Below are 45,863 nucleotides of genomic sequence, written 5' to 3'. Positions count from 1 at the left end.
CATATCGCTATACTAAAGGGCGGGGAGTGATACCTGCCCGGAAAGACAGACCGCTACTCCCGTTGCGATACCCGAAAACGGTGCAAGAAGCGGAGTGTAGATGCAATCAAAAAAATGGGTGGTTTTCGCATTCGTTATTGAGACTAGCGAATCTAAGTAGATTTTAGAATGTAGTTATGCTATGATATTGTCATTGACATTTTTCAACACAAAGAATCATTTATAATTCGGTAAATTCACCAATGGTAACTTTCAACGCTAATTATTGAGTCATTGAGTATATAACAGTTCTAGGAATTATAGACCTATTCTGACCTTAGGAGGATAAATAAGTGAAGATTAAAGACGGACAAGAGATATTTAAAGAAAAAGGATTAGCAAATGTTGAAGTAATCGAATATAGCGAAAAAAAGAATTTGATTATTGGAGCTAATGGATGCGGTAAAACCAGATTTTTACTTGGGATAAGAGATTATTACTCACATGTATTAAAATATCAATCTAATCAAATCATTTATGCTAACTTCCCAGCTTTATCATATAAGTATAAAGCAAAAGAAAACATTGAATTGGAAGATTCGCTATTTGATACGTGTGTTAACAATTTAGACTGCTCATTTGATCAATTTTTAATTCTTATTGAAAACGATTGTATGAATATGATTGCAGAATTACTTCAATTTAAGCATTTTCCGTCGAGGCATATTAGAAGAGGTCAAAGAATAGAGACTGTATATGAAACTATCAATAGGTTTTTAAAATCACTGTTGGATATCGAAATCCAATATTACGATAATGAGATATATCTGCATTTACATGAAAAGGGTAAAAGAGAAATATTATCTGAATATCTAAAAATAATGTCACCAGGAGAATTGAACCTATTTTACTTTTGCTTTTTTCTTTGCACATTGGCCATGAGACGAAATTCAAAATTAGTAGTAATTTTAGATGAGCCGGAATTACATTTGCATTCGAAAAAGATTATTGAGCTTATCACTTTGCTTGAGAGCGAGTTGCCGCAAGCAACTTTATGGATTGCTACCCATTCATTGCACTTAATACCCTTCTTTGAGTTTTCAGAGATTACATACATTAAAAATGGTAATTTCATTAAGCGCACTTCTAAAATATATCATCAAGTTTTCAATGAGATTATTGGCCAATCTTATGATAATCTTAAAATGTTTTTGTATTCCATAGACCTTTGGCAATATTACGAATTTATTGCAGAATGTTTTTGTGATCCAGAATCAATAACTGATGATAATAAAGCAGATGAACAATTCTTAAAACTTATAACCATCTTAAAAAAGAAGCATTCGAATAATGAGCAAATTAATATTCTTGACTACGGTTCAGGAAAGGGACGCTTTGGAAATTATATTGATTTAATTGAAGAGGAACAAAATTCAACTCTGGTCAACTATTATTATTATACATTTGATGCTTATGAAAAGGCACCTGAAAATATTAAGTGTCTTAAAAAACATTTTACAACACATGAAGAATTATTGTCTATAAATACAACTACTAAGTTTGATTTTGTTTTACTTGTTAATACTCTCCATGAAATAGACAGCAAGTCTTGGCTAGAAATGTTTGAACTTATATCAAAAATATTAAAAAAAGAGGGATACCTATTTATTTGCGAGGCAATAACCTTAACAAGTGGTGAAATGCCATTTGGAGATGATGGATATTTAGTATTGGGCGACCATCAATTGAAGCTTTTATTTGGCAGTAATAATGTCTATCAGATATCTTTAACAGACTATATTTCGTCTTTTGAAAAAAGAAGCCCTGAAAAAACCTATGCAGCTATTGTAAACCAAAATGGTTTACAGCAAGTAACGCCTGACAGTATTCGCCAAGCCATTGAATCATTAAAAGAGGAATCATTTAGTATCACAAAAACCATATTTGAAGAAAAACAGAAACGTAAATTGGAAGTGACTGGAGACATGCAAGAAGTGAACCGAAACATACGCAAGTATGCTTTCTATTCTCAACAATACATAAATGCGATTATGGCATTAGAGTCTTTCCGTAATTTAAATCATTTATCTTTAAATATTAATTTTATGGAATGGGGCAAAAGCGATAGTAATAACGAGACCTTTGATAGCGAATACCTCTTTAGACAAGCAATTAAGTTGCAGGCGAAACATGGCGACAAGGATGAAATTATACGTTTGTTGGAGCAGTGTGCCTCCGAAGGGCACGAAAAAAGCAAAAACGTATTAATGAATAGTTATGGTAAATACATAAGAAGAAGGGATCGTAATATTCAAAAGGAGTAACGTACAGACAACTATGATTACCATGAAACATAAGGTCATGATAAGAGTATAGATATGATAAATCAGCTAATAAAAGCTTCTTCTTTATCCAAAAATGATCTTGATAGGATTAATTTTAAGATAAGAAATGGAGCAATAAAGAAAAATTGAATATGACAAGGTGAAGTCCACCTTGTCATATAGTAGTATGATTTGAAGCCTTTCAATTTACTTTTTTGCTGATCAGGGCTATTTTATTGAAAGAATTAACGATAACTTTTAATATATTATATTTTGTTTTGATGCTGTTAAGCGTTTCTTTATTTATTATTTTTTATAATAGATACGTACGTTTTACTAAAATGAAGTTTGCAGATGTATTAAGAGAATATTATCTTAATTATAACAAATAAAGTGTTAGAAGAGCAAATTGAAGTTGCTAATTTGGAGGATAATTAAATAAAAAAGTTAACTGCTTATATTATCACTCAAAGTAGTACAGATAATTATATAAAATTGAGGATATAATTTGGCTATTTGAAAACAACGATCTAAATAACGCCATGGAGTGCGGTTGGTTAAGAAAAGACGAATGAAATACACTAGAAACAAATGATTTTGAGTATAAATTATGTATGACTTATTGTGTTGAACTTGTTTTACGCTGATAAATCATATATGCTTTGCATCGGAAAGACATACACAAAAGCTGATAAAGGAAAATACCGTAATAGAGCTGCTGAAAAGAAACACCAAAGACGCAGGAAATAACACAAGGGTATTTTTTGCTTGTCATAAAGCCAGAGAGTAAGTCAGAACAATAAAAAATATATAGTTAGGAGAACGTGATGGGAAACTATATCTTGGAAGTCTGTGTGGATTCTGTGGAATCTGCCAAAGCAGCAGTACGGGGAGGAGCGGACAGGCTGGAGCTTTGTGCCAATCTGGTGATCGGAGGAACCACTCCCGGCATAAGCCAGTTCAAACAGGTCCGCAAAGCCTGCGATGTTCCCATCAATGTGCTGGTGCGGCCCAGGTACGGAGATTTTTTGTATACAGATCATGAGTTTCAGATGATCATGGAAGATGTGGAAATGTTCCGGAAATTAGGGGCCGATGGATTTGTAGTGGGATGCTTAAGACCTGACGGAAATCTTGATACAGACCGGATGAAGGCGCTGAGAGAAAAGGCCGGAAAGGGAAGAATGACTCTGCACCGGGCATTTGACGTGTGCAGGGACCCTTACAGAAGCCTTAAAGAAGTTAAGGAGATCGGTGTGGATACCATACTGACTTCCGGGCAGCAGGATACCTGTATGAAGGGAAAGGCTCTTTTGGGAGAATTGATCAGGGAAGCAGGAGATGAAACCGATATTTTGGTGGGAAGCGGGGTCAATGCAGAGGCCATTGCCTGCCTGATGGAAGAAATTGATGCCAGATGTTTTCACATGTCAGGAAAGGTCATTGCAGACAGCGGCATGATCTACCGAAAAGAAGATGTGAATATGGGAATTCCGGGAATCGGAGAATACGATATTTTCCGCACTGACGAGAATCTGGTGTCCCAGGCGAAGAAATTGCTGGAGGCAAAAACCTGTTTACATAAGAGCATTAAGACCGGATAAACGCCTGCATAATTTTAAAAGCAAAAAAACATTTTGCAAAATTTAAGAAGATGTTATATACTGTAAGATGAGCGTTACCAGAAATAACAGACAAAAGGATGGTTTTTAACATGGCTATTTTAGAAAATTGGAGAAATCTGGCATACGGCGACGGGCTGGATGATAAAGCGAGAGAAGAACTGTGGACTGAATATTTTAGGGTGGAAAAAGGAATTTATGAGCATATCCTTTCCAAGCCTGCTGAAGTTGTAGAGGGAACGGTAGAGGAACTGGCTAAGAGATATGGCACAGATATCCAGACTATGACCGGATTTTTAGATGGAATCAACGAGAGCTTAAAGGGATATGAAAATCCTATTGAGACCATGGACGAGCAGACAGTGGTAAAAATAGAGATCGACCCGGAAAAGCTGTACTATAACATGGTAGAAGCGAAAGCAGAGTGGCTTTACAGCCTTCCCCAGTGGGATGAAATCCTGACAGAAGAGAAGAAAAAAGAACTCTACAAGAAGCAGAAATCTTCCGGAACCGTTGTAAAGGAAACAAAAGTCGGAAGAAATGATCCATGTCCCTGCGGAAGCGGCAAGAAGTATAAAAAGTGCTGCGGAAGCAACCTGTAATCAAACCGGACACAGGCAGCAGGTATCTCTTAAGGAGCTACCTGCTTTGTTATTCCCGCGGGCAATGAGCCATGTGCAGGAATGGTTGCATTCCTGAATCTGGCGAATGCTGCGAGGGACGCTATATGTGTGACGAAAGGACATCAGAGAGGAGAATTGCAATGGAAGCATATACCAGCTTTGCCCAGGTGTATGATCTGTTCATGGACAACATACCCTACAGAGAGTGGTGTGAATATGTAACCGGTCTTTTGCAGGAATACGGAATAAAGGATGGCCTGGTACTGGACCTGGGATGCGGAACCGGAAGCCTGACAGAGCTTTTGGCTGAAAAGGGCTACGATATGATCGGAGTGGACAACTCCGAAGATATGCTGCAGACTGCCATGGAAAAGCGGGGAGAGTCGGGCAGAGACATCCTTTATCTCATGCAGGACATGAGAGAATTTGAATTATACGGAACCGTAAAAGCCGTGGTGAGCATCTGCGACTGCATGAACTACATCCTGGATTACGAGGACATGGTCCAGGTATTCCGGCTGGTCAACAATTATCTGGACCCCAAGGGTATATTTATATTTGATTTAAATTCCATTTATAAGTACGAACACATTTTGGGAGACTCCACCATTGCTGAGGACCGGGAGGACTGCAGCTTTATCTGGGATAATTACTACGATCAGGAAACGGGAATCAATGAATACTGCCTCTCCCTGTTCATCCGCCAGGAAGAGGACTTATACCGGAAATACACGGAAAATCATTATCAAAGGGCCTATTCCCTGGAACAGGTGAAGGCGGCCATTGAGGCGGCAGGAATGGAATTTATCACCGCTTACGATGCATTTACCAAATCTCCGGCAAAGGGTGACAGCGAGAGAATCTATGTGATAGCGAGAGAACAGGGAAAGGAATAATAATATGTCTGATTATATTATAAGGGCAACGGCAGGCGATCACCAGATCCGTGCCTTTGCAGCTACAACCAGGGATTTAGTGGAGCAGGCAAGACAGGCTCACAACACAAGCCCTGTGGCAACTGCCGCACTGGGCAGGCTTCTGACAGCAGGGGCCATGATGGGAATTATGATGAAGGGGGAAGACGATCTTCTCACCATCAAGATTCAGGGAAGCGGACCCATTGAGGGTCTGACAGTGACAGCCGACTCCAAAGGAGACGTAAAGGGATATGTTTACAACCCTTCTGTGATGCTGCCTCCAAGCCCGGCCGGAAAGCTGGATGTGGGCGGCGCTGTAGGAGAGGGAGTCTTAACAGTCATCAGTGACATCGGCTTAAAAGAGCCTTACGTGGGACAGACCATACTGGTGGGCGGCGAGATCGCCGAAGACCTGACGTATTATTACGCCACCTCAGAGCAGGTGCCTTCTTCCGTAGCCTTGGGAGTGCTGATGAACAAGGACAATACAGTGAAGCAGGCAGGCGGATTTATTATCCAGCTTCTTCCCGGCGCAACGGATGAGATGATTGACAAGCTGGAAAAACGGCTGAGTGAGATCACCTCCATCACCGCTCTCTTAGACCAGGGAAATACGCCGGAAATGATTCTGGAGCACATTCTGGGAGACCTGGGTCTGGACATGATGGAACAGGTTCCCACCCGCTTTTTCTGCAACTGCGATAAGGCGCGGGTGGAAAAGGCCCTGGTCAGCATCGGACGGAAGGAACTTCAGGAGATGATTGAAGAAGGGGAACCGATTGAAGTCAACTGCCATTTTTGCAGCAGGAACTATGAGTTTACCTCAGAAGATTTAAAAGAGCTGTATGAGAAAGCGCAGGCGTGACCTCACTGAGAAACAAATATCAAAAAGAGCCATCCATTCGGATGGCTCTGATCGTAATCATGTGAAACAATATAACTTCTTCCTGTATATTGAAAAAGGTACACTGATAAGTCAATGATTATAATTTGATAACGTTGGTAGCCTGCGGGCCCTTGGAACCGTCTACTACATCGAACTCTACGGCAGCGCCTTCTTCTAAGGACTTGAAGCCGTCCATGCTAAGGCCTGAGTAGTGAACAAATACATCGTTACCCTGTTCGTCGGAAATGAATCCGTAACCTTTTTGGTTGTTAAACCACTTAACTGTACCTTTCATTAATGATACCTCCAAAATGAATAAAAGTGAATAAAAACGCCTCAGTTACAGGCATTCTGTAACTGCCCTAAGAATAGCATAAAAAGGTAAAAGTGTCAAATATTTTCGCCCGAAAAGAAGAAAAATATCAAAAACTTTATGGAAGAAAAAATCAGTGGCAAAACCGGTGGGAATTGTGGTAGAATGTAGAAAGATTTCTGCCGGAAAAAAGAAGGGAAAGACAATGAAATTTACAAACCTGTGGGGGCATTTTTATACCATTACCATACATAAACTCAGGGTTATGAAAAACTGCTTTCGTGTAGGCCTTTTCAAACAGGGACTGCTGCACGATTTATCAAAATACAGCCCGGAAGAATTCTGGCTTGGAGTTCTTTATTATCAGGGAAACAGAAGTCCCAATGCTGCGGAGCGGGAGGATAAGGGTTTTTCCAGGGCGTGGCTCCATCATAAAGGCCGCAATAAGCATCATCATGAATACTGGATCGACTTTACCACCGACCTTTCCGAGGGCTTATCAGGGCATAGAATTCCTTTAAATTACGTCATTGAGATGATGATGGACCGGATCGCCGCTGCCAAAACCTACAGGGGAAAGGCCTATACAGACAGCTCTCCCTGGGAATACCATGAATACACCAGCCCTTATATGGTCATCCATCCGGAGACAAAGGCGCTGCTGGAAAAACTTCTGCTGATGTTAAAGGAAGAAGGGGAAAAGCGTACCTTTGCCTATATCAGACACCTTTTAAAAAAGGGGACCTATTAGATAAAATCCCCTTTCCATGCCTTACCGGCATAAGATATCAACCAGATGGCGGGTGTAGAGACGGACATTTTCCTGACTCTCAAAAAGCTGTTCTTCATATGGAATATAACTGACTTTATCCCTTAACTCCATTTGAAAAGATGGGGTCCAAAGGGAAGAAAACTGGGGAAGGTAACAGCCGTTTTTTCGGGTATAGCACGTTTTTGCCGTAGCCTTTACCCTGGCTTCTCTGTCAACGTATTCCGCCACGCTTTTGTGGATGGCATTGTCCTCATAGAGCAGGTAATAGTAATTTCTATAATCCGAATAAAAATACTTAAGCTCCCCTTCAAATAAGTCAATAGCAGCGGTGAGAAGATTTTCTTCTGCCTCTAAAAGCACCAGGGAATTGGATTTGGAAAAGCCAATGGGGATGGAAATTCCGGCTTTAAAGGTCAGCTTAAGAATGGGCTGGGGACGGCCAAAAAGGTCTGTCTGGTACGAGATTTCCTGTTTATCCAGCGAAAAATCCTGTTCCAGAAAGTCCGGGTAACTCAAAATAGGAAGTATGAGAGGCATTCCCTTCAAATCATCCTCATTGTGAAGAATCAAAAGATCAAACAAATACCGGTCCTGTGAAAATAAGTAATCCTTATAGACTTCAATCAACTGGCCGCCGGAGTAAAGATCCTTTCGCTCTACCTGCAAAAACTCTTCAATGGCTTTCTGCTTCATGCTGGAAAGCCCCAAAAGATTGCGGTAAGGGCGGATTTTTTTATAAATGTCCAGACTTTCCACGCCGGAAAAGTCATAGGCCAGACAGTGGGCACGGCACCGTTTTAAAAGATAAGGGATGTCAAATCCGTCCCCGTTAAAATGTATGACCTTGGTAAAATTCTTTAAAAATTCAAAGAAGGTTTTCAGCACTTCTCCTTCCGAATCCAGTGTGTCAGCAAACCACTGGACCAGATTCCAGCTTCCCTCTCTATAATAAACACATCCGATCAGATAAAGGGTGGAGTATTCTCCCGAAAATCCGGTGGTTTCAATATCAAAGAACAGAAGTTCTTCCCGTTTTCCAAGCCTTTCAAGGGGATATGTTTCGCAAAATGAAATAGTTTTCTCCAGAGTGATCATACACAGCTACGTCCTTTCTATTCTCCTTATTATAGCTTAAGGGGACAGATTCGTCAATTTTCCAAACAGAATATTTGTTCGACTATCTGCTTGCATAACAACAGGCAGTATGCTATGATAAATGGCATAGAAATACAGCCAAAAGGAGACAGAACGAGTGATTTCTTTTGTAAAAGGACCGTTGTCCGAAATCTTGGAGGACATGGTTGTAATAGAATGTGGAAGTGTGGGCTATGAACTGCACGTTCCCGTATCCGTGCTTCAAAAGCTGCCGGATATCGGCGTGGAAGTAAAGCTTTATACATATTTTCAGGTGAGAGAGGATGCCATGTGCCTTTATGGCTTTTTAAGCCGTCAGGACCTCCAGATGTTTAAACAGCTCATCAGTGTGAACGGAATCGGCCCCAAGGTGGCTTTGGGCGTTCTTTCTGCCATGGAGCCGGACGAACTGAGGAGAGCCATTGTCTCAGGTGATGCCAAGGCCATATCAAGGGCTCCGGGAATCGGTGCCAAGACCGCCCAGCGTATGATTTTAGACTTAAAGGATAAGATCGAAACATCGGATATCCTGCCCCCTGAATTCTTACAGGAAAAAAAGGGACAGGGTTCCGGTTTAAGCGGCGCGGCAGGGGAAGCGGTGGATGCTCTGACAGCCTTGGGCTATTCTGCCTCCGAGGCAGGACGGGCAGTGGGAAGAGTGGAAGTGACGGATTCCATGACCGCCGAGGATGTGCTTAAGGCTTCCTTAAAGCATCTGGCATTTATATAAAGACCCCTTGGGTAAGGAGAAGCTATGGAGCGTAAGATCATAACAACGGAAATAACAGAAGAGGACAGAAGGATTGAGCCTAACTTACGTCCGTCCTGTCTGGCAGAATACATTGGCCAGGAAAAGATCCGGTCCAATTTAAAGGTATATATTGATGCGGCCAGGGCCAGAGGGGAATCTCTGGACCATGTGCTGTTTTACGGCCCTCCGGGACTTGGAAAAACCACCCTTTCCGGGATTATCGCCAATGAGATGGGGGTCAACATAAAGGTCACTTCCGGGCCGGCCATTGAAAAGCCGGGGGAAATGGCGGCTATTTTAAACAATCTCCAGGAAGGCGATGTGCTGTTTGTGGATGAGATTCACAGGCTGAACCGTCAGGTGGAGGAAGTTCTTTATCCGGCTATGGAGGACTTTGCCATTGATATCATGCTGGGAAAGGATTCAGGTGCCCGGTCCATAAGGCTGGATTTGCCGAAATTCACTTTAGTAGGAGCCACTACCAGGGCGGGCCTTTTGACTGCACCCTTGCGGGACAGGTTCGGTGTGGTGCAGAAGCTGGAATTTTATACCCCTCAGGAGCTTAAGATCATCGTCTGCCGCTCCGCCAGGGTTTTAGATGTGGAAATAGAGGAAGAAGGGGCTGCAGAGATCGCCAAGCGCTCCAGAGGGACCCCAAGACTGGCAAACCGCCTGTTAAAGCGTGTCAGGGATTTTGCACAGGTAAAATACAACGGCGTCATCACAAAAGAAGTGGCGGATTTTGCCCTGGATATCCTGGATGTGGATAAGTTTGGCTTAGATTACAATGACCGCGCTATTTTAACCACAATGATCGAGAAATTCTCCGGCGGCCCCGTAGGCCTGGATACCCTGGCGGCGGCTTTAGGAGAAGATGCAGGCACCCTGGAAGACGTTTACGAACCGTATCTTTTGATGAACGGATTTTTAAACCGCACCTCCAGAGGCCGCGTAGCGACAGAACGGGCTTATGAACATCTGGGGCTTTCTCTGGAATAGGAAATAAGCGCAGATAAGGTGTATTTTAACCTTTCCTATTGAGGGAAAGTGTGGTATATTCATAAGCAAAGCACATTTACCATTAACAGGGAGAGAGAAAAACATGGATTCCAAACGCTACACGGAAGTTTTAATAGATGGCAAGATCTACACCTTAGCCGGAAACGAGGATGAAGGTTACATCCACCGCCTTGCCGGATATGTAAATGAAATGATTCTGACTTTAAAGCGGCAGGAAGGCTTTTCCAAGCAGAGCGCAGAATACCAGAATGTTATGATAGAACTGAATATGGCCGATGATTATTTTAAGGCCAGAGAACGGATCAACCTGCTGGAACAGCAGAAAGCGGAGATGGAAAAGGAAACATACAGCTTAAAGCATGAGCTGGTGGCGACCCAGATGAAACTTGAAGCTGCAAAAGAAGCGGCAGAGGGGAAGAAGTCTGCTAAGGCCCATATGACAGAATGAATCAGGAGGGGATGTCCAGGAGCGGCTGAGGCATCCTCTCTTTTCCCATTACCATAAACAGTACAACAGGAGGCACACGTGAAGAAAAAGGTTGAAATCCTCGCTCCGGCAGGATCATTTGAAAGTATGAAGGCAGCGGTTGCGGCAGGAGCCGACGCAGTCTATATGGGCGGAAGCAAGTTTGGAGCCAGGGCCTTTGCAGATAACCCGGACCAGGACAGGCTTTTAGAGGCCATTGATTACGTTCACCTCCATGGGCGCAAACTGTATCTGACGGTCAATACTCTGGTAAAGGAACAGGAGATGAAGGAGCTTTACGATTATCTGGCCCCTTATTATGAGAGAGGACTTGATGCGGCCATTGTTCAGGACATGGGAGTCCTGTCATTTCTCAAGGAGCAGTTTCCCGGCCTTCCCCTCCATGCGAGCACCCAGATGACCATTACCGGTGTTTACGGTGCTGCCCTTTTAAAAGAGCTGGGAGCGGAGCGGGTGGTTACGGCAAGGGAACTGTCCTTAAAGGAAATTGAACAGATTCATGACAAGACAGGCGTGGAGATTGAAAGTTTTGTTCACGGCGCTTTGTGCTACTGTTACTCCGGCCAGTGCTTATTCAGCAGCCTCATCGGAGGGCGCAGCGGAAACAGGGGAAGGTGCGCCCAGCCCTGCCGTCTGCCCTATGAGGTGAAGCAGGATGGACAGAATTCGGGGAAAAAGGGAGAGTCATACTGTCTCAGCCTGAAGGATTTATCCACTTTGGATTTTATGCCGGACATGATTGAAGCCGGCATCTATTCCATGAAAATCGAAGGAAGGATGAAAAGCCCCAGGTACACGGCGGGAGTAACCTCCATTTACCGCAAGTATGCAGACCTCTATCTGGAAAAAGGAAGAGAGGGTTACCGGGTTGACGAACAGGACCGGAAGACTCTTTTAGACCTTTTTGACCGGGGCGGCCAGACTGACGGATACTATAAACGCCACAATGGACGTGACATGGTGGTATGGAAAGAAAAACCGGCTTTCCGGGAAGGCAACCAGCCGCTGTTTGACTATCTGGATCAGAACTTTGTGGAAAAACAGCTTCAGGAGCCGGTTGCAGGAACTGCATTTCTGGAAGAGGGGCAGGAAGCCTGCTTTACATTAGAAGGTATGGGAAAAACCGTCACTGTTTCCGGTGAAAGAGTGCAGACGGCCCAGAATCAGCCCCTGACGGAAGAAAAGATTAAAAAGCAGCTTGATAAAACCGGAAACACTCCCTTTTATTTTGAAAGCCTGGACATTCACACAAAGGGAAGCATATTCCTCCCGGTTCAGGTTCTCAATGACTTGCGAAGAAGAGGGCTGGAAGCGCTTGAAAAGGCAATTTTAGATGACTTCACCCGCCCGGCGCAGGAGAAAAAGGAGCTGGTAAAAGACAGCAGACAGCAAGGGGAAAACGAAGCCCCCCGTAAGGTCAGGCTCACAGTTTCCCTGGAGCGTCCGGACTGTCTGGGAGCTGCCGCAGAAGACCCGGATGTGGACAGAATTTATATAGACGGAGGTTCATTTCCTCCCGCAGACTGGAAATCCTCTGTGGATTTATGCCATACCAACGGGAAAGAGTGCATGATCACCATGCCTCACATTTTCCGCAGTCTGGCAGAGAACTTTTTTGACAGGCATTTAAACCAGTTGAAATCAGCCGGATTTGACGGTTTTCTGATCCGTTCCCTGGAGGAACCGGAGTATTTGAAGGCAAAAGGAATCAGAGGTCCTTTTATCTTTGATTTCGGAGTGTACGGCATGAACCGGCAGGCTCAGGATGCCCTTCTTAAGCTGGGAGCAGAGGAACTGACATGGCCGGTGGAATTAAATAGCAGGGAATTGGGAAAACTAAGGGTTCCGGGAGAGCTTCTGGCATACGGACGCCTTCCCATGATGGTGACGGCGCAGTGCCTTCATCAGGGAACCGCACAATGCGACGGGACTCCCATGGTTCTTTCCTTAAAGGACAGGCTTGGAAAGGAATTTCCAGTGAAAAACCACTGTGTTTTCTGTTATAACACCATCTATAATTCAGCTCCCTTATCCCTTTTAGGACTTGGGGAAGAGGTGGGAAGACTTTCTCCTTCCTCCCTCCGCCTGCAGTTTACCATAGAAGGCAGGGAGGAGACGAAGGCGGTGATCCGGTGCTTTGCAAAGGAAATGCTTTACAGACAGAAGGCAGAGCTTCCCTATAAGGAATTTACAAGAGGTCATTTCAAACGAGGCGTAGAGTAGGTATTGTATGATTAATTTGCTGATTGATGCATCCAGGTATCTGATGATACTGCTGATCGCATTCTACACATATTTAAATTTCCGTTTTTTTTCATTTCATGATGAGATGAAACAGAAAAAGGTCTGTAAACGTCAGAATAAGGTCATGTTTCTCATTCACGCTCTGGCTTATGTGATTATCTGGCTGGAAACGGGGGATGAGCGGACTCTGGTCTTTTATCTGGCCCAGGCTGTATTTTTCCTCGCCTATCTTCTGCTTTACAAGCTGTTTTACCGGAATCTCTCCAGGCTTTTGGTCAACAATATGTGTATGCTTCTCACCGTGGGTTTTATCATGCTCACCAGACTTTCCTTTGAACGGGCTACCAGACAGTTTCTTGTGGTCGTGGCGGCGGCTCTGATCACATGGATCATCCCCTTCATCATTGACCGGGTGTGGCAGCTCAGCAAAATTCCCTGGGTTTACGGGGCAGGAGGAATCCTCCTTTTGGGGGCGGTCTGCGTGGTCGGAACCAACAGCTATGGGGCCCAGCTTTCCCTTGATATAGGCGGATACTCCTTTCAGCCATCGGAATTTGTGAAGATCAGCTACGTGTTTTTTATTGCAACCATGTTTTACCGCTCTGTCAGCTTTTCCACAGTCATGAAGGTCAGCGGGGTTGCAGCCGTTCACGTGCTCATTTTGGTGGCCTCCAGAGACCTTGGAAGCGCCTTTATCTTCTTCCTGGCCTACGTTTTTATGCTGTTTGTGGCTACGGGAAAATGGCGTTATCTCATGACAGGCTTAGGAGCCGGTGTGCTGGCCTCTTTGCTGGCTTACCCCCTGTTCGGACACGTGAGGACCAGAGTGCAGGCCTGGAGAAATCCATGGGCTGACATTGCCGGAAAAGGGTATCAGATTACCCAGTCCCTCTTTGCCATTGGAACGGGAGGCTGGTTTGGAATGGGCCTTTACCGGGGAATGCCGGGAAAAATCCCGGTGGTGGAAAAGGATTTCATCTTCTCGGCGGTATCGGAGGAGCTGGGAGGCATCTTTGCCTTGTGCGTCCTTCTCATCTGTCTGGGATGCTTTTTGCAGTTCATGATGATCGCCAGCCAGATGCAGGCCGTTTTTTACAAGCTGATCGCATTTGGTCTGGGAATGATTTATATTATCCAGGTGTTTTTAACCGTAGGAGGGGTGACGAAATTCATCCCTTCCACTGGAGTGACCCTTCCTTTTGTCAGTTATGGGGGAAGCTCGATTTTAAGCACGTTTATTATTTTTGCCATACTACAGGGACTCTATATACTCAAGCGCAATGAAGAGGAAGACGACGAATATGAAGGCTAATCAGAATCCCAAGGCAAACCGCCATATCCTGCTGCTGACCTATGGCGTTGTAGGACTTTTTATAGGGCTGGCAGCGTATTTTGGATATTTTCTTTCCGTCAAAAGCGAGAATGTGATCAACAACTCCTATAATGCCAGGCTGGACAGTTTTGCAGAGCGGGTGGTGCGGGGAGAAATCCGCAGCAGCGACGGCAGAGTGCTGGCCCGCACAGAAGTGGATGGAGAAGGAAAGGAAACGAGAGTCTATCCCTATGATTCCCTGTTTGCCCATGTGGTAGGATATTCAGCCAATGGAAAGACGGGTCTGGAGGCCTTGTCCAATTTTTACCTCCTCACCAGCCACGTCAATCTGGTGGAGCAGGCGGTCAATGAAGTGTCAGACATAAAAAATCAGGGTGATCATGTGATTTCCACCCTTGATGTGGATCTCCAGAAAGCGGCCTATGATGCCCTTGGAAACCGAAAGGGGGCCGTGGTTGTCATGGAGCCGGGGACGGGAAAGATTCTTGCCATGGTATCAAAGCCTGATTATAACCCCAACACCCTGCAGGCGGACTGGGCTGGGCTGGTATCGGAGGAGAACACATCGGGACAGTTGTTAAACCGGGCTGCCCAGGGGCTTTATCCTCCTGGCTCCACCTTTAAGATGGTGACGGCCCTGGAATATATGAGAGAAAATCCGGAGCATTATAAGGATTATACCTTTGACTGTGACGGAATTTATGAAAATGGAGAGTATGCCATTAAATGCTACCATGAAACAGCTCACGGCCATCAAAACCTGCAGCAGGCATTTGCCAATTCCTGCAACGGAGCCTTTGCAAGCCTGGGCCTTTTGTTAAATCCCTCAGGTTTGAGAACCACGGCAGACCAGCTTCTCTTTAATTCAGACCTCCCCTTATCCATCGCCTACAGCAAAAGCTCCTATATCATGGGTGCAGGGGCCGATACGTGGCAGGTTTTACAGACCTCCATCGGACAGGGACAGACCCAGATCACGCCTCTTCACAATGCCATGATTACAGCGGCCATTGCCAACGGAGGAACCTTGATGAGGCCCTACCTGATCGACCATGTGGAAAATTCAGGAGGCAATATGATCAAAAAATTCATGCCCCATTCCTATGGGAACTTAATCACTGCCGAAGAATCCGCCGCTCTGACAGAGCTGATGCGGTCTGTGGTGACGGAAGGGACGGGTTCTGCCCTGCGCACAGACGCTTATACTGCGGCGGGAAAAACCGGTTCAGCGGAATTTGACAAAGAAAAAGAAACCCATGCCTGGTTTGTGGGCTTTGCCCCGGCAGAAGCGCCTCAGATCGTGGTCAGCGTGATTGTGGAAGAAGGAGGCGCAGGAGGCCAGACAGCGGCTCCCATTGCCAGAACACTTTTTGATTTGTATTTTTCCAGATAAGAAAAGAGAATAATATTGCATATGAGTTCAAAAAGAGGTATACTAAAGCCAGTCTGTGAGACACACCAAAACCGGACTCCTTACCGGGAGAAACGGTTACACTCTGGAGGAATTGCAATGATAGAAGCAACGAGCTGTGGCGGTGTGGTTATTTTTCGAGGTAAAATTCTGGTTTTGTATAAGAATTACAAGAACAAGTATGAAGGTTGGGTTTTGCCGAAGGGAACAGTAGAAGCGGGTGAAGAGTATAAAGAAACGGCGCTCCGGGAAGTGAAAGAGGAGACGGGAGTCAGTGCGTCCATTATCAAGTACATTGGTAAAAGCCAGTACTCTTTTAATACACCCCAGGATATGGTCGAAAAGGATGTGCACTGGTATCTCATGATGGCCGACAGCTATTACAGTAAACCACAACGGGAAGAATATTTTATTGATTCGGGATACTACAAGTTCCATGAAGCGTATCACCTTTTGAAGTTTTCCAATGAAAAGCAGATATTGGAAAAAGCGTACAATGAGTACCTGGATTTAAAGAAGAGCAATTTGTGGGGCAATAAAAAGTATTTCTAATGCATAGGAAAGGGGCCGGGTCAGGCTCCTTTTGTGCATGGATGGGAAAAAATCTTAAAACTTCATAAACATGCTAGGAATAACAGGAAATTCAGGTTATAATGAACAGGTAAACGGTACCTGTTCATTGGGACAGATATATTTGGAGGGGTGGATTATGCTGAAATATTACAACGGGGATATGTTTACCTCTGATGCGGACATCATCTGCCATCAGGTAAACTGCAAAGGGGTATTTGAAAAGGGACTTGATGGGCAGATCCGGAGGCTGTTTCCGGAGGTGGAAAAGACCTACAAGCTGCTGACAAAGCAGTGGCAGGAGCAGGCGGATGGAAGGACCTGGGAGCTTTTGGGACGTGTTTCCGCACAGCCTGTCCAAAAAGATGGACGGTGGTTTTTGATTGCCAATTTATATGGCCAGGACGATTATGGAAAAGATAAGGTTTATACTGATTATAGGGCCCTGGAACAGGCTGTTCAGGAAATCCGTGATTTTGCCGATGCGCGGGATAAGCAGGAAAAGATCGCTTTCCCATATATGATCGGATGCAGCAATGCAGGCGGAGACTGGGGAGTCGTACAGGGGATTTTAGAGAGAGTTTTTAAGGGCTATCAGGGAGAAGTCCAGATCTGGAATAATAAACGCAGCGCAGACGAAACCTCGGCTGTTCGGTGAGCCAGAGGCGAAAGGGAGGAATTGACATGGCAAAGGGAAGCTCTTTGAGCCGCAGCATCAATGCGTTTTATGTGGAATGGAGCGCCATCAATCACTATTTATCATCTTATGAATGCGAGAAAAACGGAATTCCCTATGCGGGCTTTGGAGATCCAAGGGTCCAGAAGCTGTGGAAGGGATTATCCGGCCAGGAAAAAAGAGAGATCATGAAGCGCCTGGGCGCAAAAAATGAGGCAGAATTGCAGAATTACTTCACTTGAAGAATGGAGAGACACATGTCGGAAAGAAAATTTATCATCGTTGACGGTTCTTCCATGCTGTCAACCTGCTATTACGCTATTTTACCAAGGGAAATCATGTTTGCAAAGACAGAGGAAGAAAAACAGAAGCATTACGACAAAATCCTCCATGCTCCGGACGGCACTTATACGAATGCCATCTATGGTATGCTGAAAACAGTGGTTTCTCTGATGAAAAAGCAGAAGCCGGACTACATCGCTTTTGTGTTTGATAAAACCAGAGACACTTTCCGAAGGGGGCTGTATTCGGAATACAAAGGAACGAGAGGAGTGACTCCGGTGCCTCTCATCGATCAGTTCATATTAATAGAAGAAATCCTTAAAAGTGCAGGCTTTAAAGTGCTCTTAAGCGAGGAATATGAAGCCGATGATTACGCCGGAAGCCTGGTCATGAAATTCAGGGAAGAGACTTCTATCATTCTGCTGACAAAGGACCATGACTATCTCCAACTGGTAAACGATGAACATAATGTCCGTGTCTGGATGGTTCAGACCAAGCAGGAGAAGGCCGATGATTTCTATAAGAAATACTACTCCTTTTACGGCGTGAATAAAAAGGATGTCAATCTTCCTGAAAAGGTTTTTGAATATACAGCAGCCACTGTGCTTCGGGAGGAAGGCGTCATGCCGGAGCAGATTGCAGACTTAAAAGGAATCCAGGGAGATTCTTCTGATAACATTCCGGGAGTCAAGGGCGTCAGCAGTGCGGCACCTCTCCTTTTAAGGGAATACGGAACTGTGGAGGAGATTTACCGTTCCATACACGAGGCGGAAGCGGATAAAAAGTCCTTAAAGGACTTACAGGACTTCTGGAAAAATGAGCTGGGAATCAGCCGCTCTCCTTATAAAGCCATGACAAAGGAAAGTGAAGAGGAGCTTTGCGGTGAAAAGGCGGCCTTGCTTTCCAAAATTCTGGCGACTATGAAAACAGACATTTCCATTGACATGAGTCTGGAGGATTTTTCCTCAGAATCGTATGAGGAAGAAAAGATCAGGGAATGGCTGAAAAAACTGGAGATTAAAGAGGCTTCTATTTTTGGTTCTGATAAATAAGGGGACTTTCTTCAAAAGTATTTTTTTACCGGGTTTGGGGACACTCTGTATGAGCGTCCCTTTCCGATTGAGAAAAAGGAGAAACAGATTATGAATCAATCATATGAAACATTATCAGCTTTGCTGGAAAAAACCATGGCCCTTCAAACAGCTCTCATCCTGTTTGAGTGGGATAATGAAACCCTGGCGCCGGAAGGTGCCGGTTCTTATACGTCAAGAGTGGTGGGAGTTCTCTCCCAGGAGTATTATAACGCCATGACGGGAGATGAGATGGGAGAGGCCATCGCTGCCTGCGAAAAAGAGGAAGGACTGACTGCCACAGAGCAGGCCATTGTCCGGGAGGAACGGGAATCCAGAGAAGAACTGGTGTGCGTTCCCGCAAAAGAATACCGGGAAAATGCCCAGTTGACAGCCGAATCCGCCAGAATCTGGGCCAAGGCAAGAAAGGATGGGAAGTTTGAGGATTTTGCCCCCACCCTTGAAAAGGTAATCGGTTTTAAGAAAAAGTTTGCTTCTTACCGCAAAAAAGAGGGTCAGAAGCTGTATGATGTTATGCTGGATGAAAATGAAAAAGGCTTTAATACAGAGCTTCTGGATGAGTTTTTCGGCAAGTTGAAAGAAGAAATCGTACCTTTATTAAAGGAGATTATGGAAAAGGGAAGAGAGATTGACGCTTCTTTTTTAAAGGGTGATTATCGGCCAGAAAAACAGAGGGAGCTTGCCAGATATCTTGCGGAATACGTTGGCTTTGATTTTGAAAGAGGTGTGCTGGCCGAGAGCGCCCATCCGTTTACCACCAACCTTCACAACCACGATGTGAGAATCACCACACATTACGGCGATCATGTGGAAAGCTCTATCTTTTCCGTCATTCACGAAGCCGGTCACGGAATTTATGAATTGGGAGTTTCCGATGAGCTGACCCAGACGACCGTAGGGCAGGGCTCCTCTATGGGTGTCCATGAATCCCAGTCCCGCTTTTTTGAAAATATCATCGGGCGCAGTCCGGCCTTTTGGATTCCCCTCTATGGGAAATTGCAGGAGCTCTTTCCAGATCAGCTTGGAGCGGTTTCCATGGAACAGTTTGTGGAAGCAATCAACAAGGTGGGACCGGGCCTGATTCGGATTGAGGCTGATGAGCTGACCTACAGCCTTCACATCATGATTCGCTATGAAATCGAAAAGATGATTGTGGAGGAAGATGTTGAACTGGAAAAGCTTCCGGAAATATGGGCGGATAAATACGAGGAATACTTGGGAATCCGTCCCCAGAATCCTTCTGAAGGAGTGCTTCAGGATATTCACTGGTCACAGGGCCTGTTCGGATATTTCCCATCCTATGCTTTGGGAAATGCCTTTGGAGCCCAGATATACAACCACATGAAAAAAGATATGGATTTTGATGACCTTCTTAAAAACGGAAAGATGGAAGTGATCTGCGAATTCCTTCGGGAAAACATCCACAAGTTCGGAAAGCTGAAAACCAGCCGTCAGATATTAAAGGATATTACAGGAGAGGATTTTACGCCGGATTATTTCATACAGTATTTAAAGGAAAAATACGGGAAGCTGTATGAGTTGTCATAGGAATATAGGTATTCAGAGGAGAGGATAAGTATGGAGAATATTAAAAAAAGCGCCCTGGAACTGATCGGCAATACTCCCATGATGGAGCTGGGAAATTATGCAGGGAAATACGGCCTGTCAGCGACCATCATCGCAAAGCTGGAATGCTTTAATCCGGCAGGAAGCGTAAAGGACAGAGCAGCTCTTTTCATGATTCAGGAAGCGGAAGAAGCCGGAATCTTAAAGCCGGGGGCCACCATCATAGAGCCTACATCGGGAAATACGGGCATCGGAATTGCCAGTATTGCCGCTGTAAAGGGATACCGGGCCATTCTCATTATGCCGGAAACCATGAGCGTGGAACGGCGCAGCCTTTTAAAGGCATATGGTGCTGAAATCGTTCTGACAGAAGGTTTTAAAGGAATGAAAGGCGCCATCGCAAAAGCGGAAGAGCTGAATCAGGAGATCGAAGGTTCTGTTATTCTGGGCCAGTTTGACAATGCTTCCAATCCCAAAGCCCACCGTGAAACCACAGGACCTGAAATCTGGAGAGATACGGATGGAAATATTGATGTATTTATCGCAGGTGTGGGCACCGGCGGAACTATAACCGGAGTTGGAGAGTACTTAAAGGAAAAGAACCCTGACATCAAGGTGATTGCAGTGGAACCGTCAGGTTCCCCCATCCTCTCAGGAGGCAAGCCCGGCCCTCACGGAATACAGGGAATCGGAGCCGGATTTGTTCCTTCTATCTTAAATACCGGTATTTACGATGAGATCATCACCGTTGAAAATGGGGATGCTTACGAAACCGGAAGAGAAATTGCCCAGACAGAAGGCATTCTGGTGGGAATCTCTTCTTCCGCAGCCGTATGGGCTGCCAGGGAAGTCGCAAAAAGGCCGGAGTATGCAGGAAAAAGGATTGTGGTTCTGCTTCCTGACACAGGAGACCGGTATTTGTCCACTCCGCTGTTTTCTTAATTCTTAAAGAAAAAAGCCAGAGGTATCAGGGTTCTAAACCCGTTTAGCCTCTGGCTCTTTTTATGTGTGATCATGTTCCTTCCAACCTTCGGAATAATAATGGTTTATCTCAGCTCCTAAAAAGAGGATGCAGATGCAGGCATACAGCCAGAGCATCATCAGCACGATGGCAGTAAGGCTTCCGTACATGACGGAAAAATTACTGAAATGAGTGAAGTAAATGGAAAATCCAAAGGAGAAGCAAATCCAGCCCAGAGTTGAAAACCCGGCGCCTGGAAGCTGTTTCCGGAAGGACTGTTTCTTTGACGGAACGTAGGTGTAAAGGACGGCAAAGCACATGGTCATGATGAAAATAAACATGGTGCGAAAAGCCAGAACGTACTGGGTGATCTCCGCCAGAATGGGGAAGTGGCGGTTCATAAAGCTTTGAATGGTGCTTCCCAAAACCAGGAGGATCAGCGTCAGAATAGAAATCACCATGAACACGATGGTGTAACCGGCACAGATCATCCGGGTCACGAAGTAATTGCGCCTTTTTTCCTGCCCGAATACCCGGTTTAAGCCCCGTTCAATGCTTAACATCCCCTTGGAAGCAGACCATAGGGCCGTAATCGCAGTCACGGAAAGCATGGTCACAGGGGAGTTGGTGTAGAGATTGTCAACCACCGTCACAATGATGCTGTCCATCTTTAAATTGGTGGGAATGATGGCGATCAGGAGCTGAAGCAGGCTGGCTTTGGTAATATGCGGGGTGAGCTGGATTAAGGTCATTAAGAGCATGATAAACGGAAATGCCGCAATAATGATAAAAAAAGACGCCTGCGCCGCATACACGGTCATCTCATCCCTGGCAAACTTTCTGCATACCTGCCCGCATCTTAGTATCAACCGAATCATAATACCTCCTTTCTCCTATCCCGGAACATCCGTTTCCCAGGACAAGGCTATGGAATCAGCCCATATTATGAAAACAGGTTTTCATAATCGGATAGACGGCGCCAAATGCAGCGCCTTTTATGAGAAGCTGAAAAGAAGCTTCCTATAAACTATATTAAGTAGCATATTACCATGGGACAAAAAAAATATCAAGGTATTGTATATCAGGATAAGATTGACAAAACAGGATATAACTTTTAGAATAAATGAAGCATACTATTCAAAAGCGGAGGAATTTGGAATAATGAAAAAGCTTCTGAAGCATCTGAAAAACTATAAACTGGAAAGCATACTGGGTCCCCTGTTTAAGCTTTTGGAAGCCGGATTTGAGCTGATGGTTCCCCTTGTTATGGCCCAGGTCATTGACGTGGGAATCAGGACAAATGACCTTCCTTTTATTTTAAAAATGGGCGGCATTCTGGTACTGCTTGGCATCATAGGGCTTGTGTGTTCCATCACAGCCCAGTATTTTGCGGCCAAAGCGGCAGCCGGGTTTGGCGCTTCCTTAAGAAATGATTTATTTGCCCATATTAACCGGCTTTCTTACCGGGAAATTGACACCATTGGAACCGCGACTCTGATCACCCGCATGACCAGTGATGCCAATCAGGTTCAATCAGGAGTGAACTTATTCCTGCGTCTGTTTCTCCGTTCCCCCTTCGTTGTCTTTGGTGCCATGATCATGGCTTTTACCATCAACGTCAGGGCGGCTGTGATATTTGCTGTTGTCATTCCCGTTCTTTCTGCCGTGGTATTTGGAATCATGCTCATCAGCATGCCCTTGTATAAGAAAGTGCAGAAGCAGTTGGAAGAGGTTCTTTTAACGGTCAGGGAAAATCTGGCCGGAGTCCGGGTGATCCGTGCATTTAACCGCCAGGATGATGAAATCCGCCGTTTTGACCAGGAAAACGGCCTTTTAGTGAGGCTCCAGGTCTTTGTCGGAAAGATTTCCGCCCTGATGAATCCTGTAACTTACGTGATCGTCAACCTGGGGCTCATCGTTCTCATTCATACCGGAGCGGTTAAAGTGGAAACCGGAATTATCACCCAGGGAGAAGTTGTAGCTCTCGTCAATTACATGTCCCAGATTCTGGTGGAACTGATCAAGCTGGCAAACCTGATTATTACGGTTTCCAAGGCACTGGCCTGTGCCAACCGGATCAGCTCCGTGTTTGATGTGGAACCCGGAATCACCGAACGTGTTCATGGATTGGCAGAAGAAAATTCTGCGGCACCCAAGGTGGAGTTTGACCGCATGGATTTCACTTATGAAGGAGCCAAGGCTCCGGCTCTCCAGGGAATTTCCTTTCAGGCCATGAAGGGACAGACCATAGGAATCATAGGCGGAACAGGCTCCGGTAAATCCACCCTGGTGAACTTAATTCCCCGTTTTTATGATGCAACAGCAGGGGTTGTTAAAGTGGGGGGAAATGATGTGAAAAATTATCCCTTTAAACAGCTCAGGGAACAGATCGGTGTGGTTCCCCAAAAGGCGGTGCTCTTTAAAGGAAGCCTGCGGGAAAACATGCGCTGGGGCAAAAAGGATGCCACGGATGAAGAAATTTTCCGTGCCCTTGACATCGCCCAGGCCAGGGATTTTGTGGAGGAAAAAGGAGAGGGTCTGGAGCTTTTGATTCAGGCGGGAGGAAAGAACCTTTCCGGCGGACAGCGGCAAAGGCTGACCATAGCCAGAGCTCTGGTGAGAAATCCCCGGATACTGATTATGGATGACAGCGCTTCTGCCCTGGATTTTGCCACAGATGCCAGACTGAGAAAGGCCATCAGGGAAAGCACCAAAGATATGACGGTATTTCTCGTATCACAAAGGGCTTCCACCATTAAAAATGCGGATTCCATCGTGGTTTTGGAAGACGGACAGATGGCGGGGCTTGGAACCCACAAAGAGCTTTTTGATTCCTGCGAAGTGTATCGGGAAATATGCCTTTCCCAGTTGTCAGAAAAGGAGGCTCAGTAGCATGGATATGAGAAAGCAAAAATCCACGGTAAAGCGAATCCTTGGAGCGATAGGCAGGTACAAATGGGGCGTTTCCGCTTCTTTGGCATGTGCCTTTATTACTGTGCTTCTGACTTTGTATATCCCCATTCTGACCGGACGGGCCATCGACTGTATTTTGGGGCCTGGAGAGGTGGATTTTACAGGGATGTGGAAAATCCTGGTGCAGATCGGAGTGATTATCGCGATCACAGCCGCATCTCAGTGGCTCATGAGCCATATCAACAACCAGATCACCTATCAGGTGGTAAAGGATATCAGAACCCAGGCGTTTGATAAACTGGAGGTTCTTCCTCTTAAATATATCGACTCCCATAGCCACGGGGATATGATCAGCCGGATCATTGCGGATATTGATCAGTTTTCTGACGGGATATTATTGGGCTTTACCCAGCTTTTCACCGGGGTCTTAACCATTGTGGGAACTTTATTCTTCATGTTTTATATCAATCCGGCCATAGCGGTTGTGGTGGTTCTCGTGACACCGGTGTCCTTATTTGTAGCCAGCTTTGTGGCAAAAAGAACCTACCGCATGTTCCAGAAGCAGTCTCAGGCAAGGGGCCAGATGACCTCTCTCGTAGAGGAAATGCTGGGCAACCAGAAGGTAGTCCAGGCGTTTGGCTATGAAGATGAGGCTCAGGAAGAGTTTGGAAAGATCAATGAGGAGCTTCGTATATGGGGGCTGAAGGCCACCTTCTTTTCCTCCATCACAAATCCGGCTACCCGGTTTGTAAACAGCCTGGTCTATGCAAGCGTAGGGATTGCAGGTGCCGTCGGGGCTGTTCACGGAGTTTTGACTGTGGGCCAGCTTTCCGGGTTTTTAAGCTATGCGAATCAGTATACAAAGCCTTTTAATGAGATATCGGGAGTAATCACAGAACTGCAAAATGCCCTGGCTTCCGCGGCCCGTGTGTTTGAACTGATCGACGAAAATGCCCAGGTTCCCGATGCTCCTGACGCCAGAATCCTGACTGATGCAGAGGGAGAGGTGGTTTTAGAGAATGTGAGCTTTTCCTATGATCCTGCGGTAAGCTTAATTGAAAACATGAATCTGAAGGTAAGGCCGGGACAAAGAGTTGCTATCGTAGGCCCTACGGGATGCGGAAAGAGTACGGTAATCAACCTTCTCATGCGGTTTTATGATGTGGATTCCGGCAGCATTCAGGTGGAAGGAAGTGATATCCGCCGCATAACAAGGGAAAGCTTGCGGGCATCTTACGGCATGGTTTTACAGGAAACATGGCTGAAATCAGGGACCATACGGGAAAATATTGCCTATGGAAAACCTGATGCTTCGGAAGAAGAAATCATTTTGGCTGCTAAAGGGGCGTATGCCCACAGCTTTATTGAACGTATGCCCAATGGGTACGATACGGTTATATCAGAGGATGGCGGTAATTTATCCCAGGGACAGAAACAGCTTTTATGCATTGCCAGGGTCATGCTCTGCACCCCTCCCATGCTGATTCTTGACGAAGCCACTTCTTCCATCGATACCAGAACTGAAATAAGGATACAGAAGGCATTTACAAAGATGATGGAAGGGCGGACCAGCTTTATTGTGGCTCACAGGCTTTCTACCATCAAGGAGGCGGATGTGATTCTGGTTATGCGGGATGGGAATATTGTTGAACAGGGAACTCATGAAAGTCTGCTTTTAAAGAACGGTTTTTATGCACAGTTGTATAACAGCCAGTTTGCTGTTTAAAATACATTTTACTTACTAAAGATAATGCACAAAAGGGCGGTGGAATTATGTTTGAAATTGCTGTTTGCGATGATAATGCTCTAGACAGAAAATCATTAATTGAACGAATTGAAAAGAACATGCCGGAGCCGGAATCTATGAGAATCCATGAATACGACTCCGGTAAGAGTCTGCTGAATTCCATTAAAGGCATCCGGTTCTCCATTATTTTTCTGGATATTCAGATGGGGGAATTAAGTGGGGAAGAAACTGCAATCCGGATTCGTGAGATGGATAATAATGTGATTCTGGTGTTTAATACCGGATTTGTAGAACCATCCCCACGCAGCTTTGAGGTTCAGCCCTATCGGTATATTATGAAAAATATGGCGGCTGATGTGATGGACCGCTATATAAAGGATGCTTTAAAACGGATGATAGAATTCAGCCAGGCGCCCCTGATGAAAGCCAGTGTGAACAGAGAAATGCTGTTTTTAAAGGCTGACGATATCGTGTATATTGAGAAATATAAGAAGAGTACGAGAGTATATATTTCGGAAAACGCCATTAAGATTTACGGAATCAAGGCCGATCACAACGGCCAGCTTCCGGACATACGCATTCAGGAGAAACTGGAATCCATTTATGAGAAGTTGATGGTTTATGGATTCGGCTATCCTCATGACAGCTTTCTGATTAACTTTAAATACCTTATTTACTGTACGGGCAAGGCTTTAAAGCTAAAAGATGTGGATTGTATGTTCCCCATTACGCGGAGTAAGGCAGTGGAATTTAATAAACTGAAACAGGAGTTTATGTTATCCAAATACAAGGAAGGCGAATTATAATGGAAAATGATTTGTTGTCGGTAAGCCGTTTGTTCTTTTGTGGGATAGATGTTTATATGCTGTATCGTTTTCTTGTTGCTATATTTCCGGAAAAATGGAAAGGGAAAAAACGTATTATATTCAGCATAGTTATAGGGCTTATGATATTTTTGATAAACAGTGCAAGAAACCCATTATTGAATTTATTTACTGTGCCGCTGGTATTATATATGTATACGGTTTTATCATTCCGAATTTCGCTAAGTAATGGGGTGGCATATACAATTATTTATTTTTCTATATTTGGTGCAGGAAAAGAAGTGTTTTTTGAACTTTTATATCATATGCTATCAAATATTTTGCCTTTTTACATTCCACCATGGTTTACTGCCGGAGGAATATATTTTCTGTTGATTGAATATTTAGTTGGCTTTTTGTTTCTTCTGTACATAGAGAAATTTATTAAAAAAATAAAAATAAGCAATAGTAATAGTTTTTCGTGGTATTTGCTTATGGTTCCTGTTTTGTCTTTACTGATTTGTATTACATTTTTGTATATCGACTTTCCGGATTCCCTCATTGTACAGATAGTTATGTGCATAGGAGTATTCTTGCTTTTCTTTACGAATGCTATGGTATTCATTATTTTGGAAAGATACACGAATGTAATGAACAAAATAAAATATGCAGAGCTCTACAATGTCAAAAGGGATATGGAGAATGAGCATTTTCAGAATATCTTAAAAGTCAATGAACACTATCAGCATTATATACATGATATGAATGTTTATTTTAACAGTTTTCGAATGCTTGCAGTAAAGGGGGAGGATAAAAAAATAGTTGAAATCATTGATGAATTGAAGGGAAAGATTCAAGAAGAAATAAGTGGTGTAATATATAGTGGGAATCCTGTTTTAAATGCAATTTTATCTGAGCGTGTATCGATTGCTAAGGAAAAAGGAATCCAATTATCACTTTTTATTGAAAGTTTTTTAAAAGTTGATTTTATTTCGGATGCTGATATGATTTCTATGTTTGGTAATCTTTTAGACAATGCGATTGAAGCGGCAGAAAAGTGTGATTTAGAAAGTCGAAAAGTGGATGTTAGATTATTTATGGGCAATAATTATTTTTTAGTTCTTCACATAGAAAATAGTTATGCTGTGTCTGCTAAACGGACAGGTTCACGTTTATTATCAACAAAGAGGGATTCTAAGCATCACGGTTTGGGAGTAGGAATAGTAATGAATCTTGCGGAGAAATATGGAGGGACTTTAAGTTTAGAAGAGAGAACAGATTTATTTATCACAACTCTTACGATTTCGGCTTGTGTTAGACAGGAAAATGCAAATTTTGGCATTTGAAGTGTATAATTTTGGAACTTCGGTTGAAAGATGTAAAATTTAAGTATATAATGTAATAAAAAAAGGAGGTAATATGATGAAAAAAATGTTAAATGACTTAAGAGGTAAAATGTCAGTAGTAAAGGCAATGAATCTGTGTGCATTACTAGTTGCTGCCTATACGATTAATGTTACTTGTTTATGGGTACATCATCAGCCAGAAGTTCCAGAAGATGCTAAAATGCTCAGGAAATTCTAATGATTAAATGGTTATCAAGAAACATTGTTAACTGGCAGATTCAAAGGAATATTTTAGACAGTGGACAGAGGGCATTATACCAGTATGGTTATGAAGTTTTGCTTAATCAAGTTGTAAATATTCTTGCGGCAATTATCATAGCAATCTTAATGCGTGCACCAGTAACTGTTTTTCTATTTCTTGTCAGTTATATTCCTTTACGGTCTTTTTGCGGTGGTTATCATGCGAGGACAAATGGTGGTTGTACTCTTGTATCAATTTTATTGACAATTGCCGTTTGTATTATTGTTAAAGTGGCGGAAGGAAGCCGAATTTTCAGCATTCTGCCCGTCGGCTTTATAATTTCTGGTCTGTTGATTCTTTGGCTTGCGCCGGTTGCGGATAAGAATAAACCTTTGGATGAAAAAGAAACTGTCCGGTATCGTAAAATGAGTCGGTATATATGGCTGGCAGAAGCAGTGATAGGTATGGTTTTCTGGTTTTTTAAACCGGAGATTACTTTGGTCATTGTCATTTGCCATGTTGTATTGTCTATTATGTTGGTTTATGGTGAACAAAAGAACCGTCAAGGAAAAAACAGCAATGCATACAAAATTGAAGTCAGACAGTAGGCATCCTTGCAGGAGAGCGGACAAGCTTTTCTTATGGGATGCTTTTTTATTCGAAACAAATATTTTCAAAATCACAGAAATTTGATGAAAAATATCATTGAATATCTGTGATTTTTGTTTTATGCACGATAGCTTTTAATCATTTTCCTTATCTGTTTTCTGCTAAGATATAAAAAATTGTATAGAGGATGCAAATTTTGGAACCTAACATGTACAATTTTGGCACTTGTGTTGAAATTAAATTTGAAAGATGTAGAATGTAACTATAGACATCAGGGGAAAATTCGAGAGTGAAAGGATGATAGAAAGTGAAGAGAAAGAGACGAAATGAAAGCTATTATCAATATAGGGCCACTTGCAGCATCCGCAGGGAAGATGGCTTTGAGGACATTAGGAATTATGAACTTGACACAGATATTCTTCACAAAAGCCTGCACTTTTGGAATAAATCCAGTCATTTGAAGCAATGCCAGGACATGCTCAGCGCTCTGATATTCCAGGAGGATGACCGGGTTGTGAAATATGGGATATTGCAGGAGAAGCTGGTTCTTGTGCCAAGGTTTACCTATGAGGAGGAAAAAAAGCCTCCCGGAAAGCACATTGTTCTTCCGAAACTTCTCCTTGCCATAGAGGCACTGATCCTTATGATTATTCAAAGCAGAATGTGAATTAGGTAGAAATTAAGAAACACACGGCAGCTAGGTTACTTATTATAAAGCAGGTGAAAGTATGATTAATGATGAAAAAATAATGGGGTCGGAACGTATTGAAAAGCTCAATCGTTTTACAAGTATTGAAACAGGCATCTATGTAGAAGGAGAATTAGTACAGTTTCAAGAGGCGCTGCTGTTTGATGATGAAATCGGAATCATGCTTCCTGTTGAATTTGAAGATATGGAACCGGAGGAAGCAAAGCGGAAATATTTTTCTGAGCAGCGTCCAAGCATTATAAAGACCAACAAGGAAGGAACGGTGGATTTTTCTTTCAATATGATAGATCAGAAGATTGCTGCTGAGGATTTGGAGGCCGTTATCAATGATTTCCATCATGTTTTAAAGCGCTTCCAGCCTATGAGTGTTTGTCTGGAAATAGGATCTGAGCCTAAGGCTTCTATTCCTTGTGCGTGGTTGGAATTTATAAGCAGTGCCCTGGATGAAAATCTTTATAATGTACTTACCCTTTATCTTGTTGGAGACAAATTGTTAATGCTCATGTTCAACTGTCCGTTCCACAGGCGGATGGACTGGCTCAACTGTCTGACGCAGATCAGAAAGACTGTCGTTTTATATGGAAAAGGAGAGCAGAAAACCAGACCGGTATATGAAAGAAAAAAGGAGATTTGCTGATGAGCACGAAAAAAGAAAAAAAGGCGTTTCCTGATTTGTACAGGTATTTTTGCGGAATGCTCACCAAAGGAAAAATGGACGATCTCTACGGTCAGATGATGGGAGCTATTCCGGATTTATCTGCTGCAAAGAGAACCATCAATCTGCCGGAGAAATGAAATTTCCATAGTATTGTAAATGCAAGGTGTTTTGTTGTAGAATGTTGAGGCTCCGTCTTTTGGCGGGGCCTTTAGCTTATTGAAGGTGGATCTGTTTATATATAACTAATTGGAAAATCACCAGCATATGTGATATAATGAAGTATAAGATAAAAGGAGTTGATAAGGTGCCAGAAATAGCAAGATTTTATGGGATTATTATTAAAATGTTCTTTAAGCCAAAAGAACATGAACCAAGTCACTTGCATGCTTTGTATGGTGAGCACATCGGAATTTTTGACTTAAGGACTATGGAAATGACTGAAGGAGATTTGCCTTGAAAAGCACAAGAACTTGTTAAAGAATGGATGGCCCAGAATCAAAAGGAATTATTGGAGATGTGGGATAGCCAGAATTTAAAAAAATTACCGCCATTATAAATCGTTTTTCACCCGCCTGGAGGTGTTAGTATGATACCAAGAATAAAAGAAATAAAGCCACTGGATGACTATATATTACACGTATGTTTTGATGATGGAAAAGTGATATTGTACGATGTTAAAGATGATATTAACAATATAGCGCAGTTTGGAGATTTAAAAAGTGTTTACGGACTATTTCATCAGGTACAGCTTGATGAAAGCCGTACGTGTGTATACTGGAATGATGAAATTGATTTACCGAGTGATACAATTTATGAATATGGGATTGAACCCAGATCACTTGAAACCCATGTCGAATTATAGTATAATATACTTGATTCAGGAAGGGAGGAAAAGGGAACTGCCCAGGCACAGTACCGGACAAATTATGAGAACATGCCCACACTGCGGGAAGCAGATTTTGGAAGGCAATAATACTATTTATTGCCCTAGTTGCAATCAGATAGTGGATGAAGAAGTACTTCTTCGCATGAGGATTGAAAAGAAACTGCAGAAATCAGATGATCAGCCTTTCAGAGGATTTAATACAGGAAAAGAAGAGCAGGAAAAACAAAAAAAGCACTATCATTATGATGACGATTATAGATCCATAAAAATCCAGAACAATGAGAAATCCTATACTTCCACTATTGTCTCTATTATTGTAGTGATAGCGGTTATTGCAGCAGTTTATTTCCTTTTAAAATGAGATCAGGCAAATTAACCCTTGACATTTTGGGTTTCCATTATTACAATGATAACGAATATTACAATAAAAAATATGAAATGCGATGAAGGTGTCAGTAGATCCTTATTTTCTTCCAGAGAGAAGGGGCCGCCGGCTGTAAGCCCTTTTAAGTTCAGTTAAGAGATTGAATTTCCCACCGAAGCAGCATGATTGAAACCGGAAAAGTCCTTTTGGCATTTTTTCGGCGTGTAGATGATGACGTCCATACACGTTACGTATACCGAGTGCCTGTGTATAACACAGGAATCAGGGTGGTACCGCGAATATTGCTTCGTCCCTTTATGGGGCGGAGCTTTTTTGTGAAAACAGAAATGTAAGAAAAAGAAGGAGAGCATGATGAAAGACCAATTAGAGAAAATCAAACAGGAAGCATTAAGCAGAATCGAAGCGACTGATGCCTTGGAAAAGCTCAATGATATCAAGGTTGCTTATCTTGGAAAAAAAGGCGAGCTGACCACTGTATTAAAGAGCCTTAAGGATGTCAGCCCGGAGGACAGACCAAAGATCGGCCAGATGGTAAATGATGTCCGTGCCCTTTTGGAAGAGAAGTTAGAAGAAACCATGACTTCCTTCATGAGAAAAGCCAGAGAAGAGCAGATGAAAAAAGAGGTTATTGACGTGACTCTTCCGGCAAAAAGAAATCATGGAGGCCACACCCATCCAAACACCATTGCTTTGGAAGAGGTGGAGCGGATTTTCGTGGGCATGGGTTATGAAGTGATGGAAGGCCCGGAAGTGGAGTACGATGCCTATAACTTTGAGAAGCTGAATATTCCTAAAAATCATCCGGCAAGAGATGAGCAGGATACTTTTTACATCAGCGAAAATATCGTTTTAAGAAGCCAGACCTCCCCGGTTCAGATCAGGGCCATGGAAACGGGCAAGCTGCCGATCAGAATGCTGGCTCCAGGCCGTGTATTCCGCTCCGATGAAGTGGATGCCACCCATTCCCCGTCATTCCATCAGATCGAGGGACTGGTCATTGATAAGAACATCACCTTTGCAGACTTAAAGGGAACCTTAGCTGAGTTTGCCAGAGAGTTATTCGGACCGGAGACAAAGGTAAAATTCCGCCCCCATCATTTCCCATTCACAGAGCCAAGTGCAGAGGTGGATGTGACCTGCTTTAAATGCGGCGGAAACGGCTGCCGTTTCTGTAAGGGTTCAGGCTGGATTGAGATTCTGGGCTGCGGTATGGTTCACCCCAACGTACTGTCCATGAGTGGAATTGATCCCAACGAATACTCCGGCTTTGCTTTCGGCGTTGGACTGGAGCGAATTGCCTTGTTGAAATATGAGATTGATGACATGAGATTATTATACGAAAATGACATCAGATTCTTAAAGCAGTTCTAAGAACAGAAAGGGAGAGAAATCAATGAATACACCATTATCATGGATTAAAGCATACGTTCCGGAACTGGACGTAACAGCTCAGGAATATACAGATGCCATGACTCTTGCCGGGTCAAAGGTAGAGGGCTATGAATGCCTGGACAAAAATTTGGAAAAAATCGTGGTCGGACACATCCTGTCAATTGAAGGCCATCCGGACGCAGATAAATTGATCGTATGTCAGGTTGATGTGGGCACAGAAACTGTTCAGATCGTGACAGGAGCACCCAACGTAAAGGTTGGAGATAAAGTTCCGGTTGTTTTAGATGGAGGAAAGGTGGCAGGCGGCCATGACGGCGGTCCCCTTCCGGAAAATGGAATCAAGATCAAAAAGGGTAAATTAAGAGGAATTGAGTCCTGCGGTATGATGTGCTCCATCGAAGAGCTGGGCTGCTCTGCAGAAATGTACCCCGATGCTCCGGAAAGCGGAATTTACATTCTGCCTGAAGATGCACAGCCGGGAGCTGATGCCATTGAGCTGCTGGGCCTTCGTGATACGGTATTTGAGTACGAAATCACTTCCAACCGTGTGGACTGCTACAGCGTTATCGGCCTTGCAAGAGAAGCAGCAGCAACCTTCCGCAAGCCATTTCTGCCTCCCGTTGTCACAGCGACAGGCAATGGAGAGAACGTTTGTGATTATTTAAAGGTGACAGTGGAAGACAGCCGCCTCTGCCCCCGTTACTGCGCCAGAATGGTAAAGAACATTAAGCTGGCTCCTTCTCCTGTATGGATGCAAAGACGTCTTGCTGCCTGCGGAATCCGCCCGATTAACAACATCGTAGACATTACCAACTATGTGATGGAAGAGTATGGACAGCCCATGCATGCCTTTGATTATGAGCTGCTGGCAAACCATGAAATCGTTGTGAAATGCGCGAAAGAGGGAGATTCCTTCCAGACCTTAGACGGACAGGAAAGAAAGCTGGACAGCACCATTCTCATGATCAATGACGGTGAAAAAGCGGTGGGAATCGCAGGAATCATGGGCGGAGAGAACTCCAAGATCACAGACGATGTGACCACCATGGTATTTGAAAGCGCCTGCTTTGACGGAACCAATATCCGCCTTTCTGCAAAGAAAGTGGGATTGAGAACCGATGCTTCCGGAAAATTTGAAAAAGGCCTTGATCCCAACAATGCAGAGGCAGCCATCAACCGTGCCTGCCAGTTAATTGAAGAGCTGGGCGCAGGAGAAGTGGTGGGAGGCATCATTGATGTTTACCCGGAAAAGAGAGAGGGAAAAAGAGTTCCTTTTGAGCCGGAGAAGATGAACCGTCTTCTGGGAACCGATATCGCTCCTGAAACCATGCTGGAATATTTCAAGGCGCTGGAACTGGAATACGATCAGGCTTCCGGAGACCTCCTCATTCCTACGTTCCGTCAGGATTTGGAATGCATGGCTGATATAGCGGAAGAGGTTGCCAGATTCTACGGCTATGACAAGATTCCCGTATCCCTTCCAGCCGGAGAGGCGACCACTGGAAAATTATCTTATAAATTGAGAGTGGAGCAGCTTGCCAGAAGAGTTGCGGAGTTTAACGGATTTTCTCAGGGAATGACTTATTCCTTTGAAAGCCCCAAGGTGTTTGACCGCCTTCTTCTTCCTGAGGACAGCCCGCTCCGTGTGACAGTGAACATTTTAAATCCATTGGGAGAGGATTTCAGCGTGATGAGAACTTCTCCGCTTCATGGAATGCTAAACTCCCTGTCCACCAACTACAACCGCCGCAATAAGAATGCCCGCCTTTACGAGCTGGCTAATATTTACCTTCCAAAGGCGCTTCCATTGACAGAGCTTCCTGATGAGAGAATGCAGTTTACCTTGGGAATGTACGGAGAAGGTGATTTCTTCGATATGAAGGGAGTTGTGGAAGAGTTCTTCGGCCAGGCAGGAATGAGCAAAAGGCCACAGTACGATCCGAACAGCAAAAAGACATTCCTTCATCCGGGAAGACAGGCAGATATTCTGTATGATGGTGTAAAAGTGGGATATCTGGGTGAGGTGCATCCGGATGTGGCAGATAATTATAAGATTGGGGAAAAGGCTTATGTGGCAGTCATTGATATGCCATCCATGATCCCATTCACCAGCTTTGACCGGAAATACACCGGAATCGCCAAGTATCCGGCTGTTACCAGAGATATCAGCATGGTGGTTCCAAAGGAAATCCTGGCTGGACAGATTGAGGAAGTCATCGGACAGAGAGGCGGAAAGCTGCTGGAAAGCTATCAGCTTTTCGACATCTATGAAGGCTCCCAGATTGTAGCAGGATATAAGTCCATGGCTTATTCCATCACATTCAGAGCCGGTGATCACACCCTCGAAGAACAGGAAGTTCTTGCAGTGATGAAGAAGATTTTAGATGGATTACAGAAGCTTGGAATTGAATTGAGAGCATAAAAGATTTATAGTAGTGAAAAGCAGAGGCCGCTGCTGCGGCCTCTGTCCACGCCATCGGCATTCTGTGTGTTGATGGCTTTTTCATATCTATGATCGGAAAAGGGGAAGTATATGCCGGAATTACTAAAAAACAGGTATCATTACGGGGCACTTCACGAGTTGGCTTTGAGTATCAGAGCCGTATATGGTTCGTTTCAGGCTGATGATTTTGTCAATGATGTTATGGATAAAACGTGGGATGAGTTAGAGCTGAAAGCCCGTATGCGGAAAATTGCTATAAATTTAGGAAGGTATCTGCCAGCCGATTATGAACGGGCTCTTGGCATCATTGATGAGGTCGTTGCCGGTTATCCTGAAGGGTTTAATGACTTTACTCTAATGTACTTCCCTGATTTTGTTGAAGTCTATGGGCAGGATGAATGCCATTGGGATTTGTCAATAGCTGCCTTAGAAAGATATACCCCGTCTTCATCTTCTGAATTTGCCGTGAGGCCGTTTATCATAAACCATGAAGAGCGTATGATGCAGCAGATGGCTGTCTGGGCCAGGCATGACAATGAGCATGTGCGGCGGCTTGCCAGCGAGGGCTGCCGTCCCAGTCTGCCATGGGGACAGGCTTTGGTCAGCTTCAAAAAGAATCCGTTGCCGGTTCTTGGTATTTTAGAGCAATTGAAAGCCGACCCGTCGCTGTATGTCCGTAAAAGCGTGGCCAATAACTTAAACGACATTTCCAAAACACATCCCGATCTGGCCGTAAAGATTGCAAGGGATTGGTACGGTCAAAACGAGCATACGGATTGGATTGTAAAGCACGGGTGCAGAACACTTCTTAAAAAGGGTAACAGGGATGTGCTGGGCATCTTTGGATTTTCAGATGACGATTGTGTGGATGTCGACGGATTCGCCCTGGGGGCTGCGTCTGTTTCCATTGGGGAGGATATGACCTTTTCGTTTGAAATTGAGACAAAAAAAGAAGCCAAAGTACGGCTGGAATACGGCATTGATTATGTGAAAGCAAACGGCAGGCGAAACCGTAAGATATTTCAAATATCCGAGCTTTCTTTAAAGGAAAACGGCAGGAAGTCCTACACAAAAAAACATTCCTTTGCAGATGCAAGTACAAGGAAGCATTACCCCGGCACCCATTCGGTCACACTCATTGTGAGCGGAACTGAGCGGGGAACGCTGGATTTTGAGGTATTGGCTGCAAAATAGTCTGGTGTAACATCTCCGCCGTATACGAGCGACATATGAGCAAAAAAAGGAGTGCTGTTTTGCAGCGCCCCTTTTTTCTGGCTTATAGGAATATTTATATTTAGAAATAAATGAAAAGACCGCCGTCAATATTGATGTTCTGTCCGGTTACATAATGGCCGTCATCTGATGCCAGGAAAAGGATTCCTGGAGCGACATCCTTTTCGCCATCTCCGGTATAACCCAGAGGAGGAAGGTATCCGGCAGCTTTTTCTTCTTCCGTCATTTTTGCATATGTAGCATCGGGAAGTTCTCCGTTGTTGAGAGGAGCAATGCTGTTAACTGTAATTTCAGGTCCCCATTCCCTTGCAGCGACCATTGTAAGGGCGCGGATACCGGCTTTTGCGGCAGCGTAAGCTCCGTAAAATTTCAATCCCTGAGAGCCGGCGGCAGAGGAAACGTTAATGATCCGGCCAAATTTCTGCTTCATCATAATGGGCTGGCATAAACGCATCATGTGCCAGGTTCCTTCTAAAGAGGTTTTCATTACCGTATCCCACATTTCCTGGGTGTGATCCATAATCGGTATGTACTGCTCGGCAGCATTGGCATTGTTGACCAAAATGTCAATTTTGCCATACGTTTCCATGGTAACGGAAATCAGGTTTTCCATATCTTCCATTTTCTGAAGGTCGCATTTTACAGCAAGAGCTTCTGCGCCGTTTGCCTTGCAGACATCAACTGTCTGCTGGAGCTTTTCCAGGCGCCGTCCGCAGAGCACTACCGTGGCCCCTTCCTTTGCAAATAAAATCGCTGTGCCCCTTCCAAGGCCTGTTCCTGCGCCAGTGATGATTGCTACTTTTCCATCTAATCTACCCATAATTTTCTTCTCCTTTTTATACGTTCTTTTACTGGTAAATATCAAATACTTCTACAATTTTATCCGTCCAGAACTCAGCCGGTTTAGGATTTCTGTCATAGCGCTCGTAGTTAAAATCATTTAATACGGCCTGGCCGTGTTCGAGATGGCCTTCCAGGTCTTCCCTTTTTACTCCCATCTCTTTTAAGGACTTCACGCCGATTTCCCGGTTGAATTCGATCACTCTCTGTGAGACTGCTTCTCCCAATTCGCGGGGAGATACGTCTTTATCCAGATTGAGTCCCAGGGCATCTGCCAGAATCATCACTTTTTCCGGGCATTCCTCAGCCCTGATTTTGATGTAAACGGGAAATGCGAGTGCGCATAAGTTACCGTGGGCCGCCTCTACAACGGTTGCAGCCATAGCGTGTGCCATACAGTGGCCATAGGAGGTCCAGCCCTCATTGATGGCTATGCCTGCAAAATTGCTGGCCAGAGCTACCTGAGTTCTTGCCTCTAAATTCTTTCCATCCTTTACTGCGACCGGCAGCCATTCCAGAAGAAGCTTTACGGCGTGAGAGGCCAGAACAGTGGATTTGGGATTGTCACGGACATTGGTGATGTTTTCTGCCGCATGGCAAAAGGCATCCATGCCGGTCTGTGCCGTAACACTGGGAGGGGCAGTTACGGTCAGTTCCGGATCAAGGATTGCAAAATGGCCGGTTGCCAGAACAGAGCGTTTTCCTCCTGCTTTATTGCTGGTGATGACCCCTGCAAAGGTCACTTCAGAGCCCGTACCGGATGTGGTTGGGATGGAAATGAGCGGTAAAATGGGATTAGGCGGCATGGACGGAAATGGATGTCCGAAATAATCGTCGATTTTCCCCGGATTGGTGAGGAGAATGTCGATTGCCTTTGCAGTATCTATGGTGCTGCCTCCTCCGATTGCAATAACACCATCCACTTTTTCCTTTCTCCCCAGTTCAGCCCCTTCATCGCATATTTCCTCAGGCGGGTCCGGCAAAACCTTATCAAATGATACGACTTCGATTCCCTCATCCGTTAAGCAGCCGATTACCCTGTCCGCTGTACCGGTATTTTTCATTGTGTTGTCGTAGACGCATAATGCTTTTGTAATCTTGAGTTTTTTCGCCTCCACGCCTATCTGGTTGACAGTTCCGCAGCCAAACAGTACGGGACAGCCCTGCTGCATGAGATTGTTCATAACAAGTTCGCCTTTGTTCACGGTCGTTCTCCCTTTCTAATATGTTTTGTTTTTCTCGCCGCACTTGTGCTATAATATGGATACTGAGTGATGAGCTTTCAATAAATGACCGCTTTTTCACCCTTAATCATGTTATAACAAATGCAGTTTTGTTAAAAAGCTATAATAAAACGTGTATCGATACATGTATTATAGTGCTTTTTATACTTAATGTCAATGTTGTGCTGCATAAATACAATAAAAATACACTTACATGAAGAGAGGCTATTTAAATGAAAGAGGAAACAAATGTGAAACAGGACATTAATATGGAGGAGCGGTTATTGGATGCTGCCAGAAAGCTTTTAAAAGAGGGCGGATATGCCAGGCTGACCATACGGAGAGTCTGCATGGAAGCAGACTGTTCTACCTCCACTTTTTATCAATACTTTGACAGCAAGGATGATTTGCTCGCATCATTTATTCAGCGCAATTCATTCAAAAAGAGCAGCCAGGATGATTATCTGAACTTTACGCACCCGGAAGCGATTATTGAAATATATTTGCAGACCGCCAGATATTTGTCCTCTTTGCCTTCCGATGTCCTTCACAATTACTTGACGCCTGGCAATCTCGCTTTAAATGCAAGGACTATATCCCAAACGAAAGGCAATGGCTGGGTCATGGACCTTGTCTGGGAACATTTCCGAAAAGCACAGAGTGAATCCATGTTCCTGCCCGGCCATGATTATATGGATATCTACAGTGAAATGGATGTGATTCTTTTCGGTTATCTGTTTCACTGGGCAGTTTATGCGGGGGAATACGATCTCATCCCGCCTATGCGTAAAATGATGATTGAGCGTTTGAACATTTATCTGATGCCGGAACACAGGCTTTCGCTTTAAAGAATTTATGCCCGCCCATCTTTTTTTGACTCAATTGCATGAACATGACATATCCCGTCAATCCTTAAAGCAGAAATGTTTGAAATGACGGGAGGTAAAAATGTTTGGCGGACATGATATTATAAAAGTAACAGGCAGAATGGTGTGGGATTCACGGGCCAATCCTGCAGTTGAGGCGGAAGTCATATTGGAAAACGGTGCCCACGGAAAGGCCATGGTTTCCCTGGGAAGCCAGGGAAATGGCCAGTGGGAGTCAGAATATATCAATGACCGGCTTTCAGAGGCCGTGCTGTTTGAAGAGGCGCTGGACCAGGAGAAGATTGACAGGATTCTTTTAGAGGCACTGGAAGATGAAAGAAAGGGAAAGAAGAGCGTTCAGGCCATATCCATGGCTGCGGCAAGGGCAGCCGGTGCAGGTCTTGGACTTCCTCTTTACCGGTATTTGGGAGGAACTACTTTACCGGTCATGCCGGTTCCGGTTATGACCATGATGAGCGGAAGAGACGGGGAAATGGGAATGGATTTTCCTGAACTGATGATCGTTCCCCAAACCGCTAAAAGCTATTCCCGCGGACTGCGCATGGGAGCAGAAATTTATCATTGCTTAAAACGGCTTTTATCGATAAGCGGATACAGCACTTCGGTGGGAGAGGATGGCGGCTTTGTGCCGGGCATGAAAGACGCCGAAGAAGGGCTGGGATACTTAATGGATGCATTTCAATTGAGCGGCCATAAGCCGGGAGTTGATGTGTCGGTCATGATTTCTGTAAATAAAGAACAAAAGAATATGATTTCTCATTATCTGAGGCTGACAGATGAATTTCCCATCTGCGGAATTTTTAACGGGCTTTGGAGGGAAGACTCAGAAGGGCAGAGCCAGATGATGAAAATGCTGAAGGACCGGTTCTTAATGGCTTCCCATGATTATTCCCACGCCAACGGGGCGGTGATCAGTCTGGAAGCGGCTGGAACGGTTTCCAATGCTCTTACCATGGTGGAAGAGGCCAGAAAGGCCGGATGCAAGGTGATTATATCCGGTGACTCCGGAGAAACGGAAGAAGACTTTCTTGCAGATATGGCGGTTGCAGTTGGGGCTGACTATGTGAAGTTCGGCGCTCCCTGCAGAGGGGAATGGACGGCAAAATATAATGAGATGCTTCGTATCGAAGAATTTTATAATAAGAAAAAAGATTAAAAGACTTTATATAAAAATATAAAAAATTAGTTGTATTTGCTGAAAATTTATGGTACAATCATCTTTGTTTGACTATAGGAGGTGGAAACGTGATCAGGATTATATTATCAATCATATTTGTTATCATATGCATTGCTTTATCAGCAATTGTTCTGCTACAGGAAGGAAAGAGCCAGGGACTAGGTTCAATCGGCGGTATGGCAGATACTTACTGGGGCAAAAACAAAGGCCGTTCCATGGAAGGAAATCTGGAAAAGTTTACTAAATACGGAGCAATTCTGTTTTTCATTCTGGCATTGGTACTGAATCTGAATATACTGTAAAGATTAAACACTCTTGTGGGATGACAACAAGGGTGTTTTTTGTATTGTGGAAAAGTTTCGTCATATATGACAGAAATTTGAAGATAATAGAAAAAGATAAAAAAATGATAAGAGAGGGAAGCCATGACAGAAGAACAGTTAATACAGCGCAAAACCATGCTTCTTGCATTGTTTGAGGACCCGGCCTATGTTCCTATGAAATTAAAGGAGCTGGCTATGTTTCTCGATATTCCAAAGGAGCAGAGAGAAGATTTAAAAAAAGTTCTGGATATCCTTCTGGCCGAGGGAAAGATCGGTGTTTCACAAAAAGGAAAGTATGGAAAGCAGGACATTGGCTCCATAGCCGGAGTGTTTTTCGGGCATGCCAAGGGATTTGGCTTTGTGTCCGTAGAAGGGCTGGACCAGGATATTTTTATTCCGGAAGAAAAAACAGGGGGAGCTCTCCATGGAGACACTGTGCTCATTTCCACTGAATCAAAGCCGGAAAACGGAAGGCGGGCAGAAGGCCGTGTTATTAAGGTTTTAGACCACGCCAATAAAGAAATTATAGGATACTACCAGAAAAATAAGAATTTCGGATTCGTCATTCCCGACAACCAGAAAATCGCAAAGGACGTGTTCATACCTCAGGGCAAGGACATGGGAGCGGTAACGGGCCATAAGGTAGTTGTGAGGGTGACCGATTTTGGCGGCCCGGAAAAGAAGCCGGAGGGAATTGTTACAGAGATCATCGGACACGTCAATGATCCCGGCACAGACATTCTTTCTATTGTAAGGGCCTACGGGCTTCCGGAAGAATTTCCGGACAGCGTGATGAAACAGGTGGAAGCAGTTTCCGACCGTGTTTCAGATGAGGAGAGGCAGGGACGTCTGGACTTAAGGGATTTGCAGACGGTTACCATTGACGGCGAGGATGCCAAGGATCTGGACGATGCCATTACCATATCGAAAAAGGATGGGGTTTATACCCTTGGAGTTCACATTGCGGATGTGACCAATTATGTGACAGAATACAGTCCCTTGGATGAAGAGGCTTTGAGGAGGGGAACCAGCGTTTACCTTGTGGACCGGGTGATTCCCATGCTGCCTCATAAGCTGTCCAACGGAATCTGCTCTTTGAATCAGGGCGAGGACCGGCTGTCCTTAAGCTGTATCATGGAAATTGACGGTACGGGCAATGTCATGGGACACAGGATTGCGGAAACCGTCATCAATGTGGACCGCCGGATGACGTATACGGCTGTCAATGCCATCATTACCGATCGTGATGAAGCGGTTATGAAGGAATACGAAGATTTTATCCCCATGTTTGAACAGATGAAAGAGCTGGCTGACATTCTTCGGGAGAAGAGGAAAAAAAGAGGTTCCATTGACTTTGATTTCCCGGAGACAAAGGTGATTTTAGATGAACGGGGAAAACCGTTAGAGATCAAACCCTATGAGCGGAACGCGGCTACAAAGATCATTGAAGATTTTATGCTGATGGCAAATGAAACCGTTGCAGAGGACTATTTCTGGCAGGAGATTCCCTTCCTTTACCGGACCCATGACAATCCGGACCCGGAGCGGATGAAGAGTCTTGCCACTCTGATCAACAACTTTGGCCATTCCATCCGTTTTCACAATGGAGAGGTTTATCCCAAAGACGTGCAGAAGCTTCTTGCCAATGTCGAGGATACGCCGGAAGAGGCTTTAATCAGCCGTCTTGCCCTGCGCTCCATGAAACAGGCCAGATACACGGCAGCCAATACAGGCCACTTTGGTCTGGCGGCCAAGTATTATACACATTTCACCTCCCCTATCAGGCGGTATCCTGATCTCCAGATTCACCGGATCATCAAGGAGAACTTGAGGGCAGGATTAAGTGAGAAGAGGATCACCCATTATGATAAGATTCTTCCTCAGGTAGCCTCCCAGTCTTCCACTATGGAACGGAGAGCGGAAGAAGCGGAGAGGGAGACTGTTAAGCTTAAGAAGTGCGAATATATGGAAAAACACATTGGCGAGGCCTTTGACGGCGTTGTTTCCGGTGTGACAAACTGGGGGCTTTATGTGGAGCTTCCCAATACAGTGGAAGGATTGATTCATGTCAATCAGCTTCAGGATGATTATTATCATTTTGATGAGGAGCATTATGAACTGGTGGGAGAAACGACCAAAAGGGTTTATAAGCTGGGTCAGGCCATCAGGGTCGTAGTGGCAGGTACGGATAAGCTTTTGCGTACCATCGACTTTATTCCCGCAAGAGAATTTGACGGGGAATAACAGGAGGAAAGAAAATGGGGAAAGAAAGTTTTCGCTTGATTGCCAATAATAAAAAGGCATATCATGATTATTTTATTGATGAAAAGTATGAGGCGGGCATTGAACTGGCAGGGACAGAGGTGAAGTCCCTGCGCATGGGAAAATGCAGCGTTAAGGAATCCTTTGTAAAGATTGAAAAAGGAGAGATTTTCGTCTACGGCATGAACATCAGCCCTTATGAAAAGGGAAATATTTTTAACAAGGACCCTTTGAGGGTGAGAAAGCTGCTGCTTCACAAAATTGAGATCAAAAAGCTGGAGGCCAAGATCACCCAGAAGGGCTATACCCTGGTTCCCCTTCAGGTTTATTTAAAAGGCAGTCTGGTGAAGGTGGAAATCGGCCTTGCCAGAGGTAAGAAGCTTTATGATAAGCGGGATGATATTGCCAAGAAGGATCAAAAAAGAGAGCTGGAGAGAGACTTTAAGGTCAGAAATCTTTAGAAGGGGGGAAATCCTGTGGCACTTTATGATTATGCAGGGGCACTCAGGCGGGGGCGCAGGCAGTATCAGGCTTCTGTTTTAAAGGGGGAATACCCCTATCTGCCTGTTCTCGATAAGATACTGTCCCATACGGATATTGTTTCAGAGGTGGGCCTGGGAATCCGGGACATACCGCTGGATAAGATTGTGGGAACGAAAACCGAAGGCCGGACAACGGCCTTCGCCAGCAATTTCATGCCTCTTTTATCGGAAAAATCAGAGTTCGGGGCAAAGTGGGCTTATCTTTATGACCACCAGATCAAGGATGGAATCAGAGACCCTATTGTTGTCTACGAATTTATGAACCAGTATTATGTGGAAGAGGGGAATAAGAGAGTCAGCGTTTTAAAGTATGTGGGAGCGTTCAGCATCACGGCTTCTGTGACCCGCCTGATTCCCAAGAGGACCGATGACCTGGACAACAGGCTCTACTATGAATTCCTGGACTTTTATCAGGTGTCCTTTAACTGCGATGTCTGGTTCAGCAAGGAAGGCAGTTATGACAGGCTCATAAGGGCCATGGACAAGGTTCCCGGCGAGGTGTGGGGGGAAGAGGAGAGAGCTGTTTTCAAATCCACCCATGACCGTTTTTCCAAGGCATTCAGCGCTTTTCGGGGCGATGATTACGATATGACCTGCTCGGATGCATTTCTCGTGTATGCGGAACTGTTCGGATACGAAACCGTGCAGAACCGGCTGGAAAGCGAGATACGCAAGGACCTTGTGAAGATTAAGGATGAGCTTCTTTTAGCTTCCGGCGGCAACAAGATCGCTCTGGTGGAACAGCCGGAAGAAGTGAAGGAACAGGAGGAAAGCGCTCCTCTTAAACTGATCAACTGGCTCCTTCCCTTCCAGTCCAATGAGCCCCAGACTTTAAAAATCGCCTTCATCCATGCAAAGACGGAGGAAACCTCCAGTTGGACGTATGGGCATGAGCTGGGAAGGATGTACTTGGAGCAGGTGTTTGGCGATTCCGTCCAGACCATGTCCTTTTTCCTTGCGGACACGGAAGCTGAGATATCCCTTTCCCTCGATCAGGCCATTGCTGCCGGGTGTGATGTGATATTTACCACGGCTTCCCAGATGATCAGCTTAAGCGTCAAGGCGGCCATCGAGCATCCGGAGGTGAAGATATTCAACTGCTCTGTCAATATGTCCTATTCCTCGGTATGCACCTATTATGGCAGGATGTATGAATCAAAGTTTCTCATGGGAGCTCTGGCAGCGTCCATGGCCCGTGAGAATAAGCTCGGATATGTGGCGGATTATCCCATTTACGGGACGGTTGCCAACATCAACGCATTTGCTCTGGGGGCCAGAATGATCAATCCCTATGCGAAGGTCTATCTGGAATGGACCAGGGTGAACCACAGGGACGCCCATACTGAGCTGGAAAAAGAGGGGATTTCCTTTATTTCAGGAGATGACATGATCACCCCTCAGTCTCCTACCAGGGAATACGGGCTTTATCAGAAGCTCGCAGACGGAAGCTTAAAGAATCTGGCTACTCCCATCTGGCACTGGGGAAAGTTTTACGAAAAGATCATCAACAACATGTTCCGGGGCGGTTCGGGGAAAAAGCAGTTAAAAGGAAAGCAGGCCATCAATTACTGGTGGGGGATGTCTGCGGATGTGATCGATGTGATCTGTTCCCAGAACCTGCCTGACAGCACCAACCGGCTTATGGGATTTTTAAAAAGCTCGATCCGGTCAGGAAGCTTCCTCCCTTTTTCCGACATCATCTATTCCCAGGATGGCCAGCTTCGGTGTGAGGAGGGTACGAGTCTGACCTCTGAGGAGATCACCACCATGAACTGGCTGGCAGAAAATGTGGTGGGCAGCATCCCTTCCTTTGACCAGCTTACACAAGAGGCCAGGGTGCTGGTGCACCTTCAGGGCCAGACAATATACGAAGCAACAGATATGGAGGAAGAGAACCGTGAAAATCCTGGTACTATCTGACCATGAGTCAAAATCTCTCTATGATTATTACACACCGGAAAAGCTAAAGGACATTGACCTGATTATTTCCTGCGGAGATTTAAAGGCCAGTTATCTCACCTTTTTTGCCACCTTTTCTAAGGCTCCGGTGTTCTATGTCATGGGAAATCACGATTCCCGTTACCTGGAGCAGCCGCCGGAAGGGTGTACCTGCATTGAAGATGACATTGTGACCTTCCGGGGAGTCCGCATTCTGGGACTTGGCGGCTCTATGGAATACATACCTGATGCACAGAACCAGTATACGGAAAAAAAGATGGCCAGGAGAGTGCGCCGCTTGTGGTGGAAGCTTTGGAGGCACAAGGGCTTTGACATCCTGGTGA

The 45,863-nt window shown here is 44.6% G+C and carries 45 protein-coding genes and 1 other annotated feature (1 of these 46 only partly in view); of the genes, 40 read left to right on the top strand and 5 right to left on the bottom strand.

Going from position 1 to position 45,863, the window contains the following annotated elements:
- Positions 1-332: 332 nt before the first annotated feature.
- The 5 genes from QM657_RS09605 (at position 333) to hslO (ending at position 6,330) form a co-directional block, all read left to right on the top strand.
- Complete coding sequence (locus QM657_RS09605) at positions 333-2,303, top strand: AAA family ATPase (RefSeq protein ID WP_415066411.1); 1,971 nt, start codon at positions 333-335, stop codon at positions 2,301-2,303.
- A gap of 827 nt (positions 2,304-3,130) precedes the next feature.
- The gene (locus tag QM657_RS09600; RefSeq protein ID WP_415066410.1) at positions 3,131-3,907 is read left to right on the top strand and encodes a copper homeostasis protein CutC; all 777 of its coding nucleotides are present in this window, start codon (positions 3,131-3,133) and stop codon (positions 3,905-3,907) included.
- Positions 3,908-4,017: 110 nt separating this feature from the next.
- On the top strand, positions 4,018-4,527 hold the full coding sequence (locus QM657_RS09595) for an SEC-C metal-binding domain-containing protein (protein WP_415066409.1): 510 nt from the start codon (positions 4,018-4,020) through the stop codon (positions 4,525-4,527).
- 161 nt (positions 4,528-4,688) lie between these two features.
- Positions 4,689-5,444, top strand: coding sequence for a class I SAM-dependent DNA methyltransferase (locus QM657_RS09590; RefSeq protein WP_415066408.1), 756 nt, complete (start codon positions 4,689-4,691; stop codon positions 5,442-5,444).
- Between the two features lie 4 nt (positions 5,445-5,448).
- Positions 5,449-6,330: an Hsp33 family molecular chaperone HslO gene (gene hslO / locus QM657_RS09585; RefSeq protein ID WP_415066407.1), complete on the top strand. Its 882-nt coding sequence runs from the start codon at positions 5,449-5,451 to the stop codon at positions 6,328-6,330.
- Between the two features lie 118 nt (positions 6,331-6,448).
- Here hslO and QM657_RS09580 read toward each other — a convergent pair whose 3' ends face one another.
- On the bottom strand, positions 6,449-6,646 hold the full coding sequence (locus tag QM657_RS09580) for a cold shock domain-containing protein (RefSeq protein WP_333649696.1): 198 nt from the start codon (positions 6,644-6,646) through the stop codon (positions 6,449-6,451).
- A 223-nt stretch (positions 6,647-6,869) separates the two neighbouring features.
- Here QM657_RS09580 and QM657_RS09575 point away from each other — a divergent pair, with 223 nt between their 5' ends.
- The gene (locus tag QM657_RS09575; protein ID WP_415066406.1) at positions 6,870-7,415 is read left to right on the top strand and encodes a DUF5662 family protein; all 546 of its coding nucleotides are present in this window, start codon (positions 6,870-6,872) and stop codon (positions 7,413-7,415) included.
- A gap of 21 nt (positions 7,416-7,436) precedes the next feature.
- On the opposite strand, the gene QM657_RS09570 is transcribed toward QM657_RS09575, so the two are convergent.
- Positions 7,437-8,531, bottom strand: a complete 1,095-nt coding sequence (locus QM657_RS09570; protein ID WP_415066405.1) for a ribonuclease H-like domain-containing protein — start codon at positions 8,529-8,531, stop codon at positions 7,437-7,439.
- Between the two features lie 157 nt (positions 8,532-8,688).
- On the opposite strand from QM657_RS09570, the gene ruvA reads away from it, so the two are divergent.
- From ruvA to cysK, 12 genes are all read left to right on the top strand, one after another.
- Complete coding sequence (gene ruvA, locus QM657_RS09565; RefSeq protein ID WP_415066404.1) at positions 8,689-9,300, top strand: Holliday junction branch migration protein RuvA; 612 nt, start codon at positions 8,689-8,691, stop codon at positions 9,298-9,300.
- Between the two features lie 24 nt (positions 9,301-9,324).
- Complete coding sequence (gene ruvB / locus QM657_RS09560) at positions 9,325-10,320, top strand: Holliday junction branch migration DNA helicase RuvB (protein ID WP_367565775.1); 996 nt, start codon at positions 9,325-9,327, stop codon at positions 10,318-10,320.
- Between the two features lie 103 nt (positions 10,321-10,423).
- Positions 10,424-10,789 carry a cell division protein ZapA gene (locus tag QM657_RS09555; protein WP_415066403.1) on the top strand — a complete coding sequence of 122 codons (366 nt, stop codon included), beginning with the start codon at positions 10,424-10,426 and terminating at the stop codon, positions 10,787-10,789.
- A gap of 126 nt (positions 10,790-10,915) precedes the next feature.
- Positions 10,916-13,051, top strand: a complete 2,136-nt coding sequence (locus QM657_RS09550) for a DUF3656 domain-containing U32 family peptidase (protein WP_415066417.1) — start codon at positions 10,916-10,918, stop codon at positions 13,049-13,051.
- Between the two features lie 7 nt (positions 13,052-13,058).
- Positions 13,059-14,384, top strand: a complete 1,326-nt coding sequence (locus QM657_RS09545; RefSeq protein ID WP_415066402.1) for an FtsW/RodA/SpoVE family cell cycle protein — start codon at positions 13,059-13,061, stop codon at positions 14,382-14,384.
- Positions 14,374-15,798 carry a peptidoglycan D,D-transpeptidase FtsI family protein gene (locus QM657_RS09540; protein WP_415066401.1) on the top strand — a complete coding sequence of 475 codons (1,425 nt, stop codon included), beginning with the start codon at positions 14,374-14,376 and terminating at the stop codon, positions 15,796-15,798. Before QM657_RS09545 ends, QM657_RS09540 begins: the two co-directional genes overlap by 11 nt.
- Positions 15,799-15,915: 117 nt before the next feature.
- Positions 15,916-16,368 carry an NUDIX hydrolase gene (locus QM657_RS09535; protein ID WP_002603763.1) on the top strand — a complete coding sequence of 151 codons (453 nt, stop codon included), beginning with the start codon at positions 15,916-15,918 and terminating at the stop codon, positions 16,366-16,368.
- 157 nt (positions 16,369-16,525) lie between these two features.
- Positions 16,526-17,044 carry an appr-1-p processing gene (locus QM657_RS09530; RefSeq protein ID WP_415066400.1) on the top strand — a complete coding sequence of 173 codons (519 nt, stop codon included), beginning with the start codon at positions 16,526-16,528 and terminating at the stop codon, positions 17,042-17,044.
- A gap of 26 nt (positions 17,045-17,070) precedes the next feature.
- A complete protein-coding gene (locus QM657_RS09525; protein ID WP_415066399.1) occupies positions 17,071-17,304 on the top strand; it encodes a hypothetical protein in 234 nt (77 codons plus the stop codon).
- 15 nt (positions 17,305-17,319) lie between these two features.
- The gene (locus QM657_RS09520; RefSeq protein WP_415066398.1) at positions 17,320-18,396 is read left to right on the top strand and encodes a 5'-3' exonuclease; all 1,077 of its coding nucleotides are present in this window, start codon (positions 17,320-17,322) and stop codon (positions 18,394-18,396) included.
- Between the two features lie 90 nt (positions 18,397-18,486).
- Complete coding sequence (locus QM657_RS09515) at positions 18,487-19,983, top strand: carboxypeptidase M32 (protein WP_415066397.1); 1,497 nt, start codon at positions 18,487-18,489, stop codon at positions 19,981-19,983.
- Positions 19,984-20,013: 30 nt separating this feature from the next.
- On the top strand, positions 20,014-20,943 hold the full coding sequence (cysK, locus tag QM657_RS09510) for a cysteine synthase A (RefSeq protein WP_415066396.1): 930 nt from the start codon (positions 20,014-20,016) through the stop codon (positions 20,941-20,943).
- Between the two features lie 60 nt (positions 20,944-21,003).
- On the opposite strand, the gene QM657_RS09505 is transcribed toward cysK, so the two are convergent.
- Positions 21,004-21,840, bottom strand: a complete 837-nt coding sequence (locus QM657_RS09505) for a YihY/virulence factor BrkB family protein (RefSeq protein ID WP_415066395.1) — start codon at positions 21,838-21,840, stop codon at positions 21,004-21,006.
- 283 nt (positions 21,841-22,123) lie between these two features.
- On the opposite strand from QM657_RS09505, the gene QM657_RS09500 reads away from it, so the two are divergent.
- The 15 genes from QM657_RS09500 (at position 22,124) to QM657_RS09430 (ending at position 36,288) form a co-directional block, all read left to right on the top strand.
- Entirely contained in the window at positions 22,124-23,854 is a 1,731-nt protein-coding gene (locus QM657_RS09500; protein WP_415066394.1) for an ABC transporter ATP-binding protein, read from the top strand.
- A 1-nt stretch (position 23,855) separates the two neighbouring features.
- Positions 23,856-25,601: an ABC transporter ATP-binding protein gene (locus tag QM657_RS09495; protein ID WP_415066393.1), complete on the top strand. Its 1,746-nt coding sequence runs from the start codon at positions 23,856-23,858 to the stop codon at positions 25,599-25,601.
- A 47-nt stretch (positions 25,602-25,648) separates the two neighbouring features.
- A complete protein-coding gene (locus QM657_RS09490) occupies positions 25,649-26,428 on the top strand; it encodes a LytR/AlgR family response regulator transcription factor (RefSeq protein WP_415066392.1) in 780 nt (259 codons plus the stop codon).
- Positions 26,428-27,771, top strand: coding sequence for a sensor histidine kinase (locus tag QM657_RS09485; RefSeq protein WP_415066391.1), 1,344 nt, complete (start codon positions 26,428-26,430; stop codon positions 27,769-27,771). The genes QM657_RS09490 and QM657_RS09485 overlap by 1 nt, the downstream gene beginning before the upstream one ends.
- A gap of 73 nt (positions 27,772-27,844) precedes the next feature.
- Positions 27,845-28,009: a cyclic lactone autoinducer peptide gene (locus QM657_RS09480; protein ID WP_415066390.1), complete on the top strand. Its 165-nt coding sequence runs from the start codon at positions 27,845-27,847 to the stop codon at positions 28,007-28,009.
- The gene (locus QM657_RS09475; protein WP_415066389.1) at positions 28,009-28,620 is read left to right on the top strand and encodes an accessory gene regulator ArgB-like protein; all 612 of its coding nucleotides are present in this window, start codon (positions 28,009-28,011) and stop codon (positions 28,618-28,620) included. Before QM657_RS09480 ends, QM657_RS09475 begins: the two co-directional genes overlap by 1 nt.
- Before the next feature lie 308 nt (positions 28,621-28,928).
- Positions 28,929-29,288: a hypothetical protein gene (locus tag QM657_RS09470; protein ID WP_415066388.1), complete on the top strand. Its 360-nt coding sequence runs from the start codon at positions 28,929-28,931 to the stop codon at positions 29,286-29,288.
- A 61-nt stretch (positions 29,289-29,349) separates the two neighbouring features.
- Positions 29,350-29,967, top strand: a complete 618-nt coding sequence (locus QM657_RS09465) for a hypothetical protein (protein ID WP_415066387.1) — start codon at positions 29,350-29,352, stop codon at positions 29,965-29,967.
- On the top strand, positions 29,967-30,125 hold the full coding sequence (locus QM657_RS09460; RefSeq protein WP_415066386.1) for a hypothetical protein: 159 nt from the start codon (positions 29,967-29,969) through the stop codon (positions 30,123-30,125). The genes QM657_RS09465 and QM657_RS09460 overlap by 1 nt, the downstream gene beginning before the upstream one ends.
- A gap of 137 nt (positions 30,126-30,262) precedes the next feature.
- The gene (locus tag QM657_RS09455) at positions 30,263-30,445 is read left to right on the top strand and encodes a DUF4160 domain-containing protein (RefSeq protein ID WP_415066385.1); all 183 of its coding nucleotides are present in this window, start codon (positions 30,263-30,265) and stop codon (positions 30,443-30,445) included.
- 129 nt (positions 30,446-30,574) lie between these two features.
- Positions 30,575-30,850 (top strand): DUF2442 domain-containing protein, encoded by a 276-nt coding sequence (locus QM657_RS09450; RefSeq protein WP_415066384.1) that lies wholly within the window; start codon positions 30,575-30,577, stop codon positions 30,848-30,850.
- A 64-nt stretch (positions 30,851-30,914) separates the two neighbouring features.
- Positions 30,915-31,235: a hypothetical protein gene (locus QM657_RS09445; RefSeq protein WP_415066383.1), complete on the top strand. Its 321-nt coding sequence runs from the start codon at positions 30,915-30,917 to the stop codon at positions 31,233-31,235.
- A 73-nt stretch (positions 31,236-31,308) separates the two neighbouring features.
- Positions 31,309-31,556, top strand: a binding site (T-box leader).
- 54 nt (positions 31,557-31,610) lie between these two features.
- Complete coding sequence (pheS, locus tag QM657_RS09440) at positions 31,611-32,630, top strand: phenylalanine--tRNA ligase subunit alpha (RefSeq protein WP_415066416.1); 1,020 nt, start codon at positions 31,611-31,613, stop codon at positions 32,628-32,630.
- Between the two features lie 22 nt (positions 32,631-32,652).
- Positions 32,653-35,073, top strand: a complete 2,421-nt coding sequence (gene pheT, locus QM657_RS09435; protein ID WP_415066382.1) for a phenylalanine--tRNA ligase subunit beta — start codon at positions 32,653-32,655, stop codon at positions 35,071-35,073.
- Positions 35,074-35,184: 111 nt separating this feature from the next.
- The gene (locus QM657_RS09430; RefSeq protein WP_415066381.1) at positions 35,185-36,288 is read left to right on the top strand and encodes a DNA alkylation repair protein; all 1,104 of its coding nucleotides are present in this window, start codon (positions 35,185-35,187) and stop codon (positions 36,286-36,288) included.
- A 100-nt stretch (positions 36,289-36,388) separates the two neighbouring features.
- On the opposite strand, the gene QM657_RS09425 is transcribed toward QM657_RS09430, so the two are convergent.
- Complete coding sequence (locus tag QM657_RS09425; RefSeq protein ID WP_415066380.1) at positions 36,389-37,147, bottom strand: SDR family NAD(P)-dependent oxidoreductase; 759 nt, start codon at positions 37,145-37,147, stop codon at positions 36,389-36,391.
- Between the two features lie 28 nt (positions 37,148-37,175).
- Complete coding sequence (locus tag QM657_RS09420; protein WP_415066379.1) at positions 37,176-38,372, bottom strand: iron-containing alcohol dehydrogenase; 1,197 nt, start codon at positions 38,370-38,372, stop codon at positions 37,176-37,178.
- Between the two features lie 251 nt (positions 38,373-38,623).
- On the opposite strand from QM657_RS09420, the gene QM657_RS09415 reads away from it, so the two are divergent.
- The 7 genes from QM657_RS09415 to QM657_RS09385 form a co-directional block, all read left to right on the top strand.
- Complete coding sequence (locus tag QM657_RS09415) at positions 38,624-39,238, top strand: TetR/AcrR family transcriptional regulator (RefSeq protein ID WP_415066378.1); 615 nt, start codon at positions 38,624-38,626, stop codon at positions 39,236-39,238.
- A gap of 100 nt (positions 39,239-39,338) precedes the next feature.
- Positions 39,339-40,433 carry a phosphopyruvate hydratase gene (gene eno, locus QM657_RS09410; protein WP_415066377.1) on the top strand — a complete coding sequence of 365 codons (1,095 nt, stop codon included), beginning with the start codon at positions 39,339-39,341 and terminating at the stop codon, positions 40,431-40,433.
- 89 nt (positions 40,434-40,522) lie between these two features.
- A complete protein-coding gene (gene secG, locus QM657_RS09405) occupies positions 40,523-40,756 on the top strand; it encodes a preprotein translocase subunit SecG (RefSeq protein WP_367565821.1) in 234 nt (77 codons plus the stop codon).
- A gap of 156 nt (positions 40,757-40,912) precedes the next feature.
- Positions 40,913-43,021: a ribonuclease R gene (gene rnr, locus QM657_RS09400; RefSeq protein ID WP_415066415.1), complete on the top strand. Its 2,109-nt coding sequence runs from the start codon at positions 40,913-40,915 to the stop codon at positions 43,019-43,021.
- Between the two features lie 14 nt (positions 43,022-43,035).
- The gene (gene smpB, locus QM657_RS09395) at positions 43,036-43,500 is read left to right on the top strand and encodes an SsrA-binding protein SmpB (protein ID WP_415066376.1); all 465 of its coding nucleotides are present in this window, start codon (positions 43,036-43,038) and stop codon (positions 43,498-43,500) included.
- Between the two features lie 15 nt (positions 43,501-43,515).
- Positions 43,516-45,501 carry a BMP family ABC transporter substrate-binding protein gene (locus QM657_RS09390; RefSeq protein WP_415066375.1) on the top strand — a complete coding sequence of 662 codons (1,986 nt, stop codon included), beginning with the start codon at positions 43,516-43,518 and terminating at the stop codon, positions 45,499-45,501.
- Positions 45,479-45,863, top strand: the 5' portion of a protein-coding gene (locus tag QM657_RS09385; RefSeq protein ID WP_415066374.1) for a metallophosphoesterase family protein. 221 nt of this gene lie beyond the right edge of the window; the window shows 385 of its 606 coding nt (coding positions 1-385); its start codon is at positions 45,479-45,481; its stop codon lies off the right edge, out of view. The genes QM657_RS09390 and QM657_RS09385 overlap by 23 nt, the downstream gene beginning before the upstream one ends.

It is taken from the genome of Lacrimispora sp. (assembly GCF_047605665.1).
GTDB lineage: Bacteria > Bacillota > Clostridia > Lachnospirales > Lachnospiraceae > Lacrimispora.
Note: the sequence above shows the minus strand (reverse complement) of the source record. Positions and strands in the feature narration are given on the sequence as shown.

Bases quoted from the DNA above. Each gene is read 5' to 3' on its own strand.
- QM657_RS09455 (WP_415066385.1), top strand. From the start codon at position 30,263: ATGAAGTATAAGATAAAAGGAGTTGATAAGGTGCCAGAAATAGCAAGA.
- QM657_RS09515 (WP_415066397.1), top strand. From the start codon at position 18,487: ATGAATCAATCATATGAAACATTATCAGCTTTGCTGGAAAAAACCATG.
- pheS (WP_415066416.1), top strand. From the start codon at position 31,611: ATGAAAGACCAATTAGAGAAAATCAAACAGGAAGCATTAAGCAGAATC.
- ruvB (WP_367565775.1), top strand. From the start codon at position 9,325: ATGGAGCGTAAGATCATAACAACGGAAATAACAGAAGAGGACAGAAGG.
- QM657_RS09460 (WP_415066386.1), top strand. From the start codon at position 29,967: ATGAGCACGAAAAAAGAAAAAAAGGCGTTTCCTGATTTGTACAGGTAT.
- QM657_RS09540 (WP_415066401.1), top strand. From the start codon at position 14,374: ATGAAGGCTAATCAGAATCCCAAGGCAAACCGCCATATCCTGCTGCTG.
- QM657_RS09465 (WP_415066387.1), top strand. From the start codon at position 29,350: ATGATTAATGATGAAAAAATAATGGGGTCGGAACGTATTGAAAAGCTC.
- QM657_RS09520 (WP_415066398.1), top strand. From the start codon at position 17,320: ATGTCGGAAAGAAAATTTATCATCGTTGACGGTTCTTCCATGCTGTCA.
- QM657_RS09580 (WP_333649696.1), bottom strand. From the start codon at position 6,646: ATGAAAGGTACAGTTAAGTGGTTTAACAACCAAAAAGGTTACGGATTC.
- QM657_RS09495 (WP_415066393.1), top strand. From the start codon at position 23,856: ATGGATATGAGAAAGCAAAAATCCACGGTAAAGCGAATCCTTGGAGCG.
- QM657_RS09595 (WP_415066409.1), top strand. From the start codon at position 4,018: ATGGCTATTTTAGAAAATTGGAGAAATCTGGCATACGGCGACGGGCTG.
- QM657_RS09485 (WP_415066391.1), top strand. From the start codon at position 26,428: ATGGAAAATGATTTGTTGTCGGTAAGCCGTTTGTTCTTTTGTGGGATA.
- QM657_RS09600 (WP_415066410.1), top strand. From the start codon at position 3,131: ATGGGAAACTATATCTTGGAAGTCTGTGTGGATTCTGTGGAATCTGCC.
- QM657_RS09500 (WP_415066394.1), top strand. From the start codon at position 22,124: ATGAAAAAGCTTCTGAAGCATCTGAAAAACTATAAACTGGAAAGCATA.
- QM657_RS09450 (WP_415066384.1), top strand. From the start codon at position 30,575: ATGATACCAAGAATAAAAGAAATAAAGCCACTGGATGACTATATATTA.
- eno (WP_415066377.1), top strand. From the start codon at position 39,339: ATGTTTGGCGGACATGATATTATAAAAGTAACAGGCAGAATGGTGTGG.
- QM657_RS09575 (WP_415066406.1), top strand. From the start codon at position 6,870: ATGAAATTTACAAACCTGTGGGGGCATTTTTATACCATTACCATACAT.
- QM657_RS09550 (WP_415066417.1), top strand. From the start codon at position 10,916: ATGAAGGCAGCGGTTGCGGCAGGAGCCGACGCAGTCTATATGGGCGGA.
- QM657_RS09430 (WP_415066381.1), top strand. From the start codon at position 35,185: ATGCCGGAATTACTAAAAAACAGGTATCATTACGGGGCACTTCACGAG.
- QM657_RS09545 (WP_415066402.1), top strand. From the start codon at position 13,059: ATGATTAATTTGCTGATTGATGCATCCAGGTATCTGATGATACTGCTG.
- cysK (WP_415066396.1), top strand. From the start codon at position 20,014: ATGGAGAATATTAAAAAAAGCGCCCTGGAACTGATCGGCAATACTCCC.
- QM657_RS09535 (WP_002603763.1), top strand. From the start codon at position 15,916: ATGATAGAAGCAACGAGCTGTGGCGGTGTGGTTATTTTTCGAGGTAAA.
- QM657_RS09530 (WP_415066400.1), top strand. From the start codon at position 16,526: ATGCTGAAATATTACAACGGGGATATGTTTACCTCTGATGCGGACATC.
- QM657_RS09475 (WP_415066389.1), top strand. From the start codon at position 28,009: ATGATTAAATGGTTATCAAGAAACATTGTTAACTGGCAGATTCAAAGG.
- pheT (WP_415066382.1), top strand. From the start codon at position 32,653: ATGAATACACCATTATCATGGATTAAAGCATACGTTCCGGAACTGGAC.
- smpB (WP_415066376.1), top strand. From the start codon at position 43,036: ATGGGGAAAGAAAGTTTTCGCTTGATTGCCAATAATAAAAAGGCATAT.
- QM657_RS09425 (WP_415066380.1), bottom strand. From the start codon at position 37,147: ATGGGTAGATTAGATGGAAAAGTAGCAATCATCACTGGCGCAGGAACA.
- hslO (WP_415066407.1), top strand. From the start codon at position 5,449: ATGTCTGATTATATTATAAGGGCAACGGCAGGCGATCACCAGATCCGT.
- QM657_RS09570 (WP_415066405.1), bottom strand. From the start codon at position 8,531: ATGATCACTCTGGAGAAAACTATTTCATTTTGCGAAACATATCCCCTT.
- QM657_RS09555 (WP_415066403.1), top strand. From the start codon at position 10,424: ATGGATTCCAAACGCTACACGGAAGTTTTAATAGATGGCAAGATCTAC.
- QM657_RS09415 (WP_415066378.1), top strand. From the start codon at position 38,624: ATGAAAGAGGAAACAAATGTGAAACAGGACATTAATATGGAGGAGCGG.
- rnr (WP_415066415.1), top strand. From the start codon at position 40,913: ATGCTTCTTGCATTGTTTGAGGACCCGGCCTATGTTCCTATGAAATTA.
- QM657_RS09525 (WP_415066399.1), top strand. From the start codon at position 17,071: ATGGCAAAGGGAAGCTCTTTGAGCCGCAGCATCAATGCGTTTTATGTG.
- QM657_RS09490 (WP_415066392.1), top strand. From the start codon at position 25,649: ATGTTTGAAATTGCTGTTTGCGATGATAATGCTCTAGACAGAAAATCA.
- QM657_RS09505 (WP_415066395.1), bottom strand. From the start codon at position 21,840: ATGATTCGGTTGATACTAAGATGCGGGCAGGTATGCAGAAAGTTTGCC.
- QM657_RS09445 (WP_415066383.1), top strand. From the start codon at position 30,915: ATGAGAACATGCCCACACTGCGGGAAGCAGATTTTGGAAGGCAATAAT.
- QM657_RS09590 (WP_415066408.1), top strand. From the start codon at position 4,689: ATGGAAGCATATACCAGCTTTGCCCAGGTGTATGATCTGTTCATGGAC.
- QM657_RS09480 (WP_415066390.1), top strand. From the start codon at position 27,845: ATGATGAAAAAAATGTTAAATGACTTAAGAGGTAAAATGTCAGTAGTA.